Here is a 57009-nt window from a genome sequence, read left to right as displayed (position 1 = left end):
CTTTATTGCTGCCCTTCCTCTCGTTAGTTTACTGAGTCTATTTTGGATTTCTTTCGAAGGCGGGAACAAACAAGAATTGAGTCAATTTGCTATAGGCGTACTATATGGATTTCCTGCATCCGCACTACTATTATTTATCGTTTATATTGGTTTAAAAAACTCATTTTCACTTAGTACATCGGTCCTATTCGGTGTAGGTGTTTGGTGTATTGTTTTTGCTTGCCAAAAATTATTTCAAGCTTAGTTAGGAGGGTTTACTATTTATAAATTTGTAGAGGTATTGGAGCAAACTATAGAAGTATATATAAAAGGAAGTAGTAAACAAACGGTAGTTATTCAAACCGGAATGACTTGCTCATTTTATGATTGGCTTCCTATTATAGAAAAGCTTTCGCAGCACTTTACCGTCATTTCATACCATCGCCCAGGTTACGGAAAAAGTGAACTAGGAAATTATTCGCGTACTACAAGACAAGCGACAAACGAACTACATATGTTACTACAGAAATTAGCTATTCACGAACCTATCATTCTAATCGGCCATTCCTATGGAGGCTTATGTGCACAACATTTTGCGATGTTACATGAAGATAAGCTACAAGCACTTATTTTAGTTGATTCTACTTCTATGAACTTACACCGATTAGATGAACTTCATCTACCAATTTCTGATCAGACTGATTCTGATGATATGTGGCTTCAAAAATATAATACATACTCCAAAATGGATGTAGACATGCTTTATAATGAACTAAAACCTATGCTAGCCGATCAATCAAGACAGCAAATTGAATTTTCTACCTCTCCTTCATTATATAAAGCGACAGCTTCTGAACTATGTGAGTGGAAAAATTGTGCTCACTCAATAATAAAGCTATATAAAACATTAGAAACACCTTTAATCGTTATCGGTAGAGACCCTCAATATTCTATTACTCAGTTGACTGAGGGTGGCATGCCAAAAGAGGAAGCGATACAACTTGAAGCAATGTGGCAAGAACTGATTCATGAACAATTACAAATCTCAATAAATAACCAATATATACTTGCCGAACATGCTGGTCACGGAATCGAAAATGATCGACCAAATATTATTATTGAAGCAGTTCAATCTCTACGAATAAAAAAAGGAAGCAACTAAAGCTGCTTCCTTACTTATCTATTCATAATCTTCTTCATCATCGATTTCTTCATAATACGAATTCCCATTACTTACATATATAGGGCCATTCGCAACGTCAATACGTAATACCCATGCCCATGGCACAGCTAAACGTTTATGTATTGCTCGCCAAAAGCTCATTGATTTTCTTTCGTACTCCTGGAACTCCTGAAGTAACTCTTTGTAGGAGGAACCGTCTAACTGAATATTTGCTTCTAACAAACGAGAATGGGCATAGTACTGCAGCTCTAGTTCAGCAGCAATTTCCATTTCTTCTTCCGTTGCCATACCAATAATTGCTCCATCTGCTGGTGCAATTTCATATACGTTGTGAACTTCAATAAGCCCTTCTTTCTCTTTCTCAAACATGTAAACAGCCTCCTTTAACATATATTTTTTATGTTACAAAGTCATACTTCTACAATAACATCTCTCTTTCCTCTTTTTTTGATAAACTTTTACAAATTATTTACCCCGCATTAACGGGCAATAAGACCCCCACCTCAAAATTCAGCGAAAGCAAAGAAGTTAGATGGGGGATCAACTGCCCGTAAAAGCCCGATTGGTTCAACTAATAATCAGTGGGGGATGAACAAAACCCCCACTGATTAAAGTTTCACTTTATCTGATAATCTGTAGACTGTATTCTTTCAGCAGAAATAAAACAATTATTATCAAAAGTTAATTTATACACGTCAGGCATATGAAGGGTTTTCCAAAACTGAAAATCATATTTCGAATCAAAATAATTCATGAGTAATACCATAATATTCCCATGAGTACCTATTACAATATTCTTACCTTTATATTTTTTTAATATACTTTGCATACATATTACAGCGCGTCTTTGTGCTACATCATTGGATTCTCCGCCTTTGTGGGCAAAACTCCAATCTTTCCACACTTTCTCCATAGCATCATTAAAATCCTGTACCGGCTTTGTACTTACTAATCTTTCACGTAAATCTTCTTCTATTTGTATTGTTACATTATATGTATTTGCGATTCCTTGCACAGTTTGAATCGCCCTTTTATACGGACTTGAAATTACAGCATCAATATGTTTATCTTTTAACAAACGTGTTACATTCTCTGCATCACAATACCCTTTTTCAGATAAAGGACGCTCCCGTTCTTCTTTTGTATATGTAGAGTGGGCATGGCGAACGAAATATATTGTCGTCATTTATTCATCTCCCTTTTCCGTTTCTATCCAAATTCAATACATTACCATCAAATCCCTTTACCTTTATAATAAGTACTGTCAAATTTAAATGTTGATTTTCATATTAATAAAAGGGAAACACCTCATATGGTATTTCCCTCAATTAAAATAGACTACATTCAATTAAATACTTTATCAATTTTATTTCTATCGTATTCTAATATCCAATCATTATATGTATTATAAATATCCCTAATTGTATCAGGAGAGGTAGCTAATACATCACAACCTCTATCATCATAAACGTGAAATATAGTATTCTTGTTTATATTTATAAAATACACCCTATGAAAAATACTCGGTTTTATTCCCATATCTTGATTACAAATTGCTTTTAGCATAGAAATGTATTTCAAGTCAGAAACTTTACATTTCAAAGTATATCTATGTGTTTTATATACCCCGTCTTCATCGTCTTCTGGAAAAACATAAGGGATTGTATTTTTCTTTAACTTAAGCAAAGCCGACTTCTCTTTTACATACTTAGAAAAAATATTCAATTTGTGTTTGAAAGTTTCACCGTTTGCATAGTCATTTACATCCACTACAATATAAATATCATCTTTTGTTGCATGTAAAGACTGAAATAAAGCAATCGCTCTGTTATAAACGCCTTCTAAATATGAGCAATTTTCATAAATGTTATTGCAATCATAGTCCACACCTAATCTAAAACGAATACCAATAGCCCCATTATAAAATAGAGGTGGTCTAAGTTCTAAATTTGGAAACGTTTCAAGCATATACTCCTTCAACCTCATCTCAACACCTACCTTTAACAGCATCTTGTTTACATAATAAAATTATTTCGTTATAATTTATTTCTGAATTCCTCACTTGTTATAATATCTCGAATAAAATAATCTACATTATTTCTCAGTTTTTGATATGCAACTTGATCTTCTATATCGTTAAACATCATGACAACTTCTACCTTATTCCCTTTCTTATCTGTAGTATACAAGCTTTTTGTCAATACGAATGCGGTAGAACCACCTTTTTGACCAGCATATTCGAACTTACTATTTTTAACTGTTCCTTTGAAAATGTTCTCGATTTCTTCTTGCATTGATTTTGGAAAATACTTTCTACTATTTATCTTTTCCATTATACTCATATAATCTTTGGCGTTTGCACCCACTAATCGATCTGACCAAATCCGCTGAAATTCCATATCTACCTTTAATGGGATATCCCGTTTTTTCCATTCTTCTTCATCTTTCATCCATTCATGAATTTGTAACACATGCTGATTATACTCATCCTTTGACATGTTACGTATCATTTCTAACGATTGATTTTCTGGCTCATGAAGCTCTTTTTCTACATACCCTCTCATATATAGTGAAGCAGTATACGAAGAGAACTTGTCATGACTAGTAAGCTCTAACTCTTTTATACTTTCATTTACTCTTTCTATTCCAAGCTTATCTAACAAATATGTTGTATTTGCATTAGAACTATAATGAATCATCCCTTTAGCAACTTCTTCTAAAGCAATTTGCCCATTTCTCACTAATTCTCTCACTTTAGCATCTTCTAACCAGTCAGGATGTGCTCCACCATCAGTGTTTTTAACGTAATATTTTTCTAGCTCCTGCAATGAAATTTGTTCATCTCGGCTTATCTTTCCTTCTGACACTTGCTTAGCAAATTCAACTGCTATTACGATTTTCGCCGTACTCGCTAATGGTAATTTTTTATTTGCATTTATAGAAGTTAATACTTCCCCATTTCTTTTAATAAGTAATGAACATGTTTCATCGTCTTTATGTTCTTTTATGTACTTTAATACGTAATCAGGATCTTCTTTTGATAAATAGTACTTCATAATGACAAAGAAAGCTATAACGGCTACTATAATCACTCCTGCAACAATTCCTATAATCTTTAATATGTTCACAATATGCCCCCTCTATAAAGTGAAACTATAATCAGTGGGGGTTAGTTCATCCCCCACAGATTATTAGTTGAACCAATCGGACGTTTACGGGCAGTTGATCTCCCACCTAGCTTCTTTGCTCCAGTCGAATTTTGAGGTAGGAGTTTTATTGCCCGTTAATGTCGGATAAATTCCCTTCTATATAATAATTATAACGAATAAAAATACAAAATTATACAAAATAGAGTAACTCTTCCTAAAAAAAGAAAGAGTTACTCTATTTCACATGATGTTATATGTCCATTTAACGTAACAACTATATTTGAGTCGTCACTTTCTTTAACGCTTTTTAGTCGATTTGAGTTAGGAGGACCAATTACAACTGACTCCTTAATTGGCGAAAGGTCCTTCTCTAATTTTTCTGCACTTACACCGTATGCAGCTTGAAATACTTCTGGTGGTGTTAATCTAAGTATGTCTGATCCTTCTGCTGTTTCAAACTGATCGTTATTGAAGAACAAATGCAATTGTACTTCTTCTGTTACCGCTGTGATCCAATGCCACCATCCCATTGGAATAAATACAGTTTGCCCCGCTTTTACATGATAATTTTGCAATTGATTCGTTTCGGGATTTAATATGGATGTAACTGCTTCTCCTGATACAACAACATCCAACTCCCACGCATTCGGATGCCAATGCGGTTCTCGCATATGCCCTTTTGTCATAAACAAATCAACAAACGCCCCTCCTATCATCGCTGGTAACTGCGTTGACGTAACTTCATATGCAACGTTTTTCTCATCCCTTTTAAAAAAGATATTTTTTCTCGAATCAAAGAAAAGATTTGGAGTTCCTGAGCTTTTCTTTAAATTTTTATTATCTGGAACATAACCGGAACTACTCATTTTATCCCTCTTTTCCACTCCGAACGTTTCCACCTTCACACTGTATCGTATGGCAAAAACTTACGAATGTGCCTAATCATTCACATAACAAAAAAACACGCCTCATAATGAGAGCATGTTTTGTGATATTCTTCACATTGTTTCGTTAAAAAATAATCTTTTTACTTACCATGATGTAACATTAAATCACTTAGTTCTTCTTCAATGTGATTTAATTTCGCAACGCATTCTTTCCATTTATGAATATAACGTGAAACCCCAACGAAAAATAAAACGATAATTGTAGAAAGAATAATACCATACACGATTGCTACAGTACTCATAGTTACACTTCCTTATAATTAGTAATGTTGTTATTAGTTATGTTTTTATTATAAACCTTTTTCTTTTAAAATACTTCGATTTCAACTTTTTGTAACAAAATTGATTTTTCTCACAATAATTCATAACATTATAATGCTAGAAGAAGTCTTTTTCAGATTCCTTCTAGCATTCATATTCACAAAAAATTCACAGAACTAAAACTCTCATTCATAATCCTTTTACTTTACACCGACTGAAACTGTTTCTGGCAATGTGCTACCGCCATCAATGACAATATGTGTACCCGTTATGTAGCTTGATTCATCGGATGCTAAAAACCCTGCTAACTGACCTACTTCTTCTATTTTCCCTAAACGTCCTAAAGGAACACCTGAAGCGATTCCATCGATGACGTTACTCGGCTCATTTGGATCAGATTCATTTGCTATTTGCTCTGCCATTGGTGTCATAATGTAACCTGGGCAAATTGCATTTACAGTAATATGATGTTTTGCAACTTCACGTGCTAACGCTTTCGTAAATCCCCAAATTGCTGCCTTCGTCGTTGCATATGCAGTTTCACCTTCATCAGCAACCAATGTCCCTGTTACAGAAGACATATTCACAATCTTCCCGTAATTTTTCTCAATCATATATGGCAATACCGCTTTAGAAAAATTCCATACACCATTAATATTCACTTGAAATTGAAAATCACGCATTTCATCTGACATATCTAAAAAATTTGCAAGTCGAATAACACCGGCGTTATTTACTAATACATCAATCTTTCCGTACTTCTCATATGCATCTTTCGTTACTTCTTTTACAGCATTCATATCAGCTACATCGACTACATAACTCGCAGCATCTAACCCTTTACTTACAATATTTTTGGCAGTCTCATGAACTGTCTCTGAAATATCAACAAGTAATACTTTCGCCCCTAGCTCTGCAAATACATGAGCGATCCCAGCTCCGTTCCCCATCGCAGCTCCTGTAACAAAAGCGACCTTACCATCTAATTTCCCCATTTTATAACCCCCTTATAATATATAGAAAACCTTTACATTTTTATCATACCAAATATTCCCTCTTATTCTTTACACATCTCCATTTGTTAAAAAACGTTCAAAAACAGGGAAATTTTTCACAAATTATACAAAACTTCACCATATGTACTATTACCATATGAGTTATATTATTTAATAGAATAAAGGGGATGATATACTATGACGACTTGGTTTATTGTAATGTTAGTTGTATTTGGGGCATTTAAAATTATTGTTTCTAGCCTTCCTAACACTGTTATTGAATCCATTATTAGCAAGTACGAAACACATCCACAACTTGAAGAAGAGAATGTGACTGTTACAATCCATGGAAATAACGTAGAAGGTGAAAAGAAATCCAAAATTATTCATGATTTTAACGAAGGTTTATTTTTAGATCGCTATTATGCACCACCACACAATGAAGGTACTCCTTTAATTATCAATGCAAAACGTGGCAAAAAAGATTTTACATTTTATATTTATAGTCATGAAGAGCATGTTGATGTTCTAAAGCAACATAAAAAGAAAGTAGTTGCTTATAGTTTACGTTCTAAAAACCTTCAAAATAATGATATGTTCGTGTCAGCTGATTTAGCTTAATACCCTTATATTTAAAAAAGGAATCCATGGTATATGGATTCCTTTTACTATTCACTGAAAAATAAGCTCTGTCTTCAAACTATCTTTCGGTAACAGCCATCCTTTTTGTTCTAAACTCTTCATTAATAATTCTCTTTGTTCTTTTGCAATACTTTCCTCTTTTGTTTTAAACGACACTTCTATTACGAAATCATCTTCTATTTTCCCTGTATTACTTAGTGGCCAAACTTCAATATTCGTTTTAATATTTTCAAATTGAGCTGTATACCTTTTCATTAATACAGGACCATAAATACGAGAATTCTTGAGCATTGCTTCTCCCCAATTCGTATACAACCATTTGTTCATTTTCCCTGGTAACTTTTCTATTAACATGTTTTGAGCAGCTTGTTCGTTTGGTAAATCAAGTACTCCATATCCTTTAGCACTGTAACTTTTCTTATTTGAAATACTTAACGTTTTCTTCTCAAATCCCCAATCTACTTCCGCCTCATAATTATCGGTTTTACTATCAAACCCATCTTTTTTAGCTACTTCTAGTGCATCTTGAATTACACCATTTTGAATCGGATATCTTTTTTTATATGTTAGCTCAAAATCTTTACTAAATTCTTTCTTTCGAATCCTCGCAAACCAACCTTCATTACTTAAATTTTTATTTTCTGTATCTAAAAATTGCACTTGTATTCTTTCATAATTTGTACCAGCCTGGAAATATTCTAGTACTTCTTGCTTCATCTCTTTGTTATAACCTAATACTTGTTCTGGCTTTAATAATAACTTCACTTCAAAACTAGGTTTCATTGGACTAGCAGTAAACCCTTCCTTAACGTTATAAAGGAAACAACAAAAGAAAATGCTTACGAATACAAATACCTTTTTCATATACCTATCCCCTTTATATTTTAAATGACTTCTATACGTTCCATAGTAAGTGAATATATATTTTCATATCCTGCTATGCTAAGCTTTTTCTGTAATCGATCCGTATCCTCTTTCAAAGCGTGTACTAACACCGTATGTTCTGGTAATAATGTATTTAACATCTCTTTCACATCTCTTATACTTTGGTGAACTTTATATGGAACTCGCTTCACCCTACATTCTTTACCTACACGTTCTTTCAAAACTTTGTCTGCAAAACTCCCTTTAGCAATATGTCCAGTAAATATAATTGAATTTCGTTCTTCATACCGAACTTGTTCATAATATAACTGCACTCGTTTCGTTTGCATATTCGCATCACTCATTACAACTATTCCATAACTATGTTGTGTACTGATGTCATCATCCATAACTATTACGTTTCTTTTTAAACTTTCCATTAGCTCTTCAAGTTCTTCATTATTTTTGATCCAATCTTTATATACGATCATCTCTTCGAATCCAGCCAAAATTTCTTGATCTACTATAATGGGAAGTTCTTTATATTTTTTATATAAATACAATACGATATCTTGCGCCCTACCGAGCGGTGGCAATGGTAGTAATGCTATTCCTTTCTTTTGCGCAACTCGTTCAATTTCTGTACACAGTTCATTTACTCGTTCATGTTGCGAAACATCATCAGTATGATAAGCTGCATCTACAATTGCAACTTTTATATCGCCGCGCAATTTCTCAGGTAAATTAGCTCGGAGTATGTTAGACTCTGCTGAATAGTCGCCAGAATAAAATACATATGTATGACTCATATCCACTAAAAACCAAACAGCCCCTAATACATGTCCACTATACCCCCATTGAAACCGTAATGTAGGAGTAATCTGTACCCATTCATTCGGATTACTAATCTCATCAATATATACATAATTTAAATCTTTAACATTTTGGTCGTTATAAGGTACATTCCATCCTCGCGTCAAATTGTAGTTTCTCCATTTTTCATAATAAGTTGGAAGTTGCTCCTTCGTATAACGAGTCGTCCAAATTTTTTTCTTATATCCATACTTCGCTAATAAAGGTAAACCCATCGTATGATCTTCATGAATATGCGATAAAAATACTGCATCTAAAAACGGCACAACTTCCCTCTCTATTTTTGGATAACTATCCTCATATGATCGATTAATACCACAATCAAATACTATTTTCGTCTCTTTATTTTTCACAAAATAGCAGGAACGACCGTATTCTCCCGCTCCTCCCCATACTTCCATCCTCATCATGCTACCCCTTTTCGTTTTTGCTCCATATGTTGCAGAAGTAATAAGCACATTGTTGTAAGTCCAACAGAAACGACAGCCATCGCCATTCCTATAGATACTTCTCCTTGTTCAAATTGAGCAAAAATAAATGTTGCTGACGTTTCTACTGATGGAGGTAGTACGAGAAGCGATGCTACTAACTCTCGTATCGATATCGTAAATGTCATCGCCCATCCAGCAAGAATACCTGGGATAATAAGAGGTAATATTATTTTTCTTAAAATATAAATATAATTCCCAGAAAAAATACTTCCTGCCTGTACAAGAGAATCATCAATTTGTCCGAGCGATGCTTTTACATACTGCACCGTATAAGGTAAAAAAAGAACAACATACGTTACGATAACCATGACTGGTGTATTGTAAATAGACAGAGGCATATAGGGTGAATTCCAAAATAATATAAGACCTACAACCATCACAATTCCTGGTACCATATTTGGTAACATACCGCACATATCAAGCCATTTTTCAGAGGACTTTTTCCCCTTTCGAATCATAAGTGCCAAAAATACTCCAATCATTACAGCAATTATCGCCGTTATAAGTGAAAAAAGAAAACTGTTCCATAAAGCTTCTAATCCTGGAGATCCTATTGTAAATAATGCTTCATAATGGCTTGTTGTAAAGTTATTTAACTGCAAGCCGCCGCCCCTTAATTTCGATAATGAAGCAATAAGTATAGAAAAATACGGGATTCCAATTGCTACTATGAGTAAAGCAATTACATAAAACCATGCTACAATGCGCGTAAATATAGACAATGTATACCTTTTAGATTTCACACCTTTTCCACTAACCATTGCATATGAGTACTTTCGATTCAATACATTTTGCATATACCAAATGAGCATACACGCACTAAGTAATAAAGAAGATAATGCTGTTGCACTACTAAAATCAATCGGCCAACTCGAAATAAATTTATGAATCTCTGATGTTAACACGTGGAACCCTATTCTACGTCCGAATGTAGCCGGTGTTCCAAATTCAGCAATCGTCTTTACGAAAATGAGTAAAGCACCCATTACATAACTTGATACTAATAATGGCAATATTATTTTTCTTAAACGATAGAAAAAGCTTCCGCCATGAACTGCTGCCGCTTCTTCTTTACTACTTCCAATTTGAAGTAACGTATTTTTCAACATAAAGTAAAGGAATGGGAATAAATGCAGACTCATAATTAAAACCATACCACCTAAACTAAAAAACGAGGCTGAAATCGTCTTTAGCATCGGAAAAAACTGTTCGAAATAGCCGTTCGGTTGCATGAACAAAATCCATCCCATCGATCCAATATACGGCGGTGTCATAAATGGGATCATAAAAACAACATCTAGCTTACTATACTTTCCGACATCTGTTTTGCTCATAATGAACGCCAATGGAAATGCAAATATGGTTGCTCCTATTACTACAAGTACACCTAGAAGCATCGAATTTAGAAAAATCCCAGCTAATCCACCACTCTGCATGAGTTCAAAAGGCTTTAAAAAATTCCAACTGCTATTTTCATATACACTAGAAAATAAAATGAGAAAAAGCGGAATGACGATTAACATCGCCACAAGTAACAACGCTACCGTCATTCCAATTTGTCTTACTGAAACGAATCGATTTACCATGTAATCACCATCTTATTGGAATACTTTCTTAAATTGTTTTCCTATTTCATCTTGTTCTTTCTCCACTGTCTTCCAATCAATATTTAATACTGGAATCTCTTCTACATTCGGTCTATTTTCAGCTTTTATATCTGTTCTACCTGGTAATAAATACGCTTTAGAAATTTGTTTTTGCACATCATCTGATAATAAATAATCAATAAACTCTTTTGCACCTTCTACATTTTTACTATCCTTCATAATGCCTGCTGCACGTGGGCTAATAACTGTTCCGCTTTTTGGATATACGATATCAACTGGTTCACCCTTTGCTTTTGCACTATACGTCATATAATCAACACCCGCAATGACCATATCTTTTGCACCTGTTACTACTGGATCTAACGCTTCTTGATTTGCCCCTGCTACTGTAACTTCATTTTTCTTAAGCTGTTCAAATAAATTCCAACCATCTTTTCCATTCTTTTTCACATATCCTGTTACAAAGTCTAAAGCTGAACCTGAAAGTGATGGATCTGGAAGGTTCACTTTTCCTTTCCATTCCCCTTTTGTTATATCGCTCCAATCTTCAGGCGCTGTCTTCACATTTTTTGTGTTATACACAATTCCTAACGCTGAAGCACTATATCCGAAATAATGCCCTTTATCGTCCGACCATTCAGAACGAATCTTATCAGCTTGTTTCGCTTCTTTATAAGGTAACGTTTGTCCATCTTTCTTTAATCCTTCCATCGCTGGTAAAGATGCAAGTACGACTACGTCAACAACTGGATTTTTCTTTTCAGCTTCCATTCTCGCTAAAATCTTACCTGTTGTCCCTTGAAACATTTCTACTTTTATACCAGTTTTCTTTTCAAAGTCTTTTTGAATTTTTTCTGCTAATCCTTTTGGCCCTGCACTATATACAACAATTTTCTTTTCATTCGCATTTTTATTTTTGGCATCTGCACTACCTGTCTTTGAACTACACCCTGTTACTACAGCAGAAAATAGTAAAGTACATACAAATAAAGACTTAAGCGAACTGAATTTCTTCATACGATTCTCCCCCTATATGATGAATACATTTTTTCGGTACATATAACGATACTGGTTTCCCGATGCTTAGCTTACTATTGTGATAAGCTGTCCATACACCAAGTGTCCCCATGTCTACTTTCACTTCATAACGTTCTCCTACATATGTAACGTGCCGAATTTCACCTGTATACATTTCGCACACTTCATTTTTCGTCCAACTCACATGCTCTGGACGAACCATTTGTTTCCCCTCTACAAGCCAATTTGCCTTACCAACAAATTTTGCAACAAATTCATGAGATGGCTTCACATAAATATCTTCTGGTGTTCCTTTTTGTAATACTTCTCCTTGTTTCATGACAATAATTTGGTCTGACATTGACATAGCTTCTGTTTGATCGTGAGTGACATACAATGCCGTTAAACCGATGGAATGAACGATGTCCATAAGCTCTAATCGCATTTCTTCTCGCAAAATTGCATCGAGTGCACTCAGCGGTTCATCAAACAAAATAAAATGTGGTTTCGTTACAATCGCTCTAGCAAATGCGACACGTTGCTGCTGTCCACCAGAGAGTTCATGCGGATATCGTTTCTCCATCCCTTGCAAGCGAACTCGCATTATTGCATCTTCTACCTTTTCCCGCAATTGATTTGTTTGCTTTGTAGCCCTTAAACCAAATGCAACATTTTCAAATACTGTCATATGGGGCCATAAAGCAAAATCTTGAAATACCATCCCGATATTACGTTCATGAGGAGATGTTTTTATTTTTTTCGCACTAGAATACATACACTTATCTCCAAAATAGATTTCACCTTTATCCGGCTCCTCAAGCCCTGCAATCATTCTAAGTAAAGTCGTTTTTCCGCATCCCGAAGGCCCTAAAAGTGTGGTGAATTCCCCTTGTTTCATTACAATTTGTAACGGTTTTAACGCCTGCGTTTTTCCAAACTTCTTTTCTAGTCCATGAATTTTAATATCCATCGTTTCACCTCTCTCCCCTCATTCTTAACCTGCTTTCATTCTATATGGAAGATTTATACTGAATGTTAATGTACTGTAAAGATTAAATTAAAAAACTTCTAATAAACTATTTATTTCTATAGATTTTTTCTATAGTTAAAATAAAAAGGCGGGCAATCCATAATGAATCTCTTAAAATTAGAAATTGTAGTGCTTATTAAGAAATACAAAAAACTTACGATTGTTGCAGAAAAACTTGGCGTGAAACAACCTACTATTACATTCCATATAAAAAGCTTAGAGGAGGAACTCGGTGTGTCTTTATTTGAATTGCGTTCTGGAAGATATTTCTTAACAGAGGCTGGTGAGGCATTGCATCATTATGCTTGTAAAATAGATGCACTTATGAAAGAAGCTAGGCGGGTCACGCAAGAGTTTAAAGATTTTCATAAAGGTGCTATAACAATTGGCGCTAGTTATGTACCAGCGACTTATCTTTTACCAGAAGTTGTTCACCAATTTCAATGCGAATTTCCTAATATAAAAATAACACTCATGGTAAAACCAGCTCCTGAAATCCGAATCATGCTACAAAATCATGAAATTGATCTCGGAGTAATTTCTGCTGCACCATTTGATGAACCACTTTTAAAACAAACGAATGTAATGCCTGATACACTTGTTCTCGCTTTTTCCAAAGAACATCATTTTTCTAAAAAGACAAATGTATCATTACAAGATATCGAAAAAGAACGTATATTATCGCATCGTAATCCATCGACAACGAGAGATTTACTTACACAATGGTCGTTAACACATAACATTACGTTTCAATCTGAAATTGAATTAGATTCATTAGAAACGATGAAACAAATTTTAAAATATGGTAATGGGGTTGCTTTTATTTCTAAACTCGCTGTTGAACAAGAAGTACACCGAAATGAACTATGCTACATACCCATCCCTGGATTTGAATTTCAACGTAACATTTATACGATTCATCATGAGGACAGGTGGAATTCCAAAATTATTTCTTTTTTACTACATAGCATCACTTCTTATGCCGCAAACAATTAAAAGGCTGTCGTTATACACGACAGCCTTTTAAACTATAACTCTATTTATTTTTCTTCGCTTCAATTTTTGCTTGTGCCTCTTCAGCCTTATCTAATGCTTCTGAAACTTTCTTCTCTTTTTCTTTCACTTCATCTATACTATCGACAGCTTTAATCAGTTTATCGATTCCTTCTTCTTCTACTTTTCTCCGCTTTGCTACTCTTTCATTCACTTTCTCTTCCACATCTTTTGCTTTTTGAAGCATATCCTCTGCATTTGATGTTACAGCTTTTTCAAGTGTATCGTCTTTTTTCTTTTGTAGCACTTCATTTGCAATATCTTTCGTTTCTAAATACTTACCATCTTTTAATGCTGTCGCACCACGATCCAATAACTGAGCGACTTCTTTATATGCCTTCGCTTCATTTCCAGATTTCTCTTTTTCCGCTTTTTCAAACCACATAATTGCATCACTATATTTTTCATTTTTCAATGATTGCATACCTGTTTCAATATACGTGTCATAATTACTGCATCCAGCCATTACAACTAACAGAAAAAGCATAACAAAACTTAATTTTTTCATGATGTTTTCTCCTTTTCTTTGTCTGCTCACTATACTGTAACACACATGAAAAAGAGTTTCAAAAACTAAAATACTAATTTAGTCATTTTTATAATGATAAGTCAAATTTTTATTATTTTCTTATTTTTAAGCCGACACATCTACTTGTTTTTTCGCCATATGTTGCTTTACTCCCACTAATACAACTAACAATAAACCTCCGCCTAATGTCATCATAACAATGCTAGTTGGCAACATATCTAATAATAACCCATATACAATCATACCAAGCGGTGCGATTGCAGTAGCAATTGTTTCAAGTAGGCCGAATACACGCCCTAAGTAGCTCGGATCTGTCGTTTTTTGCATATGTACTTGCATCGGAATATTTACAATCATAATTGATATACCCGTTAACATCATAAAAGCAATATAATAAATAAAACTTGCCACTTTTGGAATAGTAACTAACAACGGGAAGACTGTACATAAACTCAAACCCGCAAACAAAAACAGTCCAGTATAAATAGAACGAAACGGATTATTCAATTCTTTACGTACTGATAAGGCAATCGCACCCATTAGCATCCCGACTGCTAACATTCCCTCTACAGTACCAAGTTGCTTTGAAGATAAATGCAATGTATGGACGATAATATATGGAAGTGCAACGGTTAGCCCACACGCAAAAAAGTTTACCCACAGTGCTATTTTCATTAAACCATATATTTCATGCTGCCGTTTTACATATGAAAAACCTTCTTTTATACTCGTCAAGAAATGCGCTTTACTCTCAGCCACTTCTTTTTTATATAAATCAAATACAATAAATAATTGCAAAATAACCGCTAAAAAGAACGTAATACTATTTAACAAAAAGAACGACTTAATTGAAAAGAAACCAAATACAACACCACCAATAATCGGGCCTAAAATATTTGATAAAGAAGCTGCCGTTTGATTTAAAGCACTCGCTTTTTGAATACGTTCCTCATTTACTAAACTCGGAATAGACGAAGTTAATGCAACAGAATAAAAACTTGCACAAATTGATAATAATGCTGCGGAAATATAAATAAAAAGAAGTGATGGTCCAAATATAGTAGCAAGAATAAACATAATAAGCATCGTTAAACTACTTAATAAATCAGTACCAATGACAAGCCACTTGCGATTCACACGGTCAGCTACAGCACCCGCAATCGGACCACAGATCATCCTTGGAAGTGATCCGCAAACAAGCGTAGTTGCAAAACCCATTCCTGAACCAGTTGTCTTTAAAACGTATAACCCCATGGCAAATGTATAAATTCCTGCCCCTAATAAAGACGTCATCTTTCCAATCATCATTAAAATAATATTTCTCGTTGCAACTTTCATTCTCGAATCATTTTCTCCTATACTTATATCTCCCATAATGACACTCTCCCCTTAAAAGTTAAATTGTGTTAAACTTATTATATAATCAACTTTCCAATTTTTACAACAAAAAGTTAAATTGTATTTAACTTTTAACGATAAAGGAGCAATAATATGGCAACTCTCGGTGAAAAAATTAAAGCGTTACGTAAAGAAAAAAAACTTACCCAAACAGAGCTGGCAGGATCGGAACTTACAAAAAGTATGCTTAGTCAAATTGAAAATGAAAAAGCTACACCTTCCATGAAAACATTACAATATATCGCTGAAAAACTAGAATGTGAAGCGAGTTTTTTATTAGAAGATGATGATGGAGAAATTGTAGAACTCATTACAAAAATGGAGAAACTCATAAAGGAAAACAAATGTGATGAAGTGTATGAGTCCCTACTACCTATCGTTCAAAAAGAGCTCCCTTCTACTTTAAATACGGCTCATATATACAAACAATTCGTAACTGCCGCGGTGATTATAAAAGATTACAACATTGAATCTTACGTAGGAAAAGCTGTTTCTATTTTTGAAAAATATAAGTTATACCGCGACAGTACGGAAACAAAATTAAAATTATCTTTTGCAATATTCACACGTAAAAAGTATGCAGAATGTTTACAACTTATATCTAATATTAGAAATGATTATAAAGAGAAGCATTTAGAAATGGATCTTATTATACATATTGATTTATGTTTATATGAAGCCATCATATTACTAGCATGTGGCGATTTTGAAAAATGTGAAGAAACGATATTAGAGACACTCGCATTTTCAAAAAAACATCAAGTGTATTATAAAACAGATGTATTTTACCGGATTTTATCTTATCAAAAAGCCATTACAGTTGATAAAGAACAATATTTATATTACATAAAAAAATCTGAGCAATTTGCCATTTTTACAGAAGACACTCTATCCATTGCGATGATCGATATTTTAAAAGCTTACTACTACAACACGATTACTAATGAATATACAATCGCATTAAAACATGTAGAACAATTTCGAGAAAAACTAAAAGATCAGCCAATTTTTCAAGACGACGGATTGTATTATCTTGAAAAAGGAAAAGCTTTATACGGATTAAAACGTTACGAAGAAGCTTTACAAGCATTGCAACGTGCTATTATACCAGATTATATGAACCATCCGCTTGATCAATCGTGGCTTACAACAGCAGGTGCATATCGTGCACTTTGTTACGTCAAACTGAATGATAAAAAAAGAGCCCTTGAAGAAGCAACAAAAGCAAATGAAATGATACAATCGTATCCGAATTCTATTTTTTCTGCATTTATTAAAGAAACATTACAAATAATACAAAAACTTTAAGAATGTCTCGAAATGGTATATTATTCCTCTTTTTTAGCAAAGATAATAATGATGGGAGGAATATAAATGAATATTCAACGTGCAAAAGAGCTTTCTGTGTCATCAGAACAAGCGAATGTCAGTTTTCAAGGCATGCCTGTTACCATTCAACACGTCGATGAAAACAACGAAACCGCCCGCATATATGAAGTAAAAAATCCAGGACGCGAATTAACTGTTCCAGTTAATAGCTTAGAGGAAATATAAAAAATGCCACTTCATTTTTGAAGTGGCATTTTTCTTCCTTTAGATTACTTATTATAAATTTCTTCTATCTTCTATTTTACAGGAGCTGAAAAAACAAGAATTTTCTACTTCTTTTCTTTTTATGACCTGCTAAAATACAAACTATGGATTAATTATTCACACTATACATTAAGGGGGAAACATAATGGCATCTAATTTAGAAAAAAACAAGTCTTATTATGCAGTTATATTCACTTCTAATTTATCGAATGATACAACAGATTATAGTACCGTTGCCGAAAAAATGGAGGAACTTGCAAAGCAGCAACCTGGATTTCTAGGTGTAGAAAGTGCGCGAGATCATTCAGGACTCGGAATTACAATTTCTTATTGGGAATCACTTGCGGCAATTGAAAATTGGAAACAGAACGCCTTACATAAAGAAGCGAAAAAAATAGGCCGTGAGCAATGGTACGAAAACTTCCACCTGCGCATCTGCCTTGTTGAGAAAGAATTTAAGTTTCATAGAGGCACATTGTAACTATGAAGAAAAAATTAGCTCTCGTTGCTGTTCATGAAATATATGGTGTGAACGACCATATGCATCACGTTACCCACCACTTCACTTCATCTCATATAGATGTATTCTGTCCTAACCTTCTACAATCGCAACACGCATTTCATTATAGTGATGAAGAAAAAGCATATCAACATTTTATAAATCATATTGGATTTGATGATGGAAAAGACCGAATTGAAGAATTCATCAATACCCTTTCAAGCAATTATACACATATTGGACTTATCGGCTTTAGTGTTGGCGCTACCATCTCATGGCTATGTAGTAACAATCCTAAAATAGATTTTATTATCGGCTGTTACGGTTCCCGCATACGTGACTATATTCATATGAAACCAACATGTACTACCTTACTTATCTTCCCTGAAAAAGAAGCTAGTTTTTCAGTATCCTCTTTAATTCAAACATTGCAGCAACAAAAGAATCCTTTATTAGAAATACAACAACTACACGGTGAACATGGATTTTTAAATCCGTACACTGAAAAATATAACGAGCACTCTACAAAGCAAGCATACAATTTAATAGATTCATTTCTTGCAAAAACAATCTTATAAAGGAGAATCAAATGACGCTTACATTACTCTTACTTATTTTCATACTCATTGCCTTTATGTCAGCGCTAACTATCATTTTTGTAACAGTAAAAAAAGGGGAGTTTTTCAAACGCCCCTACTTACAATCTATTATCGTTTGCATTTTATTTTTTACAAATTGGATCTTATATGTAACAACTTTTTATGGTTTACTTCCTGAGAAAGTTAGCGAATTCATATTCCTGCCCATTTGGTTTTTCCTTTGTATTTTAGGTTTTATCGTTTTCTGGCGCGAATGGAGAAACAATCGTGTGTTCTCCATATGTATCGGTTTTCTTTCCTTTATTAGTTTTCTCTTTGGTTTATTGTTGTTACTTCTTTCGGGGATGTAATTGTTGTAAAGAGGATAACATACCTCTTTACAACAACTTTTTTCGTTCCATGACGAAAGGAATCAGTAAATATAAAGCATACGCAATAACCATCCAAATGGTAAATGATATGATTTGCTGCGAGGATAATTGTGAGAATATATTAGAGGAATTATATAAGATGTAAGAATCTAAAATTAAACCGATGGCTGTACCACATATACCTAACTTAATAACTGCATATTTCGTAGTATCTAGTTTTTTGTATAACCACATTACAAAGTATAAAGCTATAGCTGTTCCTAATTCAAGAAACGTCATGTGTAGAAAAAAGCTATTTGAAGTGTATTCTAATAAAACGGAAGAACCGAAAATAATGAAGAATGTTGAGGCAAAAAGCCAAACGCCAATAGAAAATAAAATAGTGAGCCAAAGTGTATTATTCACTACCATCTCCTCCCTTTTGTAACACTGTAAACTTTTCCAAGAGCATATACAAATCACCATATACTTTATCTTTCGAAAAAGATGGATTGAATAATGCTTGCAATGCCAATCCGTCAATTAATGCATTACATAAAATGCTCCACGTTTCAGTTGAAATTTGAGATGTCATTGTATCTCCTACTTTTTTATTTAACACTCTTGTTAATTCTTGATTTTCATAATGTAACAGTTCACCAATTTTATCTTTCATTGCATCATTTTGTAATCCACTAGCTACTAATTGAAAAAATAAATGATGATACATTGAATCTTTCACACATCTACTTTCGGCAGACTGTAAAGCCTTTTCTAACTGTACATCCTTTCCTATTTGTTCCCACGACGCTTTACAAAACGATTCGGTCACTTCAAGTAATAATTGATCCTTCGTTTTAAAATGATAATATACGGTACCTTGTGTAACTTGAGCACTCTCTGCAACTGCTTTTAATGTCAACTTTTCCATCCCGTGCTGTGCAATCATTTCTTTTGCTGCTTCTAGTAACTTCTCTTTATTAACAACGTTCGGTTTTGCCACTTCTATGACCACCTTTTAAGTTAGTTGGATAACTAACTTAAATTATACAGAAAAATCAGATAAAAAGAAAGGAAGAAAAGCCAACATTCAACTTTTCTTCCTTCTATGTTTATCTTTAGATTTTACTGTCACTGATTCACAAGGTGTGTAATAAATTTGAGGTGTCGCCTTATCAACAAACATCATAAACGTAATGAAGCCGATAATAAAGAAAATAAATAACGTTAACAAAATTGCTCCTATCGTTAAAAGTATCATAACACCACCCCTATACCGTTCATGTTATTACACCTTTCGCTATTATATGAGCGTAATCCTTTTTAGAAAAAGAAACGTAACAAAATAATCACAATCACTCCTGTTAATACTGTACCTAATAAACTACGAGTATATATTGCAACAAGAAATGTTGGAATTGCTGCGATAAGGTAATCCCACTGCATCGTCTCATGCATAAATAATACTTGTGCTAAAAGTGCTGCTAATATCGCAATTGGTATGTAATTTAACCATTTTAAACCCCAGTCTGGAATTTGTAGTTTGCTAAATACGAGAAGAGGTAAAATACGTGGTATGAGTGTGACAGCTCCTGCCGCTAGTAAAAGTAATAATACATCTAATCTCATTTCCATTTTTCAATCACCACTCCAATCGTCGCAGCTAATAATGTAGCAAGAATAACAGCTATACTATCTGGCATAAATAGGTGTGCAACGTATGCGATCATAATCGCTACAATTGCAACAGTAAGATGAATTGCTAGTTTCGGTTTACTACTTATGAGCTGAAGGACAAATAATCCGATAAACATTGCTGGTAATGCATAATCCATCCCGTACGTATGCGGATCTGGTATCCACTCACCAAACAGCCCGCCAATAATGGTAGCAAGAATCCAATTTAAATATGCTGTTACATTTAAGCCCATCATCCACCTGTCGCCTACATATCCTTTTTGCGCTGCATGCTGTACTGCCACGCCGAACGTTTCATCTGTAATTTGAGAACCGATAAATACGTTTTTTAATAGTGGAAGTTTCGTAAAGTATGGTGCAAGGGCAGCACTCATTAGAAGGTGGCGTAAATTAACAAAAAAGACGGTGAAAATAATTGCTGAAGCAGGAGCACCAGCTGCATACATACCAGCTAATATAAATTGGGCAGAACCTGCATAAATTAAAGTGGACATAAATGCAATTTCAATGATGGAGAAACCTGCTGTTTTTGCAATTACACCAGCTGCTATACCTATACTCAAATATCCAAATACAGTTGGTAAACAATCTTTTACTCCTTGCTGAAATGTATCATCGCTCTGCAAAGCTACATGTGCCTGAGCTTTACTCATCCGTATCATCCTCCATTCCTTCTAAAGTTCGTTTTCCTGTTACGACATGAACTAAATCTATATTTTCACGCCATAACGTATCTAACTTATCAGCTCCAAATTCCTTCGTGATTTCTTCAACCATAATATCGTGTCGCACATACTCTGTAGCAACGAGAACTAAAGCTGGGTCATACGTTGTAACCGCCCATGAAGTACTATCATTTGAGAAGTTCGCAATTAATACTTCCTCCCCATCACGCGCAATAACAGTTAAATGACCGCCCATTCTCTTTTCAACAACGTGGGGCGTCATATAATTATGGTGAAACGTCGCACCTATTTTTGTATTTGGAGCGCCGAACAGGATTGAAAATATATGTACACCTTCTTCTTCCTTTTGATGAAGATATGGCTCAATTTCATGCACTTGATCTTCCCATACAGAAATCCATAACTCTTCCTTTGCCCTATTAATTATATTGCATATTTCCTTTAAAACACGATCATTTGAGCGAATATGCGAAATTACATCTATTTGTCGCTCTTGTTCTAAACAATTTAATTTCTCATCTAAAAACTCAAAGGACTTCTCAAAGTCTTTTCGCATTCGATCCATTAACTCCGTTGCTGGTACTGGTACATATTTCACCGGTTCTGACGGAACGATATGCACCGCTCCTTTATCCATCAATTTACCGAGTACTTCATAAATCATCGAACGAGGTACCCCTGTTTGTTTACTCACTTCATACCCAGTTACTGGAGAATGTTTTAGTAGTCCAATATACGCTTTACATTCATACTGGGAAAAACCTAACTTTTGTAATTCCTTTATAATTTCATCCATCGGTAATCCCTCACATTCTATATAACTCTCATCTCAAAACGATGTATGTATATTAGTAGTTATTAGTATACCTACTAATATAAAAAAACAGACCCGCAAAGTCAATTGATAATTCTGAAATTTATATCAAAAATAAAAAGCCTTCTTATGAAAGGCTTTTTATACATATCCTGTTATTTTAACTGCAAAGATTTTGATGTATTTCCCCTTAAATGTTCGCGCAAAGTAGAACCTGTATACTCTTCTCTAAATACACCAGCCTTCACAAATAAAGGAATGACTTCACTAAAAAATAGATTTAGTGACTTTGGAGGTCCTCCTGGAATGGCAATAAATCCATCTAACGCTCCGGCCTCAAATCTATCCATAATTTGCTTCGCAACGTCTTGCGGTGTACCAACTGCAACCCAATGAGCGGAGCCAACAACTTCTGGTCGTTCTAGTATTTGTTCAACAGTTGGTTCATTTTTCATAATGAAATTTCGTAATAATTCGGCATGTGTTTTACTGCGAACCGTTTGATCCCGACTTGGCAGCATCTCTTCTGTAACCTTACTTTCCAGCGGAATCCCTCTAGCGTCTAGTCCGAGAACCATTTCAAGTAACGCATATCGCTTCTCTTTTGTGAGATGTTGATGAGCTTGCCTATGCATTTCTAACGCTTCTTCATATGTATCACCGATAAAGAAATATAATCCAGGCAATACACGTATATCATCTTGCTTTCGGCCATGCTGTTCTGCTCTTTTTCTTAAATCTTGACGCAGTTCCATTCCTGACTCTACATCTGGCGTTGCAGCAAAAATTGCATCAGCAACAGAAGCAGCAAAATTCCGGCCTGACTCTGAAGCACCAGCTTGGAATAATGGCATTTCCCCTGAAATATGCTGCGGAATATTTAGTGGACCTTTCACCTCAAAGTATTCACCATTATGTTCAATAGGCTTTACCATCTCTCTAATAACATCAGGATTATCTACTTTCAATACTTCATTAGGGTGACTACCCCAAAGCTTTCTTACTAACGCTGTACATTCTGCCGCTTTGGCGTATCGTTCTTCTGATGATGGCATCCCTTCCTCACCAAAGTTTTCAGCACCGTCAATGGATGTGACAATATTCCACCCTACTCGGCCGTTACTAATCCAGTGTAAAGATTGTAATTGCCTCGCTAATATATATGGTGGATAAAACGAAGTTGAAGCAGTCGTAACAACTCCAATTTTTTCTGTTGCATAAGCAATAGCGGTAAACAGTAAAGTCGGATCTAAAATGACATTTCCCTTATTACGAGCAATTAAATCCGGGTGCGCCACTAAATAATCTGCTTTAAAAACAAAATCTAACTTCGCCTTTTCTGCCTGTTTCGCTAACTCTACTTGTTCATCAATTCCTGAATCAAATATACTATCTTCTTTCTTTCTAGAAATTAAACATAATCCAATACAAAGATGTTTGTTTGTAGACATATACACACCATCCCCTTGTTTTTAATTCACTTAGTTAAATAAATATTACTGTCATTATGAAATTCCATTCTTATAGAAGTAGATAAATTGATAATGATTATCAATTTCATTTTATGATGTAACTGTAATAAAAGCAATAATAAAAAAAGACCCCCACTAACGGGAGTCTCCTATCTCAATATTTCATTCGCTTCTTTTTCATAAATTTTATCAAACGAAGTCATAACGCGTTGTGACGCTGAAATCATTTTTTGATCCGTCATAAGATCAGCCATCTCTTTCGTCATATCTACATTTGAATTTTCTAGCATATGATTTTTTACTGTCCCTGTTCCGTTCGGTAAATCAGCAATGTTTCCTTCTGCTAGTATAAAGCTTTTGTTCTCTCTTTGTACGAGACGATTATTCGCTTCTGCACCTACTGTTTTTGTTTGCAGGCGGGCAATATTATTTTGTGTTACTGCATCATATAACGTACCGTCTGCTTGTACAGCTACTTTTGCTCCTTCTGGAATACGAATACGTTCATTATTCTCTCCCATTACGAAAGCACCTGAAGATGTTTGCAGGTAACGATCACTATTTAATGTAAAACTACCGTCTCTCGTTAAAAACGTTTCATTATTTTTAGATGTAACGAAAAACGAAGCTGTGCCAGCAGTTCCGTCATCTAAAAAGAAATCTGTAGCACTATTTGTCATTTGTATATTTCCTTGTACTAAGTTTACATGCGTCGCGGCTGGAACTACAGCGTAATCGACTGAGCCAATATTTGTTACAGCCCCATCTCCGCGGCGATATGTGTCTTGTACATCAAATACTTTAGAAGTCATATTTTCTGCTTTAAATCCTGTCGTTTGAGCATTTGCAACGTTATTCGAATGAACATTAATACGCTGCATGTAATTCATCATACCCATAGAACCTATATAAAGACCGTTCATACTCGTTTGAATAAGGCAGTTGCCTTATCCTTCACCTCTTTTCTATGATGTTTGCAACATTTGTTTCGCTAAATGTTCAGCTGTTGCGATATGTATATGTTGCTTCACGTCTTGTCCGTCTGTCATTAATACAATTGGAGCCGATGATACGGCTGGAATTTTCAACAATTCCCCACTACTTGCTGTTTCATCAAATTTCGTAAATACGATACCATCAATATGAATATCTTTAAAATTCGTAATGATTTCAATCATGTCTTTACTTTTCATCGAAGCTGATAACGTTAAACAAATATAATCTGGCTCTACTTGTCCCATCGTTTCAATCATTTCTTCCACTGTTTCTGACGCACGGTAATTTTTTCCGGCGGTATCAATTAAAATATAATCGACGCGCGCTTCTTCTTTAAAATACGTAAGCGCTCTTGTCATTGCAGCTTCATCACGTACAGCGATTACTTCAAATCCAATTGTCTTGACGTAATCTTGCAGTTGCTGTACTGTCCCAATACGCGAATGATCTGTCGTAATGAAACCAACTGTTTTTTTCTTACCGTGAAATTGCCATGCCATTTTCGCAAGTGTCGTCGTTTTCCCAACGCCTGTTGGACCGATTAATGCAATGGTTTGCACTTCTTTTTCAAAAACGTTTTCTGTGTTGAAATGAGATCTCATATCTTCCAATATATATTCGATTACTTCTTCTTCTGTAATCATCGTTGCATTCTCAAACTTCACTTTTAACTTTTCAGCATATGCATGAATGAAGTATTGTTCTACATCGTTTTGTTCTAGCATGCGAATTACTTTTTGAATAATAAACGGTACAGATTCTTGCTTTTCTATTTTTACAACTTCTTCTTTCTTGACGGGAACGACTTTTTTCACAGCTTTTGGCTTTTTCGTTACTTTCGTTACTTTCGTTACTTTCGTTTCTTCCGTCTGTTTTACAACGACGATACCTTTTTCAAACAGCTTTAATAGTTTCTCTTTCTTTCTTGCCCATTCTTCACTATTTCCTGTTTGCATCGCCGCGTATGACATAGAAGTCGTCACGTTTTCTAAATTATGCAGTACCGATTGAATTCCGTTCGCCTTCATAATTTGTTCTGAAGGATCATTGACAACATCCATTAATTGTTCATGAAATTGAGCTGTGCCTTCGTTCACTTCTTCCTGTTTATCCTCTGGAAAAGCAACTAACATTTCGTAATTCTTTTTCCAAAAAAACGGGATATTTCGTTTTACACTTTCATCGACAACGTAATAATAATCTGTACCATATTGGTCAAATAACTTTCGATACAATTCATTTTTCGAAGCTGCTTTTATTCGCATTAACGCTTCTTTCTTTTCTGTACTTTCCATTACTTCACCCCCTACTATTCAATATAGGCAATTTGATCTACAACAATCTCTGGTGCTAATTCGCTAATACAAAGTACTTGTGCTTCTACTTGATAACGCTCTAGAAGTCTTACAATCGCAAACCTGAAATCTTTTCTACGCGTTAATAATACTGGTTCTCTTCCCATTAACCGCGCTTGTTTAAATACGCGTTGTACTTGCTCAACAACACGTGTTTCTAGATCTAAATCCCAGTTTAATAAGTAACCTTGGTAAGAATTATTCACAACATCCGCATCTAACTCGATTGAATCTGAGAAGAGCGCCGCATAAATTTTACCGTCAGGATTTTTCGCATTTTCACAAATAACTTTTGAAATACATTCACGGACGAATGACGTTACACCGTCAACATGATTTTGATAAATTTCTTTTCCGTCAATAATACCTTCGATAATGGTTGGTAAATCGCGAATAGAAATACCTTCTTTTAGCAGTTGTTTAATAACATTTTGAACGAGTGATAAGTCAATTTCCTTCTTCTTAATCTCTTCTAATAAAACGCCGTTATCATTTTCAAGCGAGTTAATTAAGTCTTTTACATGCTGACGCTGAATTAACTCATGCAGATTACGTCTAACGACAACATCTAAATGCGTAATTAATATACTAAGTGGCTCTAATACTTGATAGCCTTTCATTTGCGCATCTTGTACCATATGCTCTAAAATCCAATATCCATCTTCACCGAAAATCGGATCTTTCGCTGGTTCTGCATCTAAATCGGCCATTACATTCGGTGTTTTCAGTGCTAATAAGTAACCTGATTTCAAAACACCTTCAGCTGCCTTCGCACCTTTAATTCGAATAATGTAACGTCCGCGTGGTCTAAAACTCGTATTATCTTTAAAGTTAATCCCAGGAACGTTAATACCAAGGTCGGTAATAATCGACTTCCTCATAAGAACAACTTTATCACGAGCTGTTTCCCCATTAATTTTTTGCTTTACAAGTGCTGCTAAATCTAAACCGAGTTCTACAATAATTGGATATTTATCTGTAAATACTCCAAATGAATCTTCCACTTGTTGCAGTTGCTCATCTTCGCCTTGAATCATTTCTATTTCTTTTTGAAGCTCGTCTTCTTTTTCTTTCTTTATTCGGTTTTTATTACGAATTCCTAATAAGATAATTGTTCCACCAACAAGTGCGAATGGTAGAAACGGTAGCGGAGTAAAAATACCCATTGCAATAAATAAACCACCAAGCGCATATACAACAACTTCATGCGCTAATAACTCTTTAAAGATTCCTTCCGTTACCGTATCAGGTGAACCATCAAATACACGCGTTACGATAATACCAGTTGAAATCGCAAGCATTAACGAACCGATTTGGTTTACGATTCCGTCACCGACAGTTAACTGTGTATAGTGAATAGCTGCTTCAGCAAAGCTCATGCCCTGCTGCATCATGCCGACAATTAAACCGAAAATGATGTTTACGAATAAAATGACAATCCCGAAAATAACGTCCCCTTTAATGAACTTCCCGGCACCATCCATCGCTCCGTAAAACTCTGTTTCCATATTTAATTTTTTTCGTTTTGCCTGTGCATCTTTTTCAGTAATAATACGCTGGTTTAAATCTGCATCGATCGACATTTGTTTCCCGGGTAAAGAATCAAGTGTAAAACGAGCTGCAACTTCAGCTGTACGAGATGCACCGTTTGCAACAATAAACTGGAATATGATTAATACTGTAAAAATAACGATACCAATTAATAAGTTCCCGCCAATTACAAACTGGCCGAACTCTTCAATAACATGCCCCGCATTTCCATCTGTCAAAATCGCTCGCGTCGTCGATACGTTAATCGATACGCGGAAAATCCCGATTAATAACAGCATCGTCGGAAATGACTTTAATTCATCCCACTCGTTAATACTTGTTGCTCGCATATAAATAAGCACTGACATACTTAGTAAAAAAACGATAACGATATCAAGTATAAATGGTGGAAGTGGAATTAAGAGCGCCACTACGAATGACGCTGCTAGAAAGATAGAAAAATAGGTTCTTGCAGAATCTATCTTAAACACAAGAGATCTCCTCCAACCGCGCTATTATACTTCAAGTTCATTCGTTTGAATTAAATAGCGCATAACTTCAATTACAGCTACATATAAATCTTCTGGAATCGTCTCATCTTCCTCGACTTGATAATATAATGAACGAGCAAGCGGACGATTTTCCACCATTGGTATTTCTTGTTCACGGGCAAGCGTTCGTATATATAATGCGAGCTCATCTTCCCCTTTTGCAACGACAATTGGTGCCGCATCAACCTGTTTATTGTACCGAAGTACGACCGAAATATGAGTCGGGTTGTTTACAATAAACGTTGCGCCATCCATCTTCTTCGCAATTGTCCCTTGCAAGATCGCATGCATAAAGTTTTTTCGTTTTCCCTTTACTTGCGGGTCCCCTTCATTATCTTTATGCTCTTGTTTTACTTCTTCTTTTTTCATCTTAATATCTTGTTCGTACTCCCATTTTTGATAAATGAAATCAATAATAGAAAGAACGATTAATATAATTAAAATAGCTAAAAAGATAAATTTAATTTGCCTAATAATTTCAGTAAGTGACGCAGTCCAGTTAAATCCAATCATACTCACGATTTTCTCTAGATTCTTTTTAAAGAGCACGTAAGCAACGTAACCGATTAATCCCATATAAAACAGTGATTTCAAAATATCTACTAAACTTTTACGACTAAACAATCTCGTAAAATAGTTTTTTGGGTTAATACGCGATGCTTTCGGTTTAATGACTTTAGAAGAAAATAAGAAACCGACTTGAATCATATAATTGAATAAATGAAAAGCGTATACGAGTATTAATATAGGCGCTGATACTTTTAATAATAAAATCCCCATCAAATAAAAATACTCGGTTGAATCTGTATTTTTTCCAATTTGATCAAACAGCACCGCTACAGAATTAGCAATCTCAAACCCTAACCAATCTCCGAAAAAGTAAACGACAACTGCTAATACAAGAATGGAAAATAAATTATTTAAATCTTTACTCCGGGCAATATTCCCTTCTTCACGCGATTTCTTACGCTTCTGCGGGGTGGCCTTTTCTGTTTTATTATCCTTTGCCATGCGCGTCCCCCTACTTCGTTAAGAAAAAATTAAATAGTTTCGTATATTCTTCAAGCAATACGTCTGTCATATTTTTAAACACATAACCGAGCATCGGTACACTCATCGCAATAAACAAAATACCACATGTAATTTTAATAACATACGCATTCATAAAAACGTTTAATTGCGGAGCGTTTTTTGCGATTAAAATTAAAACAAAGTTAATGATGAACAAACTTCCCATAAGCGGAAGAGCAATTTCAACCGCTGATGTGATCGCAAATAATAGCGTTGCGAGTAGACTATCTAAAAAACTAGTCGTCAGCAATTTTGAAATCGCCTCTGTATATTGAAACGACTTTAAAATCGTGGCAACGAAATAATTAATGCCGCCAAGTGAAATAAAAATAATGAGAAAAAATATATCAAAAATGGTTGAAAGTAAAGTAGACTGTGAACCTGCATTTACATCAAACAAACTTGCCTGTGATAAACCGATATCAAAGTCTAAAATATGTCCTGCCATTTTTGGAATGTTCCACAGCATTTCTACAATTTTTGAAAGTGATAATCCAATTACAATTTGCGTACCTGCATAAGCTGCTACGTCCCAAACTGTCTTGATATGAGAGACATCAACTTGATCGGCAACTGTGATTGAAAGAGCAAGTCCTACTGTAACCTTCGCCATCGCTGGAATGGATCGACCTGAGAAAAACGGTAAAAAATATAAAAATGAAGTAATGCGGCAAAACGCAAAAAACGTCGCCGCCCATAATTCCATATTCATTTCAGTTCACCTATCTTAGTACGAACGCAATAGCGATGGGATTTTATCAAATAAATCTAAAATAAGCGTCGTTAACTCTTGAAACATCCACGGACCTAAAATGATAATAACGAGTACAATACTCGCCATTTTCGGTAAAAACGTCAGCGTTTGCTCTTGAATTTGCATCATCGCCATAATGACAGCGATAATAATAACGACAATCATACTTACGCCGGCAACCGGCATTAAAATCATAACCCCTTTATAAAAAAAGGTTTGAAAAATATCTATAATTGGTGACGTATTCATTTATATGACTCCTATCACATAGCATCAAACGCTTCAGGCGACCGTTTTAAACATAATGTCGACGATTTTTGTATATCCGCCTAAATATACGAAAACGAGTATTTTAAATGGTAAACTTAAAATCATCGGCGGTACCATCATCATCCCGAGGTACATTAACAGTGTACTAATAATCAAATCTATAAATACAAACGCTAAATAAATGAACATCCCTGTTAAGAGTCCCTTTTGGATTTGCGTTAACGTAAAGGATGGTACGAGCGTAAATAAGGAAAGATCTTTCAAATCTTTCGGTAACTCTTCTCCACGCACTTTCAGCATCATTTTTAAATCATGCTTATACGTATGCTTTGACATATACTCTTTCATAATCGGAGCTGTCGTTTCCGCAGCTTGACTTACTGTTATTTTCTCTTTCGTCATCGGATCCCACACATCGCTCTTCAGTTGCCCAAGTACAGGCTGCATCGTAAAGAGGGATAAAAATAGTGCAAGTCCTACAAGCACTTGGTTCGGTGGTAAGTTCATTACCCCAAGTCCTTGACGTGTAATCCCAAGAACGATCATAAAATAAGTAAAATGTGTAAATAATAGAACGATAGATGAAGATAATGATAAAAGGGTAACGAGCGCAAATAATTGTACACTTGAATTACTCGTAAACTCTTTTCCATTTTCGAAATTAATAAAACCGTTCGGGGCCGCATACGCTGGATTTACAAAAACAATTGAAAAAACGATAGAAAATACGAAAATAACGGCTAATAACGATAACTGTTTCTTTATTCTCATGATGGATCCTCTACTTTTTTCGTTTCACTCTTCACCGCGTCTTCTAGTGCTTGTTGAAACTGATTTCCTGTTCCTGTTAATTGCACAGATTGTACACCGTTATTACTAATAACAGTGAACACTTGCTTGCCGTCCACTTCAAATAAAAAGGCGCTCGTTTGATGATTTAAATACACGCCGTCTTTCACTTGAATATGGCCATTTTCACCTTGTTTAAAAAACTGCTGCTTGCGCGTCTTTTTCGTCATATAATATGCACCGTAGCCGAGCGCACCAAACAGTAAAACGACTTGAAATAAGGTCGTCATATACGACATATGACTCCTCCTCTACTCTTTATCTTGCATTTGACTTTGCGCTTTCATAAGCGCAGCTTGCTTCTTATCGGCTTCAATTTCAGAAATGATAATACCGAACTTCTCGTCCATTACGATCGCTTCCCCAATACCGACTTTCATATTACTTAAATACACATCTACTTTATGTCCTAGGTTTTTCTCTACTTCCAGAACATCGCCTACTTTTAACTGTTTCACATCACCAAGCGTAATAGATGACTTCCCAAGCTTTACACCAAGTTCAATCGAAATGTCTGAAACAGTATCAATATGTGCTTTACCTGCTTCATTTCGCTTCCCTGCAAAATCTTCTAATCCCATTAATGCCACAGGAGATACTTCATGTTTCATATGGATCCTCCTACTCTACAAAACTTTTAAATAGGAGCGCCTTACGCGTTCCATCTTTTCCAATAAAGCAATTAAATTTATGCTTTCCATCTACATAACCAATTAATTCATCTGAAACTTTTATATGAAGCGGAATAATATCGCCCTCTTCAATTTGTTCAATGTCACCCATTGTCATCTTCTGCTCACCAATCGCAACGTGAACAGGTTTATACACTTGATTTACTTTCACTTCCACTTCAGACGTATACTTTTTACGCTTATCCGAAGAATGTTCGACAATATTTTCAGACGTTAACTTATCCATAATTTCTTCAACAGATAAGAACGGAATACCAATACGCACCGTCGTATTCCAAAAATCCGTTTTCATATTTACGTTTAGTAATGAAATAATATCACTCGCTGTCGTAATCTTTAATGCATTCGGATCAGTCTCTGTCGTTACAAATTTCGGTTCAATCGCAACAACACTTTCAAACGATTGCTCTAAATTTTTACATAGAAGCGCAAAAATATTATCAAGCGTTAAAAACTCGAATGCAGTTAACGGTCTACGCATTGTAAAATTACGCTTACTATCTCCGCCAAGCCAACACTCATGAATGTAAATAACAAATGCTAAATCAATCTCAATAACAATTTCTCCAAGCTCTGGAAGTCCGAGATCAATGACACAATATAAATAATAATCTTTGGGCATTTTCTCCACATACTCACTCGTAAATGGAACTTGCTCCACTGTCGAAGGCTCTAACTCAATCGGAATACGCATACGCGCTGACAACGTCTGTGACGTCTGTTTACCAAACGTAGACGCAATCGCTTGCAAACTACGTAAATGCTCCACACCGAACTTCTCCGGTCTATTAAAATCATACTCTTGAAATTTCTCTTGCTTTCCTGCTTCTTGTGCGAAAGCTGGCATTTCCTCGCCTTCATTAACCGCCTTCAGCAGGGCATCAATTTGCTCTTGGCTTAATTTTTCGCCACTCATGACAATCCCCTTCCCTACCTTTTCAATTCAACGATTTCAACGTACATCTTCCCGTTTTTCGTCAAAATCTTTCCGGTTCCAATCTCTTCATTCTCAAGCATAAGACGCACCGTATTTTTCGTTGAATTTTCAAGACGATACAATGTACCTTTCGTAATATGAAGCAAATCTTCAATTTTCTTTTTCGTATTTCCGATTTCAAAATAAATTGTTAACGGAATATCATCTTGTAATTTCAAATCTAGCCAACCCCCATATCATGTTCACGAAAATTTCATGTTCTCTCTATATATGAAATTTCTTATTTTGAAACGTCGATATTTAATATTTTTTTTATATATCCTTGCGTTTCTTTAAATGGTGGTACGCCTCCGTACTTTCTCACATTACCAGGGCCAGCATTATAAGAAGCAAGTGCCAATACTAAGTCGCCGTTATTTTTCTTTAAATAACCGCTTAACTCTTTCACACCGCCCTCAATACTTTCAGCTGGTGAAAATGGATTTTTTATACCCATCTCTTTCACATTCGCTGGCATAAGCTGCATAAGACCCATCGCACCTGCATGTGACACCGTTTTCGGATTAAAATCAGATTCTACTTCAATCATTTTTTGAATTAACGTTTTCGGAATTCCGTATGTACGACTTACATGATCAATAATATCCTCATACTTCCCTTCATTGGAAGAACGTATTTTTTGAATATTATACTTCTTCGTTAATCCCCACGTATCAGCAGCCTCATTTTTCGTTTCTGGGAAACGTCGTTCAAACTCTTTTTGTGCAACTTGCACTTCATCTACGTTCTTCGTTTCAGCTTTTTCTTCAGGCTTACTCGCTTCCTCTACTTTATTAATAGATTGTTCCGGTTTATGTACGACCGTTTCTATTTTCGTAGATTGTACCGGCTGACTCATATCCTCTACATTTGTCGGCTGCGCAGTACCCTTCGTCTCCTTCGCAGGTTCACTCTGCAACTTCTCTTGAAAACGACTACTAACGAATGCTTGTGGACTACTTAACTTTTGCTGAATTTGTCCTTTCTTATATGCAAGCACTTCTTTTACTATATTTCCAACTAACATAATATCACCTTCTCGGTAAACAAAGATAATCTAATATTAGAGTTTTTTTTTAAAGTTTGCAATAATCCTTTTAATAATATTGTAATAAAAAAATGAATATATTGTTAAACTGTTATTTTTTTATATTTATTAATTCGAATTTTTAGTTGACACCCGCTATGACAGGGATTACAATAAATCTCGAAATTGATTTTTTCGCATATTACCGTTTTTCAATTTGCAGAAAAGTCAATATAAAAAAATGGGGGTTCTTAACATGAGAATTAATACAAACATTAACAGCATGCGTACGCAAGAGTACATGCGCCAAAACCAAGCAAAAATGAGCAACGCTATGGACCGTTTATCAAGCGGTAAACGTATCAACAACGCTTCTGACGATGCAGCAGGTCTTGCAATCGCAACTCGTATGCGTGCACGTGAAAGTGGATTAGGAGTAGCAGCTAACAACACGCAAGACGGTATGTCATTAATCCGTACAGCTGACTCAGCAATGAACTCAGTATCTAACATCTTACTTCGTATGCGTGACCTTGCAAACCAATCTGCGAATGGTACGAATACAAATAATAACCAAGCAGCTCTTCAAAAAGAGTTTTCTCAACTACAAAAACAAATTGATTACATTTCAACTAACACAGAATTTAATGACCAAAAACTATTAGATGGTTCTAAATCTGAAATTAAAATCCAAACATTAGACTCTAATGATTCTGCTACACAAATCGGTATTAAACTATCGAATGTTTCTACTAATGCTCTTGACCTTAACTCATTTGCAATTGGTAGTGGTGATAAATTATCTGTAGCTGATGCTACTAATGCCAAGACAGTTCTTCAGGGTCTAAAAACTACTACTTCTACTGGTAAAGACTTACAAGATGAAGTTAATGCGGCTAGAGAACAATTTGACAAAGTCAAAGGATTTATGTCTGACGTAAATAAAACAGCAATAGAAAATGCATTCAAAGCATACGACAATGCAGATGATGCAACCAAATTAACGAAGGCAAATGCAATTGATTTTACTGATGCAATGGCTCCTGCTGGTGATGCTACTGCACCAACAGTAGATGCTTCTCAAGCCATTCAAAAAATTGATGCAGCTCTTAAAACAGTTGCCGACAACCGTGCAACTTTAGGTGCTACATTAAACCGTCTTGACTTCAATGTGAACAATCTTAAGAGCCAATCTTCTTCTATGGCTTCAGCTGCTTCTCAAATCGAAGACGCTGACATGGCGAAAGAAATGTCTGAAATGACTAAGTTCAAAATCTTGAACGAAGCTGGTATCAGCATGCTTTCTCAAGCAAACCAAACTCCACAAATGGTTTCTAAATTATTACAATAAGCCATTTGAGTTAGCTTCATGAATAAACCTCTCTGCTTGCAGAGAGGTTTATTTTTTCTATATAAATCAATTATTTTTAAAACCTTTCTTTTTTAGGTAGGATAGAGCATCCACGTTGCGTAGAAGCGGTCAATCCCTATCTCTTACCCCTTATGTAAAAACACAACTAGAAGATAAGCATAAGTCCCTTTTTCTTTTTATAACTGTTTATTGACTTTAAGATCCTATATGAATCTATAAGATAAGGAGTGTCTATTATGCGTATTGGTACGAATGTTTTGAATATGAATGCTAGGCGATCGCTATATGAGAATGAAAAACGTATGAATGTTGCGATGGAGCATTTGGCTACTGGTAAGAAGTTAAACCGTGCTTCTGATAATCCTGCTAATATTACGATTATGACTCGTATACATGCACGAGCGAGTGGTATGCGTGTGGCGATTCGTAATAATGAGGATGCGATATCGATGCTGCGTACAGCAGAAGCTGCTCTTCAAACTGTGACGAATATTTTACAACGCATGCGTGATTTAGCTGTTCAATCTGCTAATGGTACAAATTCAAATAAAAACCGTGATTCACTGAATAAAGAGTTTCAGTCTTTAATAGAGCAAACTGGCTATATTGGCGAGACGACTGAGTTTAATGATTTATCTGTATTCGACGGCCAAAACCGTCCTGTTACGTTAGATGATATTGGTCATACAGTAAACATGACGAAACATATTCCCCTTTCCCCTACACAACATGACATCAAGATTTCAACAGAACAAGAAGCAAGAGCTGCAATTCGTAAAATTGAAGAGGCTTTACAAAATGTATCACTTCATCGTGCTGATCTTGGGGCTATGATGAATCGTTTACAGTTTAATATTGAAAATTTAAATAGCCAAAGTATGGCCCTAACAGATGCTGCATCTCGAATTGAAGATGCGGATATGGCGCAGGAAATGAGCGATTTTTTAAAGTTTAAATTGTTAACTGAAGTTGCACTTAGTATGGTTTCACAAGCAAATCAAATACCGCAAATGGCTTCCAAGTTACTACAATCTTAAAAAATCATCCCCCTTCTTTGGAACGATTCCATACAAAACAAAAGGGAAATACATATAAACTATGTATCTCCCTTTTATTTTGTACCCAAATTTTATTACTGCGTTACAGTCATAACCTGTCCGCTACGATCAACCATAATTTTCATTTTACCGTCTTGTGCGTTATATAACCCTAATTTATGCAAATCTTGTTTACATTCTTTTACAAAGAAAGGCAATGTGCGAATTTGATCGATATCAGAGCTCGTAATGAAATGAATTAAATGATGCGTCATTTCTTTTATATCATGAACAAGCTCTTCCTTTTCTCGCTTTAACCTTTCATTTTCAGCTCGTAATACATGTAACTCGCCTTCAAGTCCACGAGCATTCTTTTCATCTTTTGAACGCTCTGCAGCCATGCTAGAAAGCTTATAGATTCCTTCCATGAACTGATGTAGTTCATACTCTTTTCTTTCACTACACTGGCTAATTGTTTCAAAATTATCAACAATACCAGATATAACTGTTACAAGATTTTTTTCGTTCTCTGTATTTGGAACTTCATTTCTTAATTCTTGTTTGTTTTCTTTTTTCATTTCAACAATGGGTTCTTTTACAGGCGTATATTTTCGCTTTCGTCCTGGTTTTTGTTTTTCAATATTTTCAAACGGTATTTCACATTTTTTTAATTTGTAATACGTATTTTGCAATTGGCTTGCTGTTTTTGGAAAAAGATTTAGCTCTTTTTTACTGACGTATTTTGAAATATTAATAATGTTTAAACCGTGACGTTGGGAAAATTGATACACTTCATACAGTAACTCTAGCTCAGACTTCAGCCATGTAATTGTTGATTTTTCATACGCTCGCATCCCACCATTTTTTTCTATATCTATTTGAAATAATACCATTCTATTATATAAATCAACTAATTCTTCATACTCTACTCGGAATTGTTTCTCTATTTTTTTTAATTCCTCTTCTAGTTGCACATCGTTCATTTTATTATTTGACATGTTTTGTAAAAGATTTAATACATTGATTGCTGTGTGGTGATACATAATCTGTGCCACGCCCCCTCATCCTTTCACAATTCTCATCTGACTCCCATGTCTTTTTAGAAAATAGAATTTTATCATATCCATATTATAACATTTCGAAATTATCTGTCAAATATTAAACATACAAAAATGTATAGAAAGTATAGAAATAGAAAAAGTATTTTTTTATTTTAATATGTATAATTACATATCAATTACTTTTAATTATATTATATGGTATTCCATATATATTTTCACCGAAAAAGGTTGCGTTACCACAAAATATTACTAACATAATCCAAAAATACGTTTTCTTATATTTTTAAATCAAAAATCTTCAAACGAAGATTACCCATACGTACAGCCACAAATACTCCAAAAACGTTTCATTTTTCTAGCTGTACAGCGTATAGAATACTAAAAAGGGAACTAACCAGCACTACCATGGTTAGTTCCCTTTTTCGACTAAAAGAATAGAGTTGTAAACCGAGTCTTCAAATCCTCTCTCAAAGATCCGCTTCTCCTACTTAACTAAAACCACTCCATATCTCTGGTCTTAATCGCATGGGGCTCTATTAGGCACTGACCTCGCTAGATTCTCTCTTCCAGCCAATAAAAGCTTTTAAAGCACTAACTTATCAACTAAACCAATTAACTCTTGAATATCCGGCTTACTTACTTGAGCATTTGCTCCTACAGCTTCGCCTTTATGGAATAATTCATTTGTAATTAATGAAGAGAAAATAATGACCGGTAAACGATTCATTACTTCACTATCCTTAACAACTTTCGTTAAATGATGTCCATCCATTTTCGGCATTTCAATATCAGTAATTAGCAGGTGAATATGTTCAAACATTTTTTCCCCTTGCTCTTTCGCTAATTTTTCAATTTGTGCTAATGCTTCTGCACCATTGCTGAAGAAATTCATTTTCGTATATCCAGCTGATGATAATGTTTCTTCTAATATTTGGCGAAGCATCGCTGAATCTTCTGCTATATAAATAACTTTTTCAGCTCGATCTGTTTTTTGCTCTAAACCCGAAAGTGATTTATTGTCATAACCAGTACCGCTAATTTCACATACAATTTTTTCATAATCTAATAGTAAAATAATTTGCCCATCTAGTTTTACAATACCAGATGTCGTTTCTTCTAGTCCCATAGACAATGAAGCTGGTTCATCAATTTGTTCCCAAGAAATACGTTGAATACGATGCACTTCATCAACGCGGAAAATCACTTTCATTTGATTTAATTCTGAAATAATAAATTTCGTTTGATCAAGTGGCTTTGTCGATTTTAAATTAAGAGCTGTCGCTAAGTTAATAACAGGTAAAATTTCACCACGTACTTGAACAACACCTTCAACTGCATGATGAGATTCTGGCACAGTTGTAACAGGGAATGGATTAATGATTTCACGTACTTTCATTACGTTAATACTAAATAGATTTTCACCAACAGTATATGTGACAATCTCTAATTCATTTGTTCCGCTTTCTAATAAAATACTTTGTGCTTGTGACATAAAAGTGTCGCTCCCCTTCCATTAATTCCTTATATCTAATTATTAAGCTTTATTAAAACAAAAAAGTCAACTACCTATATAAAAAATATAGATAGTCGAACGATTTATTTTAAAAGGCGCTTAATCTTGTATAAACGAAGCAAGTGCCTCTAATAACACTTCTTGTGCCCCCACAATTTCTGTCGGCATTGCTTCCCACTTTTTCGAAAGCTCCGTTTCTACTCTTATTCTCAGCTCCGAATCCATTTCTTCTAGCACATATTCTTTCGTCGCTATATCAACATCAAGTAGCGCAAGCGCATATAATTCTGGATCATTTATTTTTTCAAATAATTGTTTCAATATAGCTGGTGCTATATGTTTTAATTTTTCAATATGAATTTCTTTATCTGAAAATAGTAACTCATATTGAATAAATGTAACATTTTCTTTAATCACTTTAAAATAGCAATTATTTTTTTTATCATTTACAAAATAACCGTTCGGATCTGCAATAATACTCTCTACTTTACGAATTAAATCCGGCAAACTACTCGCCGCCATTACAGTCCGCTGCTCAACCTCACTTGGCGAAATGAATGTAACGCGATACTTATTCTGCGCCATCCTCCTCACCTCTCCTTTTATAAAAATCTATCGTCACAAATAAATATATTAATCCCATCTAATACTTTAAGACCACAGGTATTATTCATACTACACTTCATCTACATCTTCTTAAACTAACCTAGTAACTCTATCTCTGGTCTTAAACAACGGTCGAGCACCCACATAAGCACTAACCGCCACCACACACCGCCAGGTCCTCTCTCAAAACCTAAAAAAGGGCTTTTAAAAGCTTTTTAAGAGCTTTTCAATAACTCGATGTTATTGAACCAAAATGCAATCTGCTGATCCGTTATACCCGATAGCGTAATAAAAAACTCACGGCACTTCATCTCGTCCTTAAACAGTTGATATTTCCATTCTCCCTCGCTACCAACACTTACGAAATAAAACTCATGAATACGGCCAATGATTGATTGCTTTTCACCAAATGAATATGGAGGCACTTGCTTAATTTCAAATTGATCCGGTAAATACACATGCTCTTCTCGTTCCATTTTTAACACTTGCTCAGCAAGTTCACGTTTATTTTCGAAAAAAGGCAATTGTAAAATTCGCTCTTGTCTTATCATACGAATAAAAAACCCTTTCTACTGCATTACAATTTTTCTTTATTATATATTATCGAATTAAGTTTACAACTTCATTTAATACTTCATCTGACACTTTAATTACTTTCGCATTTCCTTGGAATCCGCGTTGATAAAGCATTAAGTCAACAAATTCTACAGATAAATCTACGTTTGAACTTTCCTTCGCCCCACCACGTACGTTACCAGCACCATTCTCACCTGCAACTCCAATTGCTGGAATACCTGACGATGGCGTTGCAATGTAATTACCATTTCCTGATTTCATTAAACCACCTGTGTTTGGGAATGTAGCCACTGCTAATTGTCCTACAACTTTCATGCTACCATCTGAATACCTCATCATAACGAAACCACCGTCAGAAATAGAATAATCATTTGCAATTGCTGCTGGGCGTCCCGCTACATTTGTTGCTGTAAGTGTTTTTCCTGTTGGATAGTTTGTTAAACCACCTAAATTCAACTCTAGGTCTTTATTAGCAAATGGAATCTTTATAGTCCCACCTTGTGTAACCTCTCCTGTTTGTGGATTACGTTGCACATCTTCGTCTAGTTTTTCTAATTTACCAGTTTTATCAAATTTAATGTTTTTCGTTAAAGGTGTACCGTCTTCCCCATTAACAGGCTTAAATTCTTTTTCATTTTGAGAATCATTTCTCATAGAGAATGTATATGTATATTCTCCTGGAACAGGTACATCAACTGTCTTTTCACCATCTCCATCACCTTTACCATCTCCAACAGGCTCTTTTCTTGTAACCTGTTTAATATCTAAACGTAATGTGATTGAATTTCCTTCATCATCATAAATTGTAAAATCTGTTGATAGATTTGATTGATTTCTAGATAAATTTCCACCTAGTGTTGCCTTATCAGTTACACTTCCTCCTATGGCCGAACCAACAGGAAGTTTTATCGCACTTGGTTGCGATGAAAAATCTATTTCTTGTGTACCTGGTTTTACACCATACCCTAATACATATTGTCCACCTGTAGCCGTTATAAAATTGTCAGCAGATGCACCGAAAGAACCTTTTCTAGTATACTCAATATTTCCCCCGTTACGGTCCCCAACTATAAATAAACCATTTCCTTCTATTGCTGTTTCCATCTTCTCACCGGTTAAAGTAATAGAACCATCACTAAAATCTGTAGCTGTACCGCTAAATTTCAAACCATTACCAACACTCTTTGGATTCGTACCAGCATAAGAACCATCACCGCGTGAACCAACCGTATTATTATATAGTAAATCATCAAAAATAGCTTTTTGCTTCTTATATCCTGCTGTTTGCGCATTCGCAATATTATTTGAAGTAACACTTAATGCATTTTGTGTTGCACTCATTCCTGTAATACTTGTATATAACGCTTTAATCATAACTTATGTACACTCCTTATTTATTTTCTTTAACTTCTTCAGTTTCTCCAGCCGTTTCTGTATTTTCTTTTTTCTCATCTTCTGGATTTGTTTCCGTTATCGGTTTATCTGAAACTCTTTCTACAAAGCGGGTTGAGACAACTTGGTTACCAACAATAAGTTGGACATCATTATTTTCAGCAAGTCGCACTGTTTCCACTTGACCAAATACTTTTTCTCCCTTGTCGTTAACACCTTTAACATACTTTCCTAAAAACTTCATCCCTCCATCAAGAGCTGTCGAGTACATCGTTGCTTGAAGCTTATCAACGGCTTTCGTCATATTCTGTACTTGTTCCATAAGAGACAGTTGAGCCGTTTGATTCATCATTTGGTTCGTATCCATCGCATTAAATGGATCCTGCTGTTGAAAACTAGCTAAAAAAAGCTTTAAAAAATCATCTTTATTCATAATACCAGGTGTGTTTTGAGTACCCGTTGATACCCCGTTCGCTTTTTGAACTGGCGATTGTACACCACCGTTAACAGCTGCGTTCTTTGTTTGCGCTCCTGCTTGTAACGGAATATGATTTGTACTCGTTGTATTTAATCCAACTGTTGGCACGCTTTATTCCTCCAATAATCCCACAAATTCTTTTGCATGTTGTTTCTCATGTTTCGTACTTGCTAATTTTTGTTTTTGCCTTTGCTCTTGTTCTCGCTGTTCTTTACGATTTTCATCTTTATCTGAATAACTAATTTGAATATTGATTTCTTTTTCTTTTAACTTCAGTCTCAATTCATCAAAAATGATCTCAACACGTTTTTTCGCATCATGTTTTTCCATTTCTACGTGAACATCAATTTGATCTCCATGTTTTTTCATAAACACAGTTAATGTACCAAGTTTTTCTGGATTGAGCTGGAATAAAACACGTTCTTGTTTTACTACAAATTTTTGCAATGCTTCTACTTGTGCTTCCATTTTCTTCCCTAAGTCAGGTAATGTCACTTTCTCAGTCGTTCCATTTTGTTTTACTATTGGGTCACTGCCCACTGTTTTTTGAAATAATTCAGCTCCATGCATTTCTGAGTCATTCGCTATAACTGTTTCTTCATTTTGAACTAATCCTTTTGCTTGAACTTTTTCAGAGCCTTTAGCCGAATCCTTTGGTGAATTTTTTTCTAAATCTAGAGCTCTCTTTACTATCTCCTCATCATTTTCATTTTTTAAAATTTCCGCGTTTTTCGGTTCTTCTTGTTTCTTTGCAATATTACAAGTTTCTGTTTCTACAACTTTCAAAGCTTGCATCGTTTGCTCCGCTATCGCCACCTTATCTAATACCATTTGCATTGTATCTTCTAAACATATAGCATTTTTGATATTCATATTTGAAAGAAGTTCTTGTAATTGTTGTAATTCATTGGCGGGTAATTCGTTAAGTTTTATATTTCCATATTCTTTATATAACTCTTGTATTTTTTGTATGTATTGATATAACAATTCTGGCTGCACACGTAATTGCTCAATTGCAACCATTTGCTCAGATACAGCTAACAATAACTGTTCGGTTTCTTCTTTTTCCTCTTTCGTTACAGTTGGCTTTTCTTTCGTTACAGTTTCTTTTGCGAGAATATATTCTTTCTTCTCTATTTCTGGTGCTTCTTCTCGTTTCGGTTTCTCCGTTTTCGGCTGTTTCTCATTTTCCATTCTCATCGCACGATCGAATGAATAATCATCACTTTTTGACTGTACTTCTAGCCCTTTTTCGTTTTGCGGAGGTAAACTTTGTTGCACCGGTAATACAGACTGTATCACTACATTCACCTCATCCATTCATACACATTTTCAAATCAAGAAGCATTTTTTCTTCCTGCTTTTCTCGTACTTTTGCAAGCTTTTTACAATCTTCTTGATACATCTCATCAATGACACGTTCTTTTTCTTTTACTTGTTCTAAAAAGCTTTCATTTTTTCGAATAAAATCGTCTGTTTTTTTAATTTTCCGATTCCATTCTTCTATTCTTTCAGGTGAAAACGTATGTGAGGAAAGCATACCAGCCATTATACGTTGCCCAGTTTGTACGACTTTGCTACGCGATTTCACAACATATAAATCATATTCTTTTTTTTGTTCTATTTTTCTTTTTTCAGCTGTTAATTCATACACTTCTTTCAAAATCTGTTCTTTCTCTTGATTTATTTGTAATTTTATCGTGTCGTACTGCTGCTTATCCACCTACTTTTATAGCCCCTTCCTATTATAACGTTCTCTTTTTCTATTATATAGTTTTTTTCCAAAAAAATCTGTGAAATATTAAAAAACAAAAAAATAAGACCTGCAGGGCGCGAGGTCTTATACTATATGATGCATTGCTTCTATAATATCAGCAAATTGGAAACTATCAGACCGACCTTGTTTTAAAAACGTATTTATACCTTCTACTTTATTTTTACATTCAAAAATATAAGCATTTTCTGCATTCTCTTGAATCGTTCCTAATTTAAAATACAATTCATTTTCTTTATAAATAGATAAAATTTTTCTCATTTCATTTGCAAGTTGCCAATGGTTTGGCGAAACGATTTCTTCCATAATCCTACTTACTGAATCTAATACTGAAATTGCAGGATAATGGCTAAGTGTTGCAAGCTCACGTTTTAACACAATATGCCCATCTAAAATACCACGTGCTAAATCTGGTACAGGTCCGTTTAAATCATCCCCATCGACGAGTACTGTATATATACCTGTTATGGATCCCTTTTGTGTTTTCCCAGAGCGCTCTAATAGCTTCTTCATATAACTTTCCATTAAGAGTGTTTTACCACCGATCGGCAACTCTTTAACCGCAATATCAACACTTCTACGCGCGTCAGCAAAACGAGTAACAGAGTCCATCATAAGTAGTACGTTATTACCTTGGTCTCGGAAGTATTCAGCAATAGATGTTGCAAGCTTAGCTGCACGAAGTTGCATTAGGTGACTTTCATCTGACGTCGCTACAACAACGACGCTTTTCTTCATACCTTCTTCACCCAATTCTTTTCGAATAAAGTCCTTTACTTCACGGCCACGTTCTCCTACTAAACTAATAACATTTATATCAGCTTTTGCATTTTTGGCAATCATTCCGAGTAAAGTAGATTTACCGACACCAGAACCAGCAAAAATACCAATCTTTTGACCGATGCCAATTGTTAGCATAGAATCAATGGATTTAATTCCCGTTTCAAATACATCAGTAATCTCTTCACGTTCAAATGCATGAATTGGTGGAGCATCTAGCTTTATTTTTTGTAATGGAATATTCTCTGCATCCTCATTTAGTACTTCGCCATTTGCACTTAACACTTTTCCGAGTAAATGATTGCCACGAGGTATAACAACATCTTCTGCAATTAGTGTAACTGAATCTCCATAACATACCTTTTCTGTTTGTTCAAATGGAAGTAGCATATTGTTCTCTTTTTCAATGGCAATCACTTCACATAAAACATTATGTTCTCCAACGAAACAAACATCTCCAATCTTAGCCTTTGGCCCTTTCGCTACGAAAAATTGCTCTTGCACACTATGAACTTTACCGACCTTCGTATAAAACGGTGTTTCAATAAACATATTCCATTTACTATGTTCGTTCATGAGCTTGTTATTCATACATTTTGCTCCTCAAATAACTTCTCTTCTTCCCATTTCTGACGAAGTTTCGCAAATATAGGTGCAAACTTAAATTCAAAGAACTCTTTCTCTTCTTCCAGAACAAATTCACCAAACTGTAAAGAAAAATCATATTTCCATTCTACTAATTGCAGTAACCAATACTCTTTCGTATTTTCCTTCTCTTCTTGAATGCGTTCAAATGTTTCTGGGTGTACTGTAATAATCAATTTTTCAAATGAAGTAGGCAACGTTTGAACGATACCAGTTAAAATGGGTAACACATCAAGCAATCGTGAATCTACTGCTTGATTCACGATTTTTTCTGCTAGTTGAAAAGATTGATCCCATAATAATTCTGTCCATTCGTATGCAGTTTCTTGTTGCTCTTTTTGAAACTGTATATGCGACAACTCTATCTGTTTCATCTGTTCCTGAACATGCATTTGAAATTGTTCTTTATCTTGTAATAACTGCTGACGTTCTCGTTCTAACTTTTGTTGTTCTTGCCTTAGTTGATTCAGTTCAGTATGTAATGATTGTTGCTGTGCAAGAAGCTCTTCATGGTCCACCTGTATTTCTTCTTCTACTTGAACTAGTATTGGTTTTGGAAATTGTAATTCATACGTTTCTCCAGAAAAAGAAACAGAATTCTTCGGAATTCTGTTTTTAAATAAGGACATCATCTTCACCTCTTTGAACGATAATTCTTCCTTCTTTCTCTAGCTTTTTCACCGTACCTGTAATCGTTTGCTGTGCCTTTTCAGCATCCGTCATCTTAAGCGGTCCTAAGCCATCTAATTCTTCGAGAATCATCTCTTTACGGTTTGAAGACATACATGTAAATAATTTCTCTTTAATCTCTTCTTTTGCAATTTTAAGTGCTTTCGCAATAACACCGTTATCTGTAATTTCTTCTAATACACGACGAAGTGCAAGATCTTCAAGTCCGAGTAAGTCTTCAAATACAAACATGTTTTCTTTAATTTTCTCAGATAGCTCATAATCCATTTCATCCAGCTTTTGAAAGACTGTTTTTTCAACACCTCGTGAAACATTATTTAAAATGTTTACTATTGTTTTCAAGCCATCTGTTTTATTAATTGCATTAAATGCCATATTATTTAATTTTGATTTTAATAAATCACCAATTTGATTTATTAATTCACCATCTACTTGTTCTAGCTTCGCAATACCCATTACCGTTTCTACTCGCTTATGATCTGGTAATCTCTCAATTAATTGAGAGGCAAGTTGCGGTTTAATATAAGAAGCGATAATCGCAATTGTTTGTGGCGATTCATCATTAAGTACTGTAAGAAGTGGCTCTAAATCTGTAAGTGAATTTAAGAATTCAAATGGATTATCTTTGTTATACCAAAGATCTTCCAATAATTTTTCTAGTTCGTCTTCTGGCATATTTTTAAATATGCGACGAATGTATTCTTTATCTGGAGTCACTAGGTTCAATTCTTTTACATTCAATTCATACAAGAACTCCCCTAGTACATTTTCTAGCGTTTCTGGTTTATATACTCGAAACTTTGCGATTTCACGAAGTAACACTTCTTTTTCCTCAGCTGTCATATATTCAATGACTTTTGCTGCCACCCCTTCTTCTAATGTACGAATAAGGATGGCAGCTTTTTCTTTGGAGGAGATTTCATCTAACATCGTTGTTCCTCCCTTACTGTCCATTTAACCATTTTTTAATTACTTTTGCAGTTCCTTCTACATGTTCTTTCGTAGCATCATGCACTTGTTCATCTAACGTTGGTTCTTTCGGTTCTTCTGGTTCTGGTTTTGGCTCTGGTACTATTTTTTCTTCAGGAATTTCCATGATACTTTCATTACTTGCAGCAATTTCCTCTTCTGCTAAGTATTCTTCATATTCCTCTTCTTCTTTCTTTCTCTTACGTCTTGCTAATAAGAACCATACTAGACCACCAATTGCTAATAAACCAGCTGGAATTCCACCGAATAACCACCAGTTTATACCACTTTCTTCTGGCTTCTTCTCTTTTTCAACTTTCGGCTGATCAAACTGAACAGTTACAACATTAACTTGACCGTTTGTAAAGTTCCCATTTGGATCAGCTTGAAGCCCAGCTGCTGTACCGATTGCTTCTTTGAAAGTAGTCATATCCATTTTTCGTTTTACTAACGTATCATTGTCTACCCATACTACAACATTTGTTTTTGTTAATTCTGGATGTTTCTTAATTGTTTCAACTGTTTTATCTATTTCATAGTTTTCAATTTTGTTACCATTTTTATTATCATAGACGATTTTACCATTTTGATTATTGTTCGTACCGTAATTTGGTACTTCACCGTTCGCTGTGATACCAGCACCTTGTTTTGTCTCTGCTCCTTCTTGCGCAGTAGAGCTTTCTTCTTGCTCTTGTTTACTACGAAGTACACCTTTATCACCATATTTTTCTGACTGGCGTGTAACTTCATCATAGTTTACAGATACTTTCGTATTCACTTTATATTCATTCGGTTTAAACATCGTCATTAATGTTGCGTCAATATCTTGCTTTAGCTTACTTTCAATTTGATGTTGCATCTCTACTTCTTTTTCATAAGAAGAGGAACTAGTAGAATGCGCTTCATCTGCTCCTTTTGAGATAATACCTTTTTTGCTATCAATCACACTTACTTCTTCTGCTTTTACACCTGGAACTGCAGCACTAATCATTTGCTGTATACCTGCAACCTGATCTGCCGTTAATAATTGGCCACGTTTTATACCAACAGTAATCGCCGCTGTTCCTTTTGCTTTTTCTTCATCAAAAATTGTTTCTTTTTCAGGCAAGGTAATTTGAACATTCGCCGTTTCAACTGTCGCAAAGTTCCTTACGATATCTTGCTCCAATTGCTTTTTCGTACCAACAATTTGCTTCATTTTTTTATCTTGCTCACTTGAACCGAGCGAGCTTTCTAATAAAATTTCCTCACCGCTTTTAGAATTAAACGGTAAGCCCATTCCATTCATTTCTTTTCGAACCCATGGAGCATCATTTTTTTGCACACGAATCGAACCATCGGCCGCTAATTGATAATCGACACCTAACTTCGATAATTCTGCTGTAATCTCTTGCTTATCTGTATCATTTAAATTTTGATATACAACAACATATTTATCTGGCAAGGTGAAGTATAAAAGTGCTCCTGTTACAATCGCTAAAAGCGCAGCACCGATTACTAACTTATGCCACGTTTTTAATGATTGGATAACATTTTTTATCTTTTCCATTTAAACACACCCGTCCACTTTCCTAAATTTGCATATTAATTAGTGACTTATAATTTTCGATAAGATTATCACGTACGAGAGCAGCCGTTTTCATTTGAGACTCAGCTTTCTTTTGCTGAATTAAAACGTCATGTGTTTCTCCTACACCTTTTGTTAGTAAATCGTATACCGCTGTTTGTGCATTGTTTTGTGTTTGATTCATATCTTCCAATAAATCAATAAACTTTTTCCCTTCAACTACAGATGTTTGCGCGTTTTTCGGTGCACCAATTGACTGAATTGCTCCAAATGGTTGCGTATTTAACATTGGTTGTATCTTCATATCCATATATTCCCCCTTTATCCTCGACCGATTTCTAAATCTTTATCAAGCATTTTTTTATTCGCATTTAATACACTTGTATTCGCTTCATACATTTTTTGAGCAACCATTACATTCGTCATTTCAGCAGTCACATCAACATTTGGATAACGTACATATCCTTCTTCATTTGCATGCGGATGCGTTGGGTCATACACTAAGTTTTCAGTTTTGTCTGCTTCAATACTTTTGATTTTCACTCCGTTAGTAGGAGCCCCGTCTAACATACTCGCAAAACTATTGTTTGATTCTAGCACTACGCTACGACGCTCATATAAATCTGCCCCCGGAGCAGCCGTTGTATTCGCATTTACAATATTGTTAGAAGTAACTTCCATCCATTTTCTCGCTGTCGTTAATCCTGAGCCACTTGCATTAATTGCCTGAAACATCGTTGTCTCTCCTTCTACTTTTAACGTCCACGTGCCGCTTGGTTAATTGCATATTGTGTATTAATCGCGTTAATTGAAATACCGTATAACTGATTTGCTTTCATTAAATCTAGCATTTCTGTCGTTACATCCACACTATTTCCATCTTTATTCGTTTGCATTGACTTCGTTTGAATCTTTGCATATGTATTTTTCGTAATCACTGTCGGTAAGTGCATTTCATTCGTTTGATATAACTCTGGATTGCTCCTTAAGTCTGCAACATTGTTCTTATATAATGCACTACTTTTATTCATCTGCTCAGCAAATGCTACATCTTGTGCTTTATAACCAGGTGTATTCGCATTTGCAATATTACTAGAAACCGTATTTCGTTTCGTCACTAAGTAATTCATATAATGACCTACATCACTCACTAAATCCGGCATATTCCACACCCTTTCTTTTCTAACTTAATGATCCACTGATGGAAGTTTCACTTCATTATTTATTTTCTTATATGTGTTTATTAAAATATTAACAATCATGTACCCTTACATATTTTATTCCATTTTTTCATTGTTGTCTTTAGAAAAATACAAAAATATAAAAAAGAATACAAAAAAACTGTATACACGCAATAATCTATGAAACATTTCAATATATGATCTACAAACTAAAGTCTATTTTCATATTATTTAGATTACTTTTTTTCATTACAGTCATAAAATGAAACCTCAATCAGCGGAAGTCTTTATTTAAACAAAGGAATGGATCCCCTTTAAAGAGGGGATTCCGTTTCTAAACTCTATCACTAAAATTTACCGTAAAATGAATTAGCTTTCATGCGCCCATCATTTGTCATAATCATTTCTTCCAAAATCTTTTGCTTATCTCGAATATGCTGTGCCGCCTTAATAATGAATGGGCTTACTTCTGCTGCAACTTGTGCGCGCGTTTCTTCATCCAATGTCATCATCCAACGATTTAACATCTCACTCTTCTCAGCAAACTCTCCATCTGACACTTGCAATTCACCGATTTCATTAAAACAGCCGACAAACGTCCGATAAATATCATTGTTCATTTTCAAGTGCTCCGCGGTAACCGTCTATTAAATCTTGTAACACTTTCACAATCGCATCCATATCTTTTGCTTCACGCGTTACTTTCATTGTTTGAATTTGAATGCTAATCCAATCGTATAAGCCATATAAACTATCATATAAATCTTTCGTAATTTCAGGATTTAATTGAAGCTTCAATTCTTCAAAAATACGTTCTAACTTTTCAAGAAGTGCATCTCCTTCTTGTAGTTTAAAAGTATGTAAAAGTTCTTCTAAATTACGAAACTCTACAATGCATCTTTCATAAATAAAGATTGTATTTTTAATCGGATTACTCGTCATAATATCATTTTGCATATAACGTTGCCATGCTTGCATACGATCACTTCCTTACCTTTCATTAATCATCACTTTTTTGTTTTGTCATTGCTTTAATTGTTTTTAGTTGGCTATCAAGCTCCGCTAATGTACTCTCTAGCTTTTGATACTTCTTCACAATTTCATCTTGTTTTTGCAAGTTTTGCGTCTCAATATCTTTAATCTTTTTATCTAAATCACTTACACGTGAATCAATGTTTTTTACTCGTTCTCCAACTACACCTTTATCACCAAATAACTTATCAAGTGGTTCTTCCATCATTTTTCCTAAACCGTTAGAACTAAAGAAAAATTGCTTCGCTGCATCCGGTTTTTCTTTTAACGCTTTCGTTAATGCTTCATCATTAACTTCCATCGTTCCATCTTGCTTTAATTGAATACCAAATGTGAATAAATAATTACCCTCTTGTGAAAATGTTACAACATTGTTCATCGCTTGACGCACACTTTGCATAACGGCTTGCCCTTGGAAAGCTCCACCTTTACCAGCAAAGATATCTACGGTAGAAACAGCTTTATTATAATCTGCAACCATCTTTTTAATAATATTTGATGCGTCTGTTACGTTTGAGTCACTTACTGTGAATTTTAGATCTATGCCTTTTGCTTTTACATCCTTTGCCTTTGGGTCTACATCTGTTGTTTCTTCTGGCTTTTCTTCTACCTTTTGCTCTGTTACTTTTAATAATTCAATTTTCACACCAGGCAGTGCTTCAATTGTATTGGTAGAACTTTTACCTTCGATACCATTAATAGTATATATAGCATTTTGTGCTTTATTGATTAGATTGATTGCTGTACCATCCAGCTTAGCTAAACCCATATCTTGAAACAACGTAGATGTGTTCCCCTCAAAGTTAATTTCTCCCTCTGTTCCTTCTTTTTTCGAGGACATAAAAATTTTAGTTCCAAGTGTATAAGCCGATACACCATAATCTCCGTCATTAATTTTGTTAATTAAATCTTTATATGTCATATCAGTTGTTACTTTTAGGTCTTTACCACCTAGTTTTAACGTTTCATTTCTTGGAAGCTTCTCGTTTATATCTTTAATATCATTAGAAGCTATTTGTTGACGCTGTGCAAGCTGTGTAATTGTCATATTAAAAGTTCCTGCAATCGCACCACCATCAGCTTTTACATTTATATAACCATCTTGCGTTGTCGTTACTTTTTTCTCGTTCCCTTTAAAAGCCGCTAAATTTTTAAAAGTTTGTGTGAAAGAGCTAAATTCTGATTTTAAACTTGTATATAATAGTTTATCTTGTGAAAGTTGATTCTTTTCATTTGTATACGGTGTTTTTCTCATATCTAACGCATTCATTTCTAATTCAACGAAGTTAGAAGTATCGATCATATTATTTCCGAGGTTCCAAATCTGTTGTCTACCACCAATACCTGTTAACGTTCCTGCCATGTTGTCTCACTCCTTATTTGTTTACATATAATCTAAAATGCTTGTTTTACTCATCGTACTAACTGCTTTAAGCGTTGCTTCGTATGTTGCGTTTATATAAGCTAAATCAGAAATGGCTACCGCTAAATCAACATCTTCAATTTCTTTACGGTTTTCTTGAAGTGCTAAGTTTTGCTCGCTTAAAATTGTTTTAAACGTCTCCATTGTGTTCATTGTCGAACCGACTTCAGTTGTACGATTAATGATGCCATCTAAGTTTTTCTTATTTTCTCCTAATAACGGTTGTAACGCTTTTTGATCACCTTTTTGCATCGCCTCACTCATCTGTTTTAACGTTTTTATAACAGGGGATAATAACGCTTCGCCGTTACGGAATGCTTTTAATTCATAACCGTCATTGAGTTGCCAGTTCACATCATTTTGTCCACCTCGATACGTACCATCTTCTGTAAATGGTGGCTTTTCTGCACTATCACCACCGAAAATATAACGACCTTGCTCTTTCGTATTCGCTAAATATACAACTTGTTTTAAAATTTGGTCAATCTCTGCACCGATAGCCTTCAATTCTTTTTCACCATTTGGCTCATTTAATGCCTGCACCGTTAATTGATCTGCTCTCGTTAAAGATTTAAAAATGCCTTGTAAAGTATTTTCAGTTTGTGTTAACACATTTTTCGAATCCGCTATATCTTTTTGCATTTGTTCAATATTCGCCAAAGAATGTTGAATCGCAAATGATTTACTTGCCGCAAGTGGATCTTCACTCATAAGAAGGTTTTTCTTCCCTGAAGTTACTTGATTTCGGTGGTATTGCTGTTGCACATTTAAATCCATTAACTGATTCTTTGCCCAACTTGCATTTTGAAATGTAGATACTCTCATTTCTATCTCCTCCTTATATATTTCCAGTCAATTACTATCACCTATCGAATAATTGAAAACAGGCTATCAAACACTTCATTCATCGTCGTCATAGCTTTAGAGTTTGCGACGAAGTATTTTTGAAAAGCCATTAAATTAACCATTTCCTCTTCCATATTCACACCTTCGATGCTCATCTTTTCTTGCTGAATTCCCTCTAATAAATCCCCATGAATTTTTTGATAAGCATTTACTGCACTTTTATCAGATGCAAGACCAACTACGAATTGGTCTAATGCTTGTTTATATGAAAGACCTACTTTATAATCTCCGTCTGTAATTGCTGCTAGTTTATTCGCTGTTTCAGCTGATATTTTCATTTTCGAAATATCTTTTGCAAATTCAGGGTTTAATTTCATATCTTTCGCTTGATCACCAACGAAGAACTCTTTCCCCATTACTGTGTTCACTTCATTCTTTACAGAACTCATTAATTCTTCAAGGTTTTTCTTATAACTAGCAATCTTTGCTTTCGTATCGATTGCTGATTGGATTGCTCCACTAGCTAAGGGAATTTCCGAACCATAAATCTCAACTGACATTGGTTCTTTTTCTTTATTTAATTGAAGTGGGTATGCATCTTGCCCATTTACCGTTAAAGCACCATTCATTCTAACACTCGCCATATTAGGATTCATAGATTCATAAGATACTTCTATATTTGCATACTTAGACATCTCTGTAATGATACGATCACGTTCATCTAAAAGTTGATTCGGTACTTGTGTACCTGCTTCTCCAATTTTTTTATTCGCCTCCGCTAAATTAGCAGCAAGACGATTAAATTCATTAACATGTGCTTCAATATCTTCTGTCGTCTGCAATTCCACTGAATCTAAATTTTTCGCAAGACGATTTACTTGACTTGTAAATTTTCCAGTTTCAGAAATTAATGTATCATAGTAGTTTGGTTGTTCTGGATTTTTTGCCACTTCACGAAAAGCATTAAAGAAGCCATCCATTAAACTAGATAATGAATTCTTTCCTGTCGTTCCAGCCATAGACTCTACACGTGATAAAGTCGAATTCATGTAGTTATAGTACGAGAGTTGAGATAATTGATCGTTAAACTGTTTCGTCTTTACTTCATCAGTAATACGGTCAACGCCTAGCGTTTGTACACCGTAACCTATTTTTTGTTCCGGTGAATAGCCATGACTTGCTCCAGCCGATCCGTAATTCGCCATTTGACGCACATAACCAGGCGTATGAATGTTAGATAAATTTTGTTTCGTCGTTTGTAATCCCATTTGTGCCGCTAACAAACCCGATAACGGCGTATTATAATCAGATAGTCTCATAATGTTTCACTTCCCCTTTACAATAGTTCGTTCATAAAGATTTGTGAATTATTGTTTCGCTCTAAATTATATTCAGAAACGGAATCCACAATACTTTCTGTAGTTTTTAATAGTACGTTTAAGTAATATTGATTTTTCAAAAGAATCATTTTTACATTCTCTTCTAATTCCGTTAGGTTTTTTTGTAATTTTTCCATTTTTTCAATTTCTTCATGAGAAAAATACGAAAATAACGCACTTACGCGAAATGATTCCACTCCCTGTTCTTTACAAAACTGAACAACCATTTCTTCAAATGAACTTGATAACTTTTTTAAACCATCAATGTACTGCAATTGCTCTACTTGCAATTTTTGAACTGCATTTACATTTTTATGTTTCAAATTCTCATATATTTGTTCTCCGAGCGTTTGAATGTTTTCATATGCTTTTTGAATAATAACGAGCTTTTCATATAATTGTATATACATATAGCTTCCTTCCCTTTTACAAGACTAAATTTACAATTAAACCGTGAATTTCTCCAATCTGATTTAACATTTCTAAATGTCCCGTTTTCGTATTAATTAAATTCATAACATCTTCTAACTCATTTAATCCCATTTCCGCCTGTTTCACAATCGTCATTTTCTGTGAATATCCGTAACGGGGATGACGAGACATGACATCTTTATATTGCAATACATTATCTACGTAAAAATTCAAAAATGATTTTACTGTATTTTTGTATTCCATTACATTATCAAGCGTTAATTCCATTTCAATTTTCTCTTTGATTTCTCCAATGTTATCGACAAATGCTTCCATTTGTTCTAACAATTTATCTTTTTTCGGATCTGCATGCAAATTATCCGAAAATGCAAGTCCTGTCCTGACATTTGCTTCTTTCGGCATTTGAGTAGCAGGCGGTATATGCGATAAAATTGGATTATGCGAGATCGAACGCAGCATATATATCACCTATTTATTTTTTTATTTCTTCCTAAACTTAATCGTAAAATCCAGTTATTTATAATTATACTCTGAACACTAATATTTTGCAGTTATTTTTTATAAAAGATATGTTACAATTTAGCATGAGGTGGCACAAATCTATGAATATTTTTCTTTGTGGTTCAAATCAATTAACAGCATTAGATCAGGAAGAAATAAAAAAATTTTTAACTGACTATGCTCACAAACATAAAATTTACATATTATGTTATAAATCTATCGAAAATGAGATTCTTCGTTTTTTCATCGAAAACGAAAGACTCGCTCAAAATTTATGCCTTTACACGCTACAGCCGTTACAAACATTAACAGATGAATTTCAAGAGGTCGTTGATTACTTAAAAAAACACGGAGCCGAGTATGTCGCTTTTGATCATCCTTCCGACTCCATTTACCGATCAGATTATATGTTTTTTGTAAAACAAATAATTGAAGATACCGATTTAGTTCTCTGTTTTTATAATGGGGACAAGCATACATCTGTCATTCCCGTTGATGTTGCAAAAGATGCAGGAATTGATGCTGTTATTTATGATTTACCTGGTTTACATGAAAAACAGATGAAAAAAAACTTTGAACAAAAAATCCGTATGATGTAAAGGGGGAGGCACAATATCGTTATTGTGCCTATTATAATATGATAATTGAACAAGATTATGATCATTTTATCGCGAGTTTTAAACAACAATTCAATATGGATATTGCTTCATATAAACAAGATAGAATGCGTCGTAGAATCGATGCTTTTATTTCGAGAAAGGGCTTTGAGAACTACACTAATTTTTTAAGCAAATTACGTACCGATCAAACTTTATTTTTAAGTTTTATCGACTATATTACAATTAACGTTTCAGAGTTTTTCAGAAATAAAGAACGTTGGCAAACGTTAGAAACGAAAGCACTACCAAAATTACTTGAACAAAATAACGGGAAATTAAAAGTATGGAGTGCCGCTTGCGCTGCTGGTGAAGAACCATATACACTCTCTTTAATTTTATCGAAGCATCTAGCTCCATTTCGCTTTGAAATACAAGCAACAGACCTTGATTTTCACATTTTAGAAACCGCAAAACGCGGTCAATATACAGAACGTTCTTTAAAAGAATTACCTATCGATTTGAAAGAGCGTCATTTCACAAAAGAGAATGATATATATTCATTACATCAAAATATTAAACAAAACGTGACGTTCAAGCAACACGACCTGTTAATGCAGTCGTTCGATACAAATTACGATTTAATCATTTGTCGCAACGTAATGATATACTTTACTGAAGAAGCGAGGGTAAAACTTTATGAAAAGTTTAGTCGTGCTTTACGAAAAGGCGGCGTACTATTTGTTGGTAGTACTGAACAAATTTTAACACCTGAACGTTATAATCTTCAGAGATTTGATACATTCTTCTACGAAAAAATATAAAAGAGGTCGTCACAATGTAAAGTGACGACCTTTTTATATAACTCGAATTAAAATAATAGCAACAATCCATACAAAGAGAAAAAGAAATGTCATAGACCATTTATGTTCTTGCATCGTTTGTTTCAGGGCCTGTGATAATTGTGTCATATTCATTTCTGCGAGCGCTCTCCATACACTTACATCACGCTCTTTAGCAGTGCGATCTGTAACGCTAATTAAAATAGTTTCGTTAGACAATTTCGTTATGTAAGCAGTAATAACCGTTACCATTAAATTCATATTTCCTTCTGAAGAATCACTTTCCACTCTAGAAATGAGTGCACTTACATCTAATAACGGAATATGTACCTTTCTACCAAATGATAGTTGTACTTCTGCGAAATCATACGTTCCATCTAACAAAGGAAGCTCTTTTATATGCGCCTGTTTAACAAGCCCTTGTAAACTTCTCATTACTTGTTCAAATACTTTTTCTGTTTGCTTTCCTTCTCCAGATAACGTATGTAACTTTTTAAAGAGTTGTAATACTGTATCC

Annotated in this window: 69 protein-coding genes (2 of these 69 cut by a window edge); 13 read left to right on the top strand and 56 right to left on the bottom strand. The window is 34.8% G+C overall.

Features of this window, described 5'->3' with window-relative positions; translation table 11 throughout:
* Window positions 1-244: the 3' portion of a DUF3147 family protein gene (locus ACXY7N_RS07325; RefSeq protein ID WP_016088483.1), read on the top strand. Its footprint begins 86 nt before the window's first position; the window shows 244 of its 330 coding nt (coding positions 87-330); its start codon lies beyond the left edge, outside the window; it ends in the stop codon at window positions 242-244.
* 36 nt (window positions 245-280) lie between these two features.
* Window positions 281-1141 (top strand): alpha/beta fold hydrolase, encoded by an 861-nt coding sequence (locus ACXY7N_RS07320; RefSeq protein WP_016134091.1) that lies wholly within the window; start codon window positions 281-283, stop codon window positions 1139-1141.
* A gap of 18 nt (window positions 1142-1159) precedes the next feature.
* Here the strand turns inward: ACXY7N_RS07320 and ACXY7N_RS07315 are convergent, their stop codons facing one another.
* The 7 genes from ACXY7N_RS07315 to ucpA form a co-directional block, all read right to left on the bottom strand.
* Window positions 1160-1531: a hypothetical protein gene (locus ACXY7N_RS07315; RefSeq protein WP_016088485.1), complete on the bottom strand. Its 372-nt coding sequence runs from the start codon at window positions 1529-1531 to the stop codon at window positions 1160-1162.
* Window positions 1532-1778: 247 nt separating this feature from the next.
* Window positions 1779-2348, bottom strand: a complete 570-nt coding sequence (locus ACXY7N_RS07310; protein ID WP_088083565.1) for a histidine phosphatase family protein — start codon at window positions 2346-2348, stop codon at window positions 1779-1781.
* A gap of 158 nt (window positions 2349-2506) precedes the next feature.
* A complete protein-coding gene (locus tag ACXY7N_RS07305; RefSeq protein WP_488592349.1) occupies window positions 2507-3148 on the bottom strand; it encodes a DUF3885 domain-containing protein in 642 nt (213 codons plus the stop codon).
* Between the two features lie 50 nt (window positions 3149-3198).
* Window positions 3199-4290 (bottom strand): serine hydrolase, encoded by a 1092-nt coding sequence (locus tag ACXY7N_RS07300; protein WP_016136607.1) that lies wholly within the window; start codon window positions 4288-4290, stop codon window positions 3199-3201.
* A 251-nt stretch (window positions 4291-4541) separates the two neighbouring features.
* On the bottom strand, window positions 4542-5177 hold the full coding sequence (locus tag ACXY7N_RS07295; RefSeq protein ID WP_016134088.1) for a cupin domain-containing protein: 636 nt from the start codon (window positions 5175-5177) through the stop codon (window positions 4542-4544).
* Window positions 5178-5338: 161 nt separating this feature from the next.
* Window positions 5339-5500, bottom strand: coding sequence for a hypothetical protein (locus ACXY7N_RS07290; RefSeq protein ID WP_016088490.1), 162 nt, complete (start codon window positions 5498-5500; stop codon window positions 5339-5341).
* A gap of 219 nt (window positions 5501-5719) precedes the next feature.
* On the bottom strand, window positions 5720-6514 hold the full coding sequence (gene ucpA / locus ACXY7N_RS07285; RefSeq protein ID WP_016088491.1) for an SDR family oxidoreductase UcpA: 795 nt from the start codon (window positions 6512-6514) through the stop codon (window positions 5720-5722).
* 198 nt (window positions 6515-6712) lie between these two features.
* Here ucpA and ACXY7N_RS07280 point away from each other — a divergent pair, with 198 nt between their 5' ends.
* A complete protein-coding gene (locus ACXY7N_RS07280; protein ID WP_488592348.1) occupies window positions 6713-7135 on the top strand; it encodes a YfmQ family protein in 423 nt (140 codons plus the stop codon).
* A 51-nt stretch (window positions 7136-7186) separates the two neighbouring features.
* On the opposite strand, the gene ACXY7N_RS07275 is transcribed toward ACXY7N_RS07280, so the two are convergent.
* From ACXY7N_RS07275 to ACXY7N_RS07255, 5 genes are read right to left on the bottom strand one after another with little or no spacing between them, the layout of a single operon-like run.
* Entirely contained in the window at window positions 7187-8020 is an 834-nt protein-coding gene (locus ACXY7N_RS07275; RefSeq protein ID WP_431153442.1) for a hypothetical protein, read from the bottom strand.
* A gap of 20 nt (window positions 8021-8040) precedes the next feature.
* On the bottom strand, window positions 8041-9303 hold the full coding sequence (locus tag ACXY7N_RS07270; protein ID WP_016088494.1) for an MBL fold metallo-hydrolase: 1263 nt from the start codon (window positions 9301-9303) through the stop codon (window positions 8041-8043).
* Entirely contained in the window at window positions 9300-10970 is a 1671-nt protein-coding gene (locus ACXY7N_RS07265; protein WP_098412634.1) for an ABC transporter permease, read from the bottom strand. Before ACXY7N_RS07265 ends, ACXY7N_RS07270 begins: the two co-directional genes overlap by 4 nt.
* Window positions 10971-10982: 12 nt before the next feature.
* Window positions 10983-12008, bottom strand: coding sequence for an ABC transporter substrate-binding protein (locus tag ACXY7N_RS07260; protein ID WP_488592347.1), 1026 nt, complete (start codon window positions 12006-12008; stop codon window positions 10983-10985).
* The gene (locus ACXY7N_RS07255) at window positions 11986-12978 is read right to left on the bottom strand and encodes an ABC transporter ATP-binding protein (RefSeq protein ID WP_016134084.1); all 993 of its coding nucleotides are present in this window, start codon (window positions 12976-12978) and stop codon (window positions 11986-11988) included. The genes ACXY7N_RS07260 and ACXY7N_RS07255 overlap by 23 nt, the downstream gene beginning before the upstream one ends.
* A 162-nt stretch (window positions 12979-13140) precedes the next feature.
* On the opposite strand from ACXY7N_RS07255, the gene ACXY7N_RS07250 reads away from it, so the two are divergent.
* Window positions 13141-14034 (top strand): LysR family transcriptional regulator, encoded by an 894-nt coding sequence (locus ACXY7N_RS07250; protein ID WP_016134083.1) that lies wholly within the window; start codon window positions 13141-13143, stop codon window positions 14032-14034.
* A gap of 40 nt (window positions 14035-14074) precedes the next feature.
* Here the strand turns inward: ACXY7N_RS07250 and ACXY7N_RS07245 are convergent, their stop codons facing one another.
* Both ACXY7N_RS07245 and ACXY7N_RS07240 read right to left on the bottom strand, forming a co-directional pair.
* Complete coding sequence (locus tag ACXY7N_RS07245; RefSeq protein ID WP_016134082.1) at window positions 14075-14599, bottom strand: COG3014 family protein; 525 nt, start codon at window positions 14597-14599, stop codon at window positions 14075-14077.
* Between the two features lie 126 nt (window positions 14600-14725).
* Window positions 14726-15994 (bottom strand): MFS transporter, encoded by a 1269-nt coding sequence (locus ACXY7N_RS07240; RefSeq protein ID WP_016134081.1) that lies wholly within the window; start codon window positions 15992-15994, stop codon window positions 14726-14728.
* Window positions 15995-16111: 117 nt separating this feature from the next.
* Between ACXY7N_RS07240 and ACXY7N_RS07235 the strand changes: the two genes are divergently transcribed.
* From ACXY7N_RS07235 to ACXY7N_RS07215, 5 genes are all read left to right on the top strand, one after another.
* On the top strand, window positions 16112-17326 hold the full coding sequence (locus ACXY7N_RS07235; RefSeq protein ID WP_016134080.1) for a helix-turn-helix domain-containing protein: 1215 nt from the start codon (window positions 16112-16114) through the stop codon (window positions 17324-17326).
* 66 nt (window positions 17327-17392) lie between these two features.
* The gene (locus ACXY7N_RS07230) at window positions 17393-17572 is read left to right on the top strand and encodes an H-type small acid-soluble spore protein (protein ID WP_016088502.1); all 180 of its coding nucleotides are present in this window, start codon (window positions 17393-17395) and stop codon (window positions 17570-17572) included.
* A 184-nt stretch (window positions 17573-17756) separates the two neighbouring features.
* Window positions 17757-18092, top strand: coding sequence for an antibiotic biosynthesis monooxygenase family protein (locus tag ACXY7N_RS07225; RefSeq protein WP_016134079.1), 336 nt, complete (start codon window positions 17757-17759; stop codon window positions 18090-18092).
* A gap of 2 nt (window positions 18093-18094) precedes the next feature.
* Window positions 18095-18688: a dienelactone hydrolase family protein gene (locus ACXY7N_RS07220; RefSeq protein ID WP_016134078.1), complete on the top strand. Its 594-nt coding sequence runs from the start codon at window positions 18095-18097 to the stop codon at window positions 18686-18688.
* Window positions 18689-18699: 11 nt separating this feature from the next.
* Window positions 18700-19059, top strand: coding sequence for a hypothetical protein (locus tag ACXY7N_RS07215; RefSeq protein ID WP_016088505.1), 360 nt, complete (start codon window positions 18700-18702; stop codon window positions 19057-19059).
* Between the two features lie 27 nt (window positions 19060-19086).
* Here the strand turns inward: ACXY7N_RS07215 and ACXY7N_RS07210 are convergent, their stop codons facing one another.
* The 19 genes from ACXY7N_RS07210 to ACXY7N_RS07120 all read right to left on the bottom strand — a co-directional run bounded on the left by ACXY7N_RS07210 (window position 19087) and on the right by ACXY7N_RS07120 (window position 33800).
* The gene (locus tag ACXY7N_RS07210; protein ID WP_016134077.1) at window positions 19087-19485 is read right to left on the bottom strand and encodes a DUF5367 family protein; all 399 of its coding nucleotides are present in this window, start codon (window positions 19483-19485) and stop codon (window positions 19087-19089) included.
* Window positions 19478-20062: a TetR/AcrR family transcriptional regulator gene (locus tag ACXY7N_RS07205; RefSeq protein WP_016134076.1), complete on the bottom strand. Its 585-nt coding sequence runs from the start codon at window positions 20060-20062 to the stop codon at window positions 19478-19480. The genes ACXY7N_RS07210 and ACXY7N_RS07205 overlap by 8 nt, the downstream gene beginning before the upstream one ends.
* Window positions 20063-20149: 87 nt before the next feature.
* Window positions 20150-20320, bottom strand: coding sequence for a DUF3951 domain-containing protein (locus tag ACXY7N_RS07200; RefSeq protein WP_000602232.1), 171 nt, complete (start codon window positions 20318-20320; stop codon window positions 20150-20152).
* A gap of 62 nt (window positions 20321-20382) precedes the next feature.
* The gene (locus ACXY7N_RS07195; RefSeq protein WP_033659657.1) at window positions 20383-20694 is read right to left on the bottom strand and encodes an AzlD domain-containing protein; all 312 of its coding nucleotides are present in this window, start codon (window positions 20692-20694) and stop codon (window positions 20383-20385) included.
* Window positions 20685-21410, bottom strand: coding sequence for an AzlC family ABC transporter permease (locus ACXY7N_RS07190; RefSeq protein ID WP_016088510.1), 726 nt, complete (start codon window positions 21408-21410; stop codon window positions 20685-20687). The genes ACXY7N_RS07195 and ACXY7N_RS07190 overlap by 10 nt, the downstream gene beginning before the upstream one ends.
* Window positions 21403-22239 (bottom strand): TrmB family transcriptional regulator, encoded by an 837-nt coding sequence (locus ACXY7N_RS07185; RefSeq protein ID WP_016134075.1) that lies wholly within the window; start codon window positions 22237-22239, stop codon window positions 21403-21405. The genes ACXY7N_RS07190 and ACXY7N_RS07185 overlap by 8 nt, the downstream gene beginning before the upstream one ends.
* 173 nt (window positions 22240-22412) lie before the next feature.
* Window positions 22413-23708, bottom strand: a complete 1296-nt coding sequence (locus ACXY7N_RS07180) for an NtaA/DmoA family FMN-dependent monooxygenase (RefSeq protein ID WP_016134074.1) — start codon at window positions 23706-23708, stop codon at window positions 22413-22415.
* Between the two features lie 170 nt (window positions 23709-23878).
* Window positions 23879-24652, bottom strand: coding sequence for a flagellar basal-body rod protein FlgG (locus tag ACXY7N_RS07175; RefSeq protein WP_082181371.1), 774 nt, complete (start codon window positions 24650-24652; stop codon window positions 23879-23881).
* A gap of 42 nt (window positions 24653-24694) precedes the next feature.
* Window positions 24695-26020, bottom strand: coding sequence for a flagellar biosynthesis GTPase FlhF (gene flhF, locus ACXY7N_RS07170; RefSeq protein ID WP_098405113.1), 1326 nt, complete (start codon window positions 26018-26020; stop codon window positions 24695-24697).
* Window positions 26021-26034: 14 nt separating this feature from the next.
* Window positions 26035-28101 (bottom strand): flagellar biosynthesis protein FlhA, encoded by a 2067-nt coding sequence (gene flhA / locus ACXY7N_RS07165; RefSeq protein WP_016134071.1) that lies wholly within the window; start codon window positions 28099-28101, stop codon window positions 26035-26037.
* A gap of 24 nt (window positions 28102-28125) precedes the next feature.
* Window positions 28126-29172 (bottom strand): flagellar type III secretion system protein FlhB, encoded by a 1047-nt coding sequence (gene flhB, locus ACXY7N_RS07160; protein WP_001030092.1) that lies wholly within the window; start codon window positions 29170-29172, stop codon window positions 28126-28128.
* Between the two features lie 10 nt (window positions 29173-29182).
* The gene (locus ACXY7N_RS07155; protein ID WP_001055718.1) at window positions 29183-29944 is read right to left on the bottom strand and encodes a flagellar biosynthetic protein FliR; all 762 of its coding nucleotides are present in this window, start codon (window positions 29942-29944) and stop codon (window positions 29183-29185) included.
* A 15-nt stretch (window positions 29945-29959) separates the two neighbouring features.
* Entirely contained in the window at window positions 29960-30235 is a 276-nt protein-coding gene (locus tag ACXY7N_RS07150; protein ID WP_001098085.1) for a flagellar biosynthetic protein FliQ, read from the bottom strand.
* A gap of 33 nt (window positions 30236-30268) precedes the next feature.
* Window positions 30269-31027, bottom strand: coding sequence for a flagellar type III secretion system pore protein FliP (locus ACXY7N_RS07145; protein WP_001220587.1), 759 nt, complete (start codon window positions 31025-31027; stop codon window positions 30269-30271).
* Window positions 31024-31344, bottom strand: a complete 321-nt coding sequence (locus tag ACXY7N_RS07140) for a hypothetical protein (RefSeq protein WP_000121176.1) — start codon at window positions 31342-31344, stop codon at window positions 31024-31026. Before ACXY7N_RS07140 ends, ACXY7N_RS07145 begins: the two co-directional genes overlap by 4 nt.
* A gap of 12 nt (window positions 31345-31356) precedes the next feature.
* Window positions 31357-31716, bottom strand: coding sequence for a flagellar motor switch protein FliN (gene fliN, locus ACXY7N_RS07135; protein WP_098405112.1), 360 nt, complete (start codon window positions 31714-31716; stop codon window positions 31357-31359).
* A gap of 10 nt (window positions 31717-31726) precedes the next feature.
* Window positions 31727-32713: a flagellar motor switch protein FliM gene (fliM, locus tag ACXY7N_RS07130; protein WP_098405111.1), complete on the bottom strand. Its 987-nt coding sequence runs from the start codon at window positions 32711-32713 to the stop codon at window positions 31727-31729.
* A gap of 14 nt (window positions 32714-32727) precedes the next feature.
* The gene (locus ACXY7N_RS07125) at window positions 32728-32952 is read right to left on the bottom strand and encodes a flagellar motor switch protein FliN (RefSeq protein WP_000775712.1); all 225 of its coding nucleotides are present in this window, start codon (window positions 32950-32952) and stop codon (window positions 32728-32730) included.
* A 62-nt stretch (window positions 32953-33014) separates the two neighbouring features.
* Window positions 33015-33800: a lytic transglycosylase domain-containing protein gene (locus ACXY7N_RS07120; RefSeq protein WP_016134068.1), complete on the bottom strand. Its 786-nt coding sequence runs from the start codon at window positions 33798-33800 to the stop codon at window positions 33015-33017.
* Between the two features lie 256 nt (window positions 33801-34056).
* Between ACXY7N_RS07120 and ACXY7N_RS07115 the strand changes: the two genes are divergently transcribed.
* Window positions 34057-35151: a flagellin N-terminal helical domain-containing protein gene (locus ACXY7N_RS07115; RefSeq protein WP_016088520.1), complete on the top strand. Its 1095-nt coding sequence runs from the start codon at window positions 34057-34059 to the stop codon at window positions 35149-35151.
* Between the two features lie 257 nt (window positions 35152-35408).
* Window positions 35409-36209, top strand: a complete 801-nt coding sequence (locus tag ACXY7N_RS07110) for a flagellin N-terminal helical domain-containing protein (protein WP_488592346.1) — start codon at window positions 35409-35411, stop codon at window positions 36207-36209.
* Between the two features lie 95 nt (window positions 36210-36304).
* Here the strand turns inward: ACXY7N_RS07110 and ACXY7N_RS07105 are convergent, their stop codons facing one another.
* The 22 genes from ACXY7N_RS07105 to ACXY7N_RS07000 form a co-directional block, all read right to left on the bottom strand.
* Window positions 36305-37252 carry a DNA-binding domain-containing protein gene (locus tag ACXY7N_RS07105; RefSeq protein WP_097815381.1) on the bottom strand — a complete coding sequence of 316 codons (948 nt, stop codon included), beginning with the start codon at window positions 37250-37252 and terminating at the stop codon, window positions 36305-36307.
* Window positions 37253-37853: 601 nt separating this feature from the next.
* Window positions 37854-38762, bottom strand: a complete 909-nt coding sequence (locus tag ACXY7N_RS07100) for a chemotaxis protein (protein WP_016088523.1) — start codon at window positions 38760-38762, stop codon at window positions 37854-37856.
* 120 nt (window positions 38763-38882) lie between these two features.
* Window positions 38883-39368 (bottom strand): LysR family transcriptional regulator, encoded by a 486-nt coding sequence (locus ACXY7N_RS07095; RefSeq protein WP_098653804.1) that lies wholly within the window; start codon window positions 39366-39368, stop codon window positions 38883-38885.
* Between the two features lie 236 nt (window positions 39369-39604).
* Window positions 39605-39940, bottom strand: coding sequence for a DUF3964 family protein (locus ACXY7N_RS07090; protein ID WP_016088524.1), 336 nt, complete (start codon window positions 39938-39940; stop codon window positions 39605-39607).
* Between the two features lie 49 nt (window positions 39941-39989).
* Complete coding sequence (gene flgE / locus ACXY7N_RS07085; RefSeq protein WP_016088525.1) at window positions 39990-41339, bottom strand: flagellar hook protein FlgE; 1350 nt, start codon at window positions 41337-41339, stop codon at window positions 39990-39992.
* Between the two features lie 16 nt (window positions 41340-41355).
* Window positions 41356-41943 (bottom strand): flagellar hook assembly protein FlgD, encoded by a 588-nt coding sequence (locus ACXY7N_RS07080; RefSeq protein ID WP_001143476.1) that lies wholly within the window; start codon window positions 41941-41943, stop codon window positions 41356-41358.
* A gap of 3 nt (window positions 41944-41946) precedes the next feature.
* The gene (locus ACXY7N_RS07075) at window positions 41947-43155 is read right to left on the bottom strand and encodes a flagellar hook-length control protein FliK (RefSeq protein WP_488592345.1); all 1209 of its coding nucleotides are present in this window, start codon (window positions 43153-43155) and stop codon (window positions 41947-41949) included.
* Window positions 43148-43558: a hypothetical protein gene (locus ACXY7N_RS07070; protein ID WP_016088527.1), complete on the bottom strand. Its 411-nt coding sequence runs from the start codon at window positions 43556-43558 to the stop codon at window positions 43148-43150. The genes ACXY7N_RS07075 and ACXY7N_RS07070 overlap by 8 nt, the downstream gene beginning before the upstream one ends.
* A gap of 117 nt (window positions 43559-43675) precedes the next feature.
* Window positions 43676-44980, bottom strand: coding sequence for a flagellar protein export ATPase FliI (gene fliI, locus ACXY7N_RS07065; RefSeq protein ID WP_016134067.1), 1305 nt, complete (start codon window positions 44978-44980; stop codon window positions 43676-43678).
* On the bottom strand, window positions 44977-45663 hold the full coding sequence (locus tag ACXY7N_RS07060; protein WP_033659656.1) for a FliH/SctL family protein: 687 nt from the start codon (window positions 45661-45663) through the stop codon (window positions 44977-44979). The genes fliI and ACXY7N_RS07060 overlap by 4 nt, the downstream gene beginning before the upstream one ends.
* Window positions 45650-46654, bottom strand: coding sequence for a flagellar motor switch protein FliG (locus tag ACXY7N_RS07055; RefSeq protein ID WP_000883361.1), 1005 nt, complete (start codon window positions 46652-46654; stop codon window positions 45650-45652). Before ACXY7N_RS07055 ends, ACXY7N_RS07060 begins: the two co-directional genes overlap by 14 nt.
* 13 nt (window positions 46655-46667) lie before the next feature.
* Entirely contained in the window at window positions 46668-48242 is a 1575-nt protein-coding gene (locus ACXY7N_RS07050) for a flagellar M-ring protein FliF C-terminal domain-containing protein (protein ID WP_098405109.1), read from the bottom strand.
* A gap of 22 nt (window positions 48243-48264) precedes the next feature.
* The gene (gene fliE / locus ACXY7N_RS07045) at window positions 48265-48564 is read right to left on the bottom strand and encodes a flagellar hook-basal body complex protein FliE (protein WP_033659818.1); all 300 of its coding nucleotides are present in this window, start codon (window positions 48562-48564) and stop codon (window positions 48265-48267) included.
* A gap of 17 nt (window positions 48565-48581) precedes the next feature.
* Window positions 48582-48995 (bottom strand): flagellar basal body rod protein FlgC, encoded by a 414-nt coding sequence (flgC, locus tag ACXY7N_RS07040; RefSeq protein ID WP_000484682.1) that lies wholly within the window; start codon window positions 48993-48995, stop codon window positions 48582-48584.
* Between the two features lie 20 nt (window positions 48996-49015).
* Window positions 49016-49423, bottom strand: a complete 408-nt coding sequence (flgB, locus tag ACXY7N_RS07035; RefSeq protein WP_016088532.1) for a flagellar basal body rod protein FlgB — start codon at window positions 49421-49423, stop codon at window positions 49016-49018.
* Between the two features lie 365 nt (window positions 49424-49788).
* The gene (locus ACXY7N_RS07030) at window positions 49789-50061 is read right to left on the bottom strand and encodes a hypothetical protein (protein ID WP_001058080.1); all 273 of its coding nucleotides are present in this window, start codon (window positions 50059-50061) and stop codon (window positions 49789-49791) included.
* The gene (locus ACXY7N_RS07025) at window positions 50051-50419 is read right to left on the bottom strand and encodes a flagellar export chaperone FliS (protein ID WP_001149518.1); all 369 of its coding nucleotides are present in this window, start codon (window positions 50417-50419) and stop codon (window positions 50051-50053) included. The genes ACXY7N_RS07030 and ACXY7N_RS07025 overlap by 11 nt, the downstream gene beginning before the upstream one ends.
* 22 nt (window positions 50420-50441) lie before the next feature.
* Complete coding sequence (locus ACXY7N_RS07020; RefSeq protein WP_016088534.1) at window positions 50442-51836, bottom strand: flagellar hook-associated protein 2; 1395 nt, start codon at window positions 51834-51836, stop codon at window positions 50442-50444.
* Window positions 51837-51857: 21 nt separating this feature from the next.
* Entirely contained in the window at window positions 51858-52721 is an 864-nt protein-coding gene (locus ACXY7N_RS07015) for a flagellar hook-associated protein 3 (protein ID WP_488592344.1), read from the bottom strand.
* 41 nt (window positions 52722-52762) lie between these two features.
* On the bottom strand, window positions 52763-54061 hold the full coding sequence (flgK, locus tag ACXY7N_RS07010; protein WP_016088536.1) for a flagellar hook-associated protein FlgK: 1299 nt from the start codon (window positions 54059-54061) through the stop codon (window positions 52763-52765).
* Between the two features lie 17 nt (window positions 54062-54078).
* Complete coding sequence (locus ACXY7N_RS07005) at window positions 54079-54531, bottom strand: hypothetical protein (RefSeq protein WP_016088537.1); 453 nt, start codon at window positions 54529-54531, stop codon at window positions 54079-54081.
* Window positions 54532-54547: 16 nt separating this feature from the next.
* Window positions 54548-55012: a YaaR family protein gene (locus tag ACXY7N_RS07000; RefSeq protein ID WP_000946323.1), complete on the bottom strand. Its 465-nt coding sequence runs from the start codon at window positions 55010-55012 to the stop codon at window positions 54548-54550.
* Window positions 55013-55155: 143 nt separating this feature from the next.
* Here ACXY7N_RS07000 and ACXY7N_RS06995 point away from each other — a divergent pair, with 143 nt between their 5' ends.
* Window positions 55156-55653, top strand: a complete 498-nt coding sequence (locus tag ACXY7N_RS06995) for a hypothetical protein (RefSeq protein ID WP_016134064.1) — start codon at window positions 55156-55158, stop codon at window positions 55651-55653.
* 38 nt (window positions 55654-55691) lie between these two features.
* Window positions 55692-56474 carry a protein-glutamate O-methyltransferase CheR gene (gene cheR, locus ACXY7N_RS06990; protein ID WP_016134063.1) on the top strand — a complete coding sequence of 261 codons (783 nt, stop codon included), beginning with the start codon at window positions 55692-55694 and terminating at the stop codon, window positions 56472-56474.
* Window positions 56475-56507: 33 nt separating this feature from the next.
* Here the strand turns inward: cheR and ACXY7N_RS06985 are convergent, their stop codons facing one another.
* A protein-coding gene (locus tag ACXY7N_RS06985) for a hypothetical protein (RefSeq protein ID WP_016134062.1) crosses the window boundary here: on the bottom strand, window positions 56508-57009 show its 3' portion. The gene runs 215 nt beyond the window's last position; 502 of the gene's 717 nt are visible here — the last part of the coding sequence; its start codon lies off the right edge, out of view; its stop codon occupies window positions 56508-56510.

The sequence above is a fragment of the Bacillus sp. 5w2 genome (assembly GCF_054353775.1).
This window is presented reverse-complemented; position numbering and strand designations above follow the sequence as displayed.

Bases quoted from the DNA above. Each gene is read 5' to 3' on its own strand.
- ACXY7N_RS07315 (WP_016088485.1), bottom strand. From the start codon at position 1,531: ATGTTTGAGAAAGAGAAAGAAGGGCTTATTGAAGTTCACAACGTATAT.
- ACXY7N_RS07310 (WP_088083565.1), bottom strand. From the start codon at position 2,348: ATGACGACAATATATTTCGTTCGCCATGCCCACTCTACATATACAAAA.
- ACXY7N_RS07305 (WP_488592349.1), bottom strand. From the start codon at position 3,148: ATGAGGTTGAAGGAGTATATGCTTGAAACGTTTCCAAATTTAGAACTT.
- ACXY7N_RS07295 (WP_016134088.1), bottom strand. From the start codon at position 5,177: ATGAGTAGTTCCGGTTATGTTCCAGATAATAAAAATTTAAAGAAAAGC.
- ACXY7N_RS07290 (WP_016088490.1), bottom strand. From the start codon at position 5,500: ATGAGTACTGTAGCAATCGTGTATGGTATTATTCTTTCTACAATTATC.
- ucpA (WP_016088491.1), bottom strand. From the start codon at position 6,514: ATGGGGAAATTAGATGGTAAGGTCGCTTTTGTTACAGGAGCTGCGATG.
- ACXY7N_RS07280 (WP_488592348.1), top strand. From the start codon at position 6,713: ATGACGACTTGGTTTATTGTAATGTTAGTTGTATTTGGGGCATTTAAA.
- ACXY7N_RS07275 (WP_431153442.1), bottom strand. From the start codon at position 8,020: ATGAAAAAGGTATTTGTATTCGTAAGCATTTTCTTTTGTTGTTTCCTT.
- ACXY7N_RS07270 (WP_016088494.1), bottom strand. From the start codon at position 9,303: ATGATGAGGATGGAAGTATGGGGAGGAGCGGGAGAATACGGTCGTTCC.
- ACXY7N_RS07265 (WP_098412634.1), bottom strand. From the start codon at position 10,970: ATGGTAAATCGATTCGTTTCAGTAAGACAAATTGGAATGACGGTAGCG.
- ACXY7N_RS07260 (WP_488592347.1), bottom strand. From the start codon at position 12,008: ATGAAGAAATTCAGTTCGCTTAAGTCTTTATTTGTATGTACTTTACTA.
- ACXY7N_RS07255 (WP_016134084.1), bottom strand. From the start codon at position 12,978: ATGGATATTAAAATTCATGGACTAGAAAAGAAGTTTGGAAAAACGCAG.
- ACXY7N_RS07250 (WP_016134083.1), top strand. From the start codon at position 13,141: ATGAATCTCTTAAAATTAGAAATTGTAGTGCTTATTAAGAAATACAAA.
- ACXY7N_RS07245 (WP_016134082.1), bottom strand. From the start codon at position 14,599: ATGAAAAAATTAAGTTTTGTTATGCTTTTTCTGTTAGTTGTAATGGCT.
- ACXY7N_RS07240 (WP_016134081.1), bottom strand. From the start codon at position 15,994: ATGGGAGATATAAGTATAGGAGAAAATGATTCGAGAATGAAAGTTGCA.
- ACXY7N_RS07235 (WP_016134080.1), top strand. From the start codon at position 16,112: ATGGCAACTCTCGGTGAAAAAATTAAAGCGTTACGTAAAGAAAAAAAA.
- ACXY7N_RS07230 (WP_016088502.1), top strand. From the start codon at position 17,393: ATGAATATTCAACGTGCAAAAGAGCTTTCTGTGTCATCAGAACAAGCG.
- ACXY7N_RS07225 (WP_016134079.1), top strand. From the start codon at position 17,757: ATGGCATCTAATTTAGAAAAAAACAAGTCTTATTATGCAGTTATATTC.
- ACXY7N_RS07220 (WP_016134078.1), top strand. From the start codon at position 18,095: ATGAAGAAAAAATTAGCTCTCGTTGCTGTTCATGAAATATATGGTGTG.
- ACXY7N_RS07215 (WP_016088505.1), top strand. From the start codon at position 18,700: ATGACGCTTACATTACTCTTACTTATTTTCATACTCATTGCCTTTATG.
- ACXY7N_RS07200 (WP_000602232.1), bottom strand. From the start codon at position 20,320: ATGATACTTTTAACGATAGGAGCAATTTTGTTAACGTTATTTATTTTC.
- ACXY7N_RS07195 (WP_033659657.1), bottom strand. From the start codon at position 20,694: ATGGAAATGAGATTAGATGTATTATTACTTTTACTAGCGGCAGGAGCT.
- ACXY7N_RS07190 (WP_016088510.1), bottom strand. From the start codon at position 21,410: ATGAGTAAAGCTCAGGCACATGTAGCTTTGCAGAGCGATGATACATTT.
- ACXY7N_RS07185 (WP_016134075.1), bottom strand. From the start codon at position 22,239: ATGGATGAAATTATAAAGGAATTACAAAAGTTAGGTTTTTCCCAGTAT.
- ACXY7N_RS07180 (WP_016134074.1), bottom strand. From the start codon at position 23,708: ATGTCTACAAACAAACATCTTTGTATTGGATTATGTTTAATTTCTAGA.
- ACXY7N_RS07175 (WP_082181371.1), bottom strand. From the start codon at position 24,652: ATGAACGGTCTTTATATAGGTTCTATGGGTATGATGAATTACATGCAG.
- flhF (WP_098405113.1), bottom strand. From the start codon at position 26,020: ATGGAAAGTACAGAAAAGAAAGAAGCGTTAATGCGAATAAAAGCAGCT.
- flhB (WP_001030092.1), bottom strand. From the start codon at position 29,172: ATGGCAAAGGATAATAAAACAGAAAAGGCCACCCCGCAGAAGCGTAAG.
- ACXY7N_RS07155 (WP_001055718.1), bottom strand. From the start codon at position 29,944: ATGAATATGGAATTATGGGCGGCGACGTTTTTTGCGTTTTGCCGCATT.
- ACXY7N_RS07150 (WP_001098085.1), bottom strand. From the start codon at position 30,235: ATGAATACGTCACCAATTATAGATATTTTTCAAACCTTTTTTTATAAA.
- ACXY7N_RS07145 (WP_001220587.1), bottom strand. From the start codon at position 31,027: ATGAGAATAAAGAAACAGTTATCGTTATTAGCCGTTATTTTCGTATTT.
- ACXY7N_RS07140 (WP_000121176.1), bottom strand. From the start codon at position 31,344: ATGTCGTATATGACGACCTTATTTCAAGTCGTTTTACTGTTTGGTGCG.
- fliN (WP_098405112.1), bottom strand. From the start codon at position 31,716: ATGAAACATGAAGTATCTCCTGTGGCATTAATGGGATTAGAAGATTTT.
- fliM (WP_098405111.1), bottom strand. From the start codon at position 32,713: ATGAGTGGCGAAAAATTAAGCCAAGAGCAAATTGATGCCCTGCTGAAG.
- ACXY7N_RS07120 (WP_016134068.1), bottom strand. From the start codon at position 33,800: ATGTTAGTTGGAAATATAGTAAAAGAAGTGCTTGCATATAAGAAAGGA.
- ACXY7N_RS07115 (WP_016088520.1), top strand. From the start codon at position 34,057: ATGAGAATTAATACAAACATTAACAGCATGCGTACGCAAGAGTACATG.
- ACXY7N_RS07110 (WP_488592346.1), top strand. From the start codon at position 35,409: ATGCGTATTGGTACGAATGTTTTGAATATGAATGCTAGGCGATCGCTA.
- ACXY7N_RS07105 (WP_097815381.1), bottom strand. From the start codon at position 37,252: ATGTATCACCACACAGCAATCAATGTATTAAATCTTTTACAAAACATG.
- ACXY7N_RS07100 (WP_016088523.1), bottom strand. From the start codon at position 38,762: ATGTCACAAGCACAAAGTATTTTATTAGAAAGCGGAACAAATGAATTA.
- ACXY7N_RS07095 (WP_098653804.1), bottom strand. From the start codon at position 39,368: ATGGCGCAGAATAAGTATCGCGTTACATTCATTTCGCCAAGTGAGGTT.
- ACXY7N_RS07090 (WP_016088524.1), bottom strand. From the start codon at position 39,940: ATGATAAGACAAGAGCGAATTTTACAATTGCCTTTTTTCGAAAATAAA.
- flgE (WP_016088525.1), bottom strand. From the start codon at position 41,339: ATGATTAAAGCGTTATATACAAGTATTACAGGAATGAGTGCAACACAA.
- ACXY7N_RS07075 (WP_488592345.1), bottom strand. From the start codon at position 43,155: ATGGATGAGGTGAATGTAGTGATACAGTCTGTATTACCGGTGCAACAA.
- fliI (WP_016134067.1), bottom strand. From the start codon at position 44,980: ATGAATAACAAGCTCATGAACGAACATAGTAAATGGAATATGTTTATT.
- ACXY7N_RS07060 (WP_033659656.1), bottom strand. From the start codon at position 45,663: ATGTCCTTATTTAAAAACAGAATTCCGAAGAATTCTGTTTCTTTTTCT.
- ACXY7N_RS07055 (WP_000883361.1), bottom strand. From the start codon at position 46,654: ATGTTAGATGAAATCTCCTCCAAAGAAAAAGCTGCCATCCTTATTCGT.
- ACXY7N_RS07050 (WP_098405109.1), bottom strand. From the start codon at position 48,242: ATGGAAAAGATAAAAAATGTTATCCAATCATTAAAAACGTGGCATAAG.
- fliE (WP_033659818.1), bottom strand. From the start codon at position 48,564: ATGAAGATACAACCAATGTTAAATACGCAACCATTTGGAGCAATTCAG.
- flgC (WP_000484682.1), bottom strand. From the start codon at position 48,995: ATGTTTCAGGCAATTAATGCAAGTGGCTCAGGATTAACGACAGCGAGA.
- flgB (WP_016088532.1), bottom strand. From the start codon at position 49,423: ATGCCGGATTTAGTGAGTGATGTAGGTCATTATATGAATTACTTAGTG.
- ACXY7N_RS07030 (WP_001058080.1), bottom strand. From the start codon at position 50,061: ATGAACAATGATATTTATCGGACGTTTGTCGGCTGTTTTAATGAAATC.
- ACXY7N_RS07025 (WP_001149518.1), bottom strand. From the start codon at position 50,419: ATGCAAGCATGGCAACGTTATATGCAAAATGATATTATGACGAGTAAT.
- ACXY7N_RS07020 (WP_016088534.1), bottom strand. From the start codon at position 51,836: ATGGCAGGAACGTTAACAGGTATTGGTGGTAGACAACAGATTTGGAAC.
- ACXY7N_RS07015 (WP_488592344.1), bottom strand. From the start codon at position 52,721: ATGAGAGTATCTACATTTCAAAATGCAAGTTGGGCAAAGAATCAGTTA.
- flgK (WP_016088536.1), bottom strand. From the start codon at position 54,061: ATGAGACTATCTGATTATAATACGCCGTTATCGGGTTTGTTAGCGGCA.
- ACXY7N_RS07005 (WP_016088537.1), bottom strand. From the start codon at position 54,531: ATGTATATACAATTATATGAAAAGCTCGTTATTATTCAAAAAGCATAT.
- ACXY7N_RS07000 (WP_000946323.1), bottom strand. From the start codon at position 55,012: ATGCTGCGTTCGATCTCGCATAATCCAATTTTATCGCATATACCGCCT.
- ACXY7N_RS06995 (WP_016134064.1), top strand. From the start codon at position 55,156: ATGAATATTTTTCTTTGTGGTTCAAATCAATTAACAGCATTAGATCAG.
- cheR (WP_016134063.1), top strand. From the start codon at position 55,692: ATGATAATTGAACAAGATTATGATCATTTTATCGCGAGTTTTAAACAA.